This is a genomic window from Paraglaciecola sp., from assembly GCF_039964565.1.
GTDB lineage: Bacteria > Pseudomonadota > Gammaproteobacteria > Enterobacterales > Alteromonadaceae > Paraglaciecola.
Genome location: NZ_JBDVXF010000030.1, coordinates 230,686 through 288,356, shown reverse-complemented (window position 1 = coordinate 288,356; position 57,671 = coordinate 230,686). Strand labels below are relative to the sequence as shown.

Genomic DNA, 57,671 nt, shown 5'->3' with positions numbered 1-57,671 from the left:
TGGTTTAGACATAACGCAATTTGTAAGCAAATTATACCCTTTTGGTGTAACGATGAGACTTATACTTTAGTGGAAGGAAAAGACGTTAAGTAAAATTTACAAAGCGATTGTAAATAATGTCCTATCGATACTATCTCAATTTAAATCACTCAAAACCACTTTGCTTCAATGTGTTCAAGTAACTGATTATAAAGAGAAATCAAGTTTCAACTTTATTTCTGCTAATGGAATGTTTTGTGCTTAATAGAAGATGAGTTAATGAATGTTATTGAGGAGTAAACATGAAAAACACAATAATCGCAGTGGCATTATCAAGCGTTATTATTACTGGATGTGCGTCTAATACTAACAACGCGCAAAAAGGTGCTGGAATAGGCGCGGTGCTTGGGGCGCTGGCTGGAAAAGGGACTGGTGATAACGACAAGAGTCGTTATGTTTGGGGGGCTGCTTTAGGAGCATTAGCAGGTGGCGCAATTGGTAACTACATGGATAAACAAGAGAGTGAGTTTCGCGAAGAACTAGCAAATAGTGGTGTTGAAGTGTATCGGGAAGGAGACAGTATACGCTTATCTATTCCTGGTAATATTACTTTTGCTAACGACAGTGCCACTCTGGTGACTGGGTTTTATCCGGTACTAGAGGATGTAGCGAAAGTCCTCAACCGTTACGATAAAACCAAGTTAAGTATTGAAGGCCACACCGATTCTGTGGGAAACATAAATTACAATTCGCAACTTTCAATGCAACGAGCCAATAGTGTTGCAAATTATTTGCAAGGTACTAATGTTGATGCCAATCGTTTGCAAACCCTTGGCATGGGGGAGAGTCAACCAATTGCGAGCAATGATACTGCCCAAGGTCGTCAAGAAAATAGGCGTGTTGAGTTACGTATTATTCCTATACAAGCTTAATTGAACCTAAAAAAAGTGGCTGTGTATCAGCCACTTTTTTATTTATTCACATTAATTTTCCTACAACCACTTTTAGCAACGTCGATAAATATTTGCTAAATATTCCCATTAAGGTAGTGGTAGTCTAGCTTTAGAATTTATATTCAAGTTCTATCCCAAAGGTTCTTGGGGTTCCATAGTAGTTAACTAAGGTTCCAAAAAAGTCTCGGTTGTTATTGGTTAGATAAACTTCGTCAGTTAAGTTTCTGGCCCAAAGTGAAACTGTCCAATCATCATTATGTGAAATTAAACCCAGTCGTGCATTGAGTAGAGAATTTGACGGCACAGAACCAAATCGAACACTGTCTCCAGATGCTAATAATTGAATATTAATATTGTTCACATCTGTGTAATAGGAATCAGAATAGGAATAATCCAGTCGAGCTAAAAGGTCAGCTCCAAATGCATCTATGGGGTAGTAATACTGCAAACCTAAGTTAAATGATGCTTCAGGCGCTCTGGGAAGTTCATTGCCTGATGCGTCACTACCACCAGCGCCACCACCCGGAAAACTAACAAACTCTGTGTCGAGTAAACCAGCTGAGAAATTCAGGGTTAATTCATCGGTCAGTAAATAGGTCACCTCAGCTTCCAATCCATTAGTTTCTACTTCCGCAGCATTGCGAATGCTGATTGATGTTTGGCCTTCTCCCAAATCAATAAATTGGTTAACTTGGTAATCGCTGTATTTGGCGTGGAAGGCTGCAAACGAAAAAGATAAATTTTTATCTAAGGCCGAACCTTTTACACCGACTTCGAAATTATCTACTGTTTCTTTATCGTAACCAATACCGCCTTCAAGTGTAGAAGTGTCAATGAAGTCAAGATTGTATCCACCACTTTTATAGCCATTGCCGTATTTAATATAAGTATTTAGGTCGTCATTTAGCGCGTAATTTAAACTAACAGTTGGGGCTATATGATTATCCGTTCTTTTATCATTTACACTGCCTGTTGCAATACCAAAAGCACCAGATCCAGTGCCAATTGTTTCCCAATCGACCTTCTTGTCTTCTGTTGATAAGCGTACCCCAAATCCCAATTTTAATTGTTCAGTGAGTTCGTAATCACCACTAACAAATAACGCAACTGTTGTGGTCTCTACATCTCCGTGGTTTGTGGTGGGATTGCTTGGGTCTGTGCCAAATAGTTGCGCTGAAATTGGAGACGCAAATACCGTTCTAGATGTTTCAGAGTCCTGGCTATATAGATATAAGCCAGCTACATATTCAAGTTTTGAATTAGCTGGTGAAATATACTGGAATTCTTGGCTAGTTTGTTCATAGGCATCGTTATAACCGATATATAACAAATCCAATGCGGAGTAATCACTATCATTATTATATGAAATTTCGCTGTCTCTAAAAGCCGTAATTGAACGCACGTCATGGCCATTATCTAAAGACCAATCTAATGTAAGGGCGATACCATTAATGTCTCGTTCTTCCACAGGATCAGAGGTTGAACTTATTTCAAATAAAACAGGGGATTCTGTGGTGAGCTCTGTGCCGAACGTGTTGGTAATCGGCTCCCCTGTATAGGATGTTCGGTCACTTTTCATGCCATCCATTGATAGGTTGGCTTGAAAGTTTTCACTCATGTCATATCGAACTTGAGCCCGATATGAAGTGGCATCTTGTTCGTTGATGTTGTCATTTCCGGTAGCAAGGTTGGTGACAAAACCATCGCGAGTTTGTTTATTAAAAGAAAATTTGGCGGCTAGTTGGTCACTTAAAGGTATGTTAAGAGAAGCCGTTAATTGTTTGGCATTTAAATTACCGAATTCAGCGCCAACATGTCCTTCTAAGGTATCTGTGGGTTCTTTAGATATTAGGTTAATGGCTCCAGCCACGGTATTTTTGCCAAATAAAGTACCTTGCGGCCCACGTAATACTTCAATTCGTTCTAAATCTAATAATTCTTGGTTTAGTGCCGGAGACTGGCCTAAATATACCCCATCAAGATATACCCCTACTCGAGTATCAAATCCAATGTTACGGCTGTTCGCACCCACTCCACGTATTCTGACTTCTGAGGAAAAGTCGGTACCATCACTGATGGTTAGGTTTGGTATAAACTCGGCAACGTCTTTAAGCTGTCTAACACCCGTTTGCGAAATGGCGTCACTGTTCATAGTAGAAATAGATATCGGCACTTCGTTAATATTTTGAGTACGTTTTTGTGCGGTAACAAGTATCTTTTCTAGACCTTTTGACTCTGTTTCCTCAGCTGGGGTTTGCGATGCAACTTGTGCAGTGCTGCTAAATGCAAAAACTGGGCTCATCAATATCGAAATAAGAATTGGATTAAGTTTACTTTTATGCATTAGATGTCTCCTTTATGCCTTACTTTAAGTGGCTGGTTTTACGAATAGGTCAATGTGTAAATCCGTGTGATTATTTTCAGTAAAATGCAGGTCTACTATCATTACCCAGTAATATTCTTAACTCAGACAACTCCCATCATAATTTAGGGGTTGGCCTGATGGCTTGTGGAATGCCATGACTGAACATTCATTTATATTTGAAGTTGGATGTATAAGAATAAAAGGAAGTGGTAAAACTGATATTGGTAATAAAGTCAAAAAAACCGTGAAATGAACCAGCGAAAAAACAACTCGGCTATATGAGTTTATTGCAGCAGTTTGACCCATCATCAAACCATGCAGCCATGATTGGCTACATAAGCAGTATGACTACAGCACCTATAATTGCTCTGCTCCAATTTCTGAATGTTTGAGGAAATAGTGCTAAAAAAGTGTTCGCGAATACCAACGCCAATACTCTGGGTATTTTGGCAAATCGCATCTATCGAAAAGTAGAATGTATCTAACGGCTGTTCACGCATAAAGTTAGCATCTCTGTATTTATTATGACTTGTTAAACTCGCTTTTGTTATGCTGTTTAATGTTTTCTTTACATTGTGTTAAATATATTGCAATAGTTTGTAATTGAATGCAAATGCATTTAATTGTATGCTTTTGCCTTGTTTATTAGCGTAACATTGAAATGATATGAAGCTAGATGTGTTGGAAGGCATAGTGCCTATCTATGGTTAGTTCATATTTACAAAAAATGAAATTCTTTTCAGTGTCTCGTTATTATTTGGAGGATACTGTTATGTCGAATCTCGTAAAATTAATATCACCACATAGAAAACCACCTAAAGATCTGATCGTTAGAAAACCTCTTAATTTGGCTGAATATTTACCCTATCGCGTTTTTAAACTTACTCGAGATCTTGCGTTTCGCGGTAAAGTTTCTGTTCAAGATATTTCGGTCAGCATGCGAGACTGGCGAATTTTAGCCCTTCTCGCCGCCACTGGAGCAAAAACTAATAAAGAATTGGCTAATGAAATTGGCCTAGATTCCACGACTATTTCCCGTGCCGTAAAACATTTAAAGAAAGTTGAGTTGATTGATGTGAGACGTTCAAAACGTGATCGTCGAACTCAACTCATAGTTTTAACTCAAAAAGGTGCCGATACACACGATGCCTTGTCACCTGAGCGTAAACGTTTTGCCGAAGAAATAGAGTCTTGTCTGACAGATAAAGAACGAGATGGACTGTATTTAGCTCTGGATAAAATTGATGCGTTTTTTGCCGAACAACGAATTGAACACGATGAATGGGAATCCTAATATGTTTTTACTAAACTCTTACCGACTAGTGCGCTTGAGTAGCTTTTGTTTAGCCTTATTTTTACAGAGTTCTTTGGTTTTTTCTGCTGATGCGCTGGATAAAATAACCAATACTGCAGCCGAATCTACTTGGCAGGTAATTGAGCCTGGTGGAGTGACTCAATGTTCTGATGGTAGCCCGTACAAATTTCATGTTAAGCCGGGTAAAACCGACAAACTTTTTGTTTTTTTTAACGGTGGTGGGGCATGTTGGAATGCACAAACCTGTGACGCTCGAGCAGAAAGAAAAGCTTTTGTACCTAGGGCCGATCTTGCACACAATGATCCCAACCAGCATAACGGCATTTTTGACTTAGATAACCCCGAAAACCCAGTTAAAGATTGGAGTATGGTTTTTGCCCCTTATTGTACCGGTGATGTGCATTTAGGTTCTGCACAACGTAAATATGTCGCCGCGGATAAACATGAATTCGAAATACAGCATGTGGGGGCGGCAAACACTCAAGCGGTGTTGCAATGGGTTGAGAACAACATGTCGCCAGAAAAAGTGGTGATTGCAGGGGCTAGCGCTGGAGCATTAGCCGCACCAATATATGCTGGACGCGCCGCTACTATGTTTCCCAATGCCGAAGTGCTTAGTTTTGCTGACGGTGCGGCAGGTTACCGGTCACAGCAAGTACCAAAAATTTTAGAGCAATGGTCGGTTTTTGCTCCTTTAGATAAAAATAAATACACTGGTTTTCAGAAAGAAATGAAGAGTTTTTATTCGTTTTATGGAGTTGAAGACAAGCATCACCCTAAAATCAGCTTTGCGCTTTATGATAGCGCTGAAGATAAAGTCCAAGTCATGTTTAAGAGAATGTTAGGAGATACTGATGTGCTTGTTGATGCTATCGTCCAGACATACAAATCTTTAAACAGTGAGGTTGCTCCATTGACTTATTATTTAGCAAGCGGTGATATACATACTATTTTACGTTTTAAGCATTTTTACACGCAAAAAATAGATGGTGTAAGGTTTGTGGAGTGGTTCAACAAGCTGTTAAATAGTCGTTTTCCCGATGTTGTTGACTGTCGTGTTTCTATTGATAAGTGCCAGGTAAATACTCTTAAGCAACCATGAAGAATAAAAAAGTGGCTGTATCAAACAGCCACTTTTACCTTAATAACAAAACACTATTCGGTTAGTCGGTAACTTTTACCGGTACACGTCCATTTTCATCAAGCTTTTGCCCTTTCACTAACATAGATAGTTTTCTACAAAGTATGTAAAAAACAGGAGTGAATAGCAGGCCAAAAAACGTCACACCTAACATGCCACTAAAAACTGTTACCCCTAATGCTTGACGCATTTCAGCTCCAGCCCCTGTAGCGATAGCAAGAGGAACAACACCGAGGATAAAGGCAAAAGAGGTCATAAGAATAGGACGAAGTCTTAGTTTGGCTGCTTCAACTGCAGCTTCATGCAAAGGTGCGCCTTGTTGCTCTAAATGACGGGCAAATTCGACAATCAAAATTGCGTTTTTACTGGCAAGTCCAACTAAAACAATTAAACCAACTTGGGTTAAAATATTGTTATCCATGCCCATTATCCAAACACCAGTAATTGCACTGAGCAAACACATAGGCACAATTAGAATAACTGACAATGGTAAAGTCCAACTTTCGTATAACGCGACGAGTAGCAGATACACAAAAATAACCGCCATGATAAAGGCAATGATCGCTGAGTTACCGGCAATTTGTTGTTGATAGGCGAGTTCTGTCCATTCGAAACCAATGCCATCAGGTAATATTTCAGCGGCAAGTTGTTCCATACTCGCTATGGCTTCACCGGAACTAAATCCAGGTGAGGTGTTACCTAACAGGTCTGCGGCTGGATATAAGTTGTACCTAGGAACTCGAGAAGGACCAGATTGATATTTGAAAGTCACCACTGAACTAAGTGGTACCATATCTCCGGAAAAGTTTTTAACCTTAATCCTCCCGATATCTTCTGGCGTCATTCTAAAAGGTGAATCAGCTTGTGCCGTTACTCTAAAGGTTCTACCTAAGTAGCTGAAATCATTTACAAACGAGCTGCCTAAATATATTTCTAAGGCGCTAAATACCTCTGATACAGGTACTCCTAAACGTTCAACACGTTCTCTGTCTATATCAACATACAGCTGCGGAGTATTGGTTTCGAATAAACTAAACACTGCTTGAGTAGCAGGCGCCTGATTTGCAGCACCTGCTAACTGCCACATCGCCTGCTCTAAAACCGGTAGGCCACGTCCAGCTCTGTCTTCAATCATCATTTTAAAGCCACCACCATTGCCAATGCCGCGCACTGATGGTGGGGGAATGACTACCACAAACGCTTCTTTTATTTGTGACATTTGAATGCGCACTTCTGCCAAGATTTGCTCGAAAGTTAACCCCTTTGCGGAGCGATCTTCGAAATGGTCCATCATAGTGAATATGGCAGCGGAATTTGACGCATTGGTAAACGTCGCCCCCGAAAAGCCAGCAAAACCTACAGAGGTGCGAATACCGTCAATTTTTAATAATCGACTTACAGCATCTTTTACAACATCATCAGTTCTCGACAAAGAAGCGCCAGCAGGCAACTGCACGCTAACAATTAAGTATCCTTGATCTTGAGCTGGGATAAAGCCTTGGGGAACAGACGTAAATACATAGCCTGCCATTACCATTAACCCGATATAGGCTAACGACATGAGTGCTCCCATGCGTATGAGTTTTTTTGTTAACCTGCCGTATAGTTCTGATGTTTTATCCATAGTACGGTTAAAAACATCACCTACACGCGTTAACACACTTTTTTTGCCTTGCTTTGCTTGATGTGTTTTCAGCAATACCGCTGATAACGCTGGGCTAAGGACTAAAGAAACTGACACGGAAATAAGAGTCGCTACAGCGATGGTAATCCCAAATTGGCTGTAAAACTGCCCAGAAATACCTCCTACAAAAGCAGTAGGTAAAAATACGGCAACTAAAACCAAACCAATCGCCATAACGGCACCGCCTACTTCTCGCATGGTTTCGCGAGCCGCTTGCATGGGTTTTTGCCCTTCGGCTAATAATCGTTCCATGTTTTCTACTACCACTATGGCGTCATCTACTACTATGCCAATGGCTAAGACTAACCCGAATAGAGTGAGGTTATTTAGCGAAAACCCTAACGCACTCATTATTGCAAAAGTACCTATTAAAGACACCGGAATCGCAATAATTGGAATAATTGCAGCTCTCCAATTTTGTAAGAAGACTAATATCACTAACACCACTAAACCTATGGCTTCGTAGATAGTAATTTCAACTGCATCGATAGATTGACTAATGAATTCAGTAGGGTTGTAAGCAATGTCGTAGGCTAAATCTGGTGGGAAGTTGTTTGATAAATCTTCCATAATGCTACGAATCGTTGCTGCTGTTTCTAACGCATTAGTGCCAGGGCGTTGAAAAATGGGCATAGCCACGGCTTTTTTATCGCCTAAATATCCTCTAGTGGCATAACTCTCGGCGCCTAATTCAACTCTACCTATGTCTTTAAAACGTACAATTCTGCCATTGGTATTTTTAATAATGACGTTGTTAAATTGTTCTGGCTCAATGAGCCTTCCTTTAGTTTGCACACTTAACTCAAACGCGGTCTGGCCTTGAGTAATAGGTGATTTGTTTAGCGTCCCACTGGCAACTTGAATATTTTGAGCTTGTAAAGCTCTAACAACTTCTGCTGCGGTCATGCCTATAGAAGCGACGCGGTCAGGATCAAGCCATACTCGCATTGAATATTGACTCGCACCAAATACCAAAATATTACCTACACCCTGAACTCGCGCCAATTGGTCACGCACCTGTAAAGTGACATAGTTGGCAATATATGTTTGGTCGTAGGTGCCATTTGGCGAAAACATATTAACCACTAACATCAAATCAGGTGAGTTTTTAATAGTAGTAACACCAATGCGCCGCACTGGCTCTGGTAAGCGCGGCTCAGCAATGGCCACCCGGTTTTGGACTTGTACTTGAGCGGTGTCTAAATCAGTGCCTAGTTTAAACGTTACCGTGATACTGACATTGCCATCTGCGGTAGATTGGGAAGAAATATACAGCATGTTTTCCACACCGTTTATTTGTTGTTCAAGCGGTGTGGCAACTGTTTGCGCCGCTATTTCAGCATTGGCTCCAGGGTAGGAAGCCGTAACTTGTATGGTTGGTGGTGCTACTTGAGGGTATTGCTCAATAGGCAATGTTTGGTAGGCAAGGCTACCAATAATCAACACAATGATGGCCAAAACTGAGGCAAACTTGGGTCGTGAAATAAAAAACTGAGAAAAGTTCATTTGGCTATTCCCGGTTTAGTAGCTGTAAAGGCTAGTGAGGTCGACTTGCTTTGGTGACACTGTTGCACCGGGTCTGGCACGCATCATGCCGTTGACCACTATATTGTCGTCAGCATTAAGACCTTCGGTGATAACGCGTAATTCTTGGGTATGCAACTCACCTAATGTGACAAATTTTCGTTGAATCTTATTTTCACTTGTTACCACGTAAACAAATTTACGAGACTGATCTGTATTGACACTGGTATCTGGTATCAAAATAACCGAAACATTTTCTTGAGACAACAAACGCATGCGGCCAAAAAAGCCAGGTAAAATAAAACCACCAGGGTTATCCAAAATCGCTCTACCTTGTATCGTACCTGTGCCAGAATCTATTTGATTATCAACAAAATCCATCACCCCAAAATGACTAAATTCTTGTTCGTCTTGCAAGCGTATTTGCACAGGATTGGATTTAGTACGTGAGCTCTCACGTTTATCTGATTGACTTAGACGAATATATTTTAAAAGGTCTCTCTCACCAGCATCAAAATAAAAGTGAATGGGATCAACCGAGACAACAGTTGTCAGTAGTGTTGCCCCAGAAGCGCCCCCTGTAACAAGATTACCTACATTCACATAATCTCTTGAGACTACTCCATCTATAGGTGACTTCACTTCGGTGAATTCCATTTCAAGTTTGGCATTTTCAAGAGCGGCTTGGGCAAGATCAAATTCATTGGTGCGGCGGTCCACTTCTTCTTGAGAGAGTGAGTTTTTGCTACGTAAATCTTTTCCTCGCTCCAATTCTTTTTTCGCCAATTCATATCTAGACTCAGCACTTTTTAGTGCAATCTTGAATGAACGCTGGTCTATGACAAACAACACCTCCCCTTTTTTAACTGACTGACCGTCCTTAAAATTAGCTTTCAGTAAATACCCACTCACGCGCGCGCGTATTTCTACTTGGTTTACTGCAGCAAACCTTCCGGTGTATTCGTCCCATTGAGTAATGACCGCTTGAATAGGGTGACTGACATCTACTTCTGGCGTAGGCATTTGTTGAGTTTGAGTGTCTTGTTCAGAGCATCCCGCCAAAATTAAAAATGATAAACACAGTAAATGGTTAAGCGTAATTAAGCGCATAACATGAGGTCCTTAAATTGATTTTATAAGCGGAAGAAAACTTGGTGTTGCTACGAATTACAAGCAACAAATTATAGACCGTATTGTAACCGTAAATCTTTCAGTAAACACGGTGTATTGATTATATCTTATTATCTTAGTGTCGCTGTAAAAGCTTGTTTATAGTCTTTAACTGGTAGTCTATCATTGCTTTGTTGGCGAATACGCCATGCTTGTACCGACATCCCAATACTTGAGGTATTTTTATGAAAACTAATTGTCATAAAATGTTCGCGAGTCCGCTCCTTCCAATAAGCAGATAAAGGAAATCCTTTTTTTGTTTGTACATTAAAGTTCTTGTTGTATTCGATGGTTTGCGGTTCAAAATTTGTAATAAGCAATGATTTCGGATCGGGGAATTGTTTGGGGGTAGCTTTGGCTTTGTCTGACGCCACACTGTTTAGCCCTGTTAAGTTCGACATAGGCGACGATACAACTTCTATTAATCTGCCTCCATGCGCACCCATTCTGACCTGTGCAATACGGCCAAAATGTACATCCCCTGACATCACCACAATATCATGCCCAGAACTTGCTAAGGCTTTTATCAACGCTGAATATTGTGTTTTAGAACTCAATAAATTACGTTCTTGTTTGTTTTTATCTGTTAGCAATATTTGAGGAATAACCAACACTCCAGGTCTGCTTAAACCAGTTGCCCAATTGCATAGCTTTTCGAAGCCTTGCCTATCAATAAACTGAGTTTTACTACGATAGGAACGTAAATCGGCCACACAAAACGATAGATCGTTCCCTATTTCAAACGTATCGACTTTGCTACTTTGTTGCACGTTTAATACGCCATCACGAGAAGCGCTTTTCCATGCGTTGCGGATTTTGTTTATTTTCAACATAAAGAGAGTAGGCAGCAGGCTATCGTAGAATGGATAATCATTCCAATATTCATGATCATCTGGCAACATCCATGCACCACCGCGGGTAAGTATACTGCCTAAAGCTTGCCAATGTTTAGCGTAATCTTCAGCCACTCGCTGACGCACTTCATTGGTAAGAGGTGACAACGAATCTAGACCAATATCTAAATACACTTGGTCACCGACCATAAATTTGATATCAGGCTTAACCGACTCCGCCCCTCGTTCATACAAAGCCTTGTAGGCGCGAGCAGCTTGACCACAATCTCGATGTTCATAAAAACAACTACTTAGGGCAATAGTAAAGGCGTTATTTTTATTGGTAGGTAAAGCTGCAGGTAAGGTACAAAAGGTACCACTACGAAGTAACTGCCATTGATTTTTGCCTTCATGTTCATGACCTTCTAGACGTTGGTAAAAATCGACTTTATAAGTTCGACCCGCCTCTAAATTTGATATCACACGAGAATCATAAAAACGCTGACTCAATCTACTAAACGGACGACGCCATTGTTCGAGACTGATATCCTGCCGATTGATCTCGATGTCACCGAAACTAACAATTAGCCTAGCTAACTTCGGCTTGCGCAAAGTGCCAAATAAAGTTCCTGCCCATACCAAAACCGAAGTTTGGCTAACCTTATGAAACACCAAACTCCACTTTGAGGTATTAGTCGTAAAATCAACAATGTGCATATTTATATCCATTTCTTAAGCAACAAAATAAGCATAGAAGGGGATTGCGGTATTGGTAGTTTTTTACACATGAAACCGAATTAAAGTAATGTATATAGGCGCGAGATGGAAAAAGTGACAAAAACGTGAACACTTAGGGTTTTAAGTCATTTATTATCAAACCAACAATGCCTAAATACGCATCATCGGCAAAACATGTTAGCCTCGATTTTAGAGAAAACTCCTTTTTATCTAATGAATTAACACTTATTTTGCGACAGTAGGAATAAAAAGTGAAAGCGCACATGCAAAAAAGCAAGCAGCTTATTTGGACACCATTGCAAAGAAAGATCTTTCTACTGGTGGTGAGTCTGTTTACTTTGGTGTTTACCTTAACGTTAGTGAGTATTTACCAAGCGGCTTATAACCAAGCTGAGCGGGAGTTTGTTACTCGCTTAAACGTGGGTAAAAACGTGTTTATGAACGAAATAGTCATTGCTAAACAACATCTGGATTCAAGCGTAGAAACCATAGCTAAGGACTGGGCATTACGCAGTGCCATTGGTCAGGGCGAGGATACTGAGTCAATCAAAAGCGTATTGTTTAATCACGGTAAGCGCATCGATGCAGACATTGCTTTGATTTTGGATAAAAGCTTTATGTTAATTGCTCAATATGGTGGAGAAGACCTCACTGTAGGCCAATTTTTGGCCCAAGATTTAGATGACAAACAGCAAAATAGAGCGTGGATTGCCATGGTAGGTAGCGAACCTTTTCTTATGTCAGCTGAGCCTATTAAGGCGCCGGCTACTATTGGTTGGTTATTAATGGGGAAAAGGTTGAATCTTGCATTTCTAAATCGAGTTAAAAATTTGATTTCGTTGGATATTAATTTATTAGTGGTGGGTGATAACCAAAACACTTTACTGCTATCTACCCAGCAAAATAATGAAATGGTTCAACGTGAACTGCAACAAATGACGGGGCAATTTGTTGCCCAAGGTGCCAATGTTGATATGCATGTTATGGGGGCAGAGGATTGGGCCGTTTTACCTTTTAGTATTTTTAACAATCAGAAACAGTATTTTATTGTGTTGTTGCAAGATTCAATTAGCGGTTGGTTAAAAACGCGCAACGCTTTTATGTTGGAGTTATTACCATTTTTCATAGTGGGTATATTGCTGGCTTTGTTGGGGTCATTTTTGATTGCTCGCAGCATTACTAGGCCTGTTGGTCGATTATTACAAGCAGCTAAATTAGTGGCAGGTGGCAGTTATACCGAACAAATCAAGATTTCTGAAAAAAGTGAGTTGGGGGAGTTGGCGAAAGAATTCAGCAGCATGCAAAGTGCTGTCATGGAGCGAGAACAGAAAATTAAAGATCAAGCTGAAGAAATTCGCCAAACCAACACTATTAAATATCAGGTAGAAATTGCCCAAAAAGAACAACAACTAGCAGCATCGGCTACAGAAGCAAAAAGTCGCTTTTTGGCCAATGTGAGCCACGAAATTCGCACTCCACTTAATTCGATAATTGGATACTCAGAAATACTGAGTGATAAATATGCCAGCGAGGGAGACAAAACCAAAGCCACTCTGGCTGTGCATAATGGTGGACAGTACTTACTCAATATAGTTAACGATGTTTTAGATTTATCGAAAATTGAAGCAGGTAAGATTCAACTTGATACAGCGGATATCTGCTTGATTGGGTTGCTGCAAGAGGTCAGTGCTTACATGGATGGCTTTGCTAAAGAAAAACACCTCGACTTTAATCTCAAGCTTAACTTTCCGCTACCCTATAAATTTAAGTCTGATCCGACTCGTCTCAAACAGATTTTGCTGAATTTATGTAATAACGCGATTAAATTCACTCATCAAGGGCAAGTGGACTTGCAAGTGCATTGGGATACCTTTAGGCAGCGTTTTATTTTTGTGGTGTCGGATACAGGGCCGGGTATGAGTGATGAGCAACAACTACGTTTGTTTACTGCGTTTTCACAGGGTAATCAATCGATTAGTCGCAAATATGGTGGCACCGGATTAGGTTTGTACATTAGTAAGCAATTGACTGAAATACTGGGAGGGCATATCAAAGTTACCAGTCAGGAAGGTCAAGGGAGTCAGTTTGCCGTTTATATGCCTTATGTAGCAGCGGTAAATAAGCAAGTAATGATTAATCAAAGCCAAGCAAATGCAGTGTTGAGCAAACACACCGAGCCTACCTTAGAGATACCTGATTTAAGCGGGCATATTTTATGTGCCGATGATAACGAAGATAATCGTCAGTTAGTGGCGTATTTAGTGGCCAAAACAGGGGCAAAACTTAGCTTGGTTGAAGATGGGCAGCAAGCTTTAGATATAGTGGCAAATACTGATTTCGATTTAGTTTTAATGGATATGCAAATGCCGGAGATGGATGGTTTACAAGCCACCACTATTTTAAAACAAAGGAACTTTCAAGCGCCAATTATTATGTTGACGGCTAACGTTGATCTAAACAGCAAAAATAAGATGTTAGCAGCTGGAATTACCGCGCATTTCCCAAAGCCCATTGATAGTAAAAGTTTTTATCTTATGCTGGCGAAATACCTAGGTAACGCCCAAGATTTTGAAACAAATTTAGGGGGAGAGGACGGTAATGTTCAAAATAATGATAAACCTAATACATCGCCTGAGTTCGCACAATTAATACAAAATTATCGATTAAGCTTTAAGAATAAACTAGCGGCTATACAAGAGGCCAATGAACAAAATCATTGGACTCAGGTTGGCTCTCTTATGCATAAATTAAAAGGCTCAGCGGGGAGCTATGGTTTTCAAGAACTCAGTGATTTAGCTACTTTAGTGGAACAACATCTTGACTCAGGTAAGTCGCATGATGCCCAAAAGATCCTCAATACTTTACAGCAGCGTATGCAGCAGTTGTATAACGACACTAAGCCGCAGGATACGCAGCCAGTTTAGATGATCAAAAGTGATGAAACAGTTAGTTGCCTATTCGACCCTCTTTATGAAATAGCCCACTTACAGGTTAATATTTTTCTTGATTCAAAGCTCAATATGTATTTTTTATATTCTTATTTTTACCTTTGTTAGGTAATCTAGTGGTCTTAAAAAACGGTAGGGCATTAATATGAAGTCACTTTTTCTGGCTGTTTTAATTATGTTTTCAGTCGGTTGCAGTGCGAGTGCGACGGAGAAAAAACAACCTAAATCTGAGCCACACACTGGCGTAATTTCCGCCAGCCAATTAATTGCACAATATCCTCAGTTTCGTTCGGCTTATGAACAATATCAACCTAGCTTAGAAGAAATTTCCGCAGTCAAGGCGTTATCTGGAAAGTCACTGGTGGTTTTGTTTGGCACTTGGTGTCATGACAGTGAGCGAGAGGTACCAAGACTTTTAAAACTGTTGGATTTGTCTGGCGTCGAGTTGCAAAGCCTGTCCTTGCATGGGGTAAGTTATAACAAGCATGAGCCTAGTAACTTGCATCAAAGATATGACTTAGAATACTCACCTACCATTGTTTTGCTACAAGGTGAAAACGAGTTAGGGCGTGTTGTTGAAAAACCAACGCTTAGTTTAGGTGAGGACCTAGCTGGTTTTGTTACCGAGTAAATAAGCCGTTTTACTTGTTTAGTCCAACGGTATGTTTATTTCACTTTCACTATTAGGAACTAACTATTCAATCACTCAACCCCAGCGAAAAAGAACTCTGGTTTCTGCCTTTAGGAGGAACCGGCGAAATCGGTATGAATATGAATTTATACGGACATGCTGGGCAGTGGTTGATGGTGGACTGTGGCATAACATTTCATAGTCCATTGTGTACCCAAGCAGAAGCCAAGACATCTGTACTTCATAAGCATGACGTTGTAGCTGCTGACCCTTGGTTTATTAGTCAGCGTAAAGAACAATTGGCTGGTATAGTGATCACTCATGCCCATGAGGACCATTTAGGAGCTTTGCCCTATTTATGGCGTCGCTTTAAATGTCCTGTGTATACAACAAAGTACACCGCAGAGATATTACGTCGAAAGCTTGCACGTGATGGACAAGGTGACAGCATTCCAATTATCGAAATAGCCAGTGGTGAGCGAGTTGATATTGGCGTATTTAACGTCGAATGGATGTTGATTACCCACTCATTACCGGAACCTCATGCTTTTGTGATTAGAACCTTAGCCGGTAATGTTTTTCATACTGCAGACTGGAAAATTGACCTCGCACCAGTGACAGATAAACCCTTTAATTCCCAAGCGTTTAAACAACTGGCTAAGGAAAACATCTTAGCTATGGTCTGTGACTCAACTAATGCTAATCGTGAAGGTCATTCGGTATCTGAGCAACAATGTTATGCTGGTTTAAAACAAGCCGTTTCAAATGCAAAGGGACGGGTAGTGATAGGTTGTTTTAGCAGTAATATTGCTCGATTGATAAGTATTGCAAAAATCGCCCAAGAGACAGGTCGTTATTTTGCATTGTTTGGCCGTTCCTTACAAAACACGGTTGGAGCGGCTAAGGCTACGGGTCATTGGCCAGACGATTTGCCAGTACTAGATGCGTTTCATACTGGATATTTATTGCCAGAAGAAGTATTAGCGGTTGCAACAGGCAGTCAAGGTGAGCCAAGGGCTGCATTAAACCAACTGGCCAAAGATACTTATCGTAATGTCTCTCTGGATGAGGGAGACCTAGTAATATTTAGCTCTATAGTGATCCCGGGCAATGAAGAGCCGATTGAAAACCTGCTTAAAGCCTACAAAGGTCGAAAAATTCACACCTTGATGGCTGAAGATTCGGAACTTCCTATACATGCCTCAGGCCACCCTTGTCAGCAAGAGTTAAAACAAATGTACCAATGGGTCTGTCCACAAATAGCCGTGCCAACTCATGGCGAACTGGAACATTTAGAAGCTAATGCAGAGATGGCGAGATTAAGTCATGTTCCTAGGAGTTTGACTGGACTCAATGGCGATTTATTTAAGCTAGCACCGCACGGGACCGTGGTTAAACAAGCGGTAAAAACTGGTAGGATTGCGCTGCAACAGTCGTAATTACTTCAGCGTAAGTCAACACGTTTCGCTGATTTGGACGGACTGAGCCAATGCTATTTTGATGCTGTTGAGTGACTCATAACTTAAATTTATTTGTATAAAAATTCATGAAGGCAGCAATTCTGGAAGTGGAGGCGGAGTTTTTATAGTAAACCGCATGCACTTCTTCTCTTGGATTTGGGCTAATAACTGAGTTCGGTAATACTTCAACTAGCGCGTTATTTTCTAGGTCTTTTCTCACCATAAAGTTTGATAGCATAGCAATCCCATTGCCGTTTAACGCTAATTGACGAATGGCCTCACCATTGCTAGCTGTGATAGTCGGTGTGATCTGCAATTCTTCTTTTAAAAACCAGTTGTTAAGCTTTGGTGAGTCAGCAAAACCTATCAATTTATGGGCTTTTAATTCAGTAATAGTTACAGGTTTTTTAAATTTGGCGAAATATCGCGGACTGGCAACAATATGTAATTTGCTGGTACCTATATTTTTCGCATAGAGATTTGAATCCGACAACTTACCAATTCTGATAGCTAAATCAGTCTTTTTTTCAATCAAGTCAACAATGTTCTCATTAGATATTAAGTTCAGCTGTATATCCGGATAGGCCAATTGAAAATCTTCGATATAAGGGATGATTTGATGAAATAAAAACGGGCTTGCGGCATCAATTCTGAGTTTACCTTTTGGCGCACTTTGTAGAGTATTTAAGGCTTCTTCTCCACGATTGATAGTTTCTAAACCATCTCTGGCATAGTTGAGAAATAATAGCCCTGCTTCGGTTAATTCTACGCGTCTAGTGCTTCTAGTAAACAAAGTGATATCTAAGTTACGTTCAAGTCGAGAAACTGCTCGTGATATTTTGGCAACCTGCGTATCCAATAAATTTGCAGCACCCGTAAAGCTGCCGCAATCTACCACAGTAACAAAAATTTCAAGATCTTCGGTTTTTGACTTAATCATCATAGTTATTTAACGGCATAGTGATTGGTTAACCTAGGGTTAAGCCTAAACTAAAATTTTTTATTGTTACATTATTTGCAAAATTATTTTGTTATTAATGCTATTTTTGTAAATTGTATTTTTAATGAGAATAGCCTCACGTTAATTATGTGAGGAAGTTCAAATGCCATTAGCTCTTTGGGCGCTTACCTTAAGCGCATTCGCAATTGGAACAACAGAATTTGTAATTGTTGGGTTAGTGCCGACTATTGCAACAGATTTAGATGTTTCTTTACCTTCGGCCGGCCTGTTGGTGAGTCTTTACGCATTGGGCGTCGCTATTGGCGCACCTGTGTTGACCGCCTTGATGGGGCGGTGGAACAGGAAATCTGTACTCTTAACTTTAATGGCTATTTTTGTAGCCGGAAACATTTTAGCTTGGCAATCGCCTAGATATGAAACACTCATACTGGCGCGAATTTTCACAGGGTTAGCCCATGGTGTGTTTTTCTCTATCGGCTCAACAATCGCGACTAGCCTGGTGCCAAAAGAAAAAGAAGCCAGCGCAATTGCTATTATGTTTACCGGATTAACTGTAGCTTTAGTCACGGGTGTGCCACTAGGCACATGGATTGGACAAGAGTTAGGCTGGAGAGCGACATTCTTAGTTGTTTCAATTCTTGGCTTAATTGCGTTACTTGGCAGCGCTATTTTAGTGCCTTCAAATCTAAAACAAGCCCCGCCCGCCAAGTTTTCGGAGCAACTGAAAGTCCTGACCCAGCCTAGATTATTACTAGTTTATGCAATGACTGCTGTGGGGTATGGGGGAACATTTGTAGTTTTCACTTACCTTGCACCTATTCTCGAACAAGTATCGGGATTTGAATCGAGTTTAATAGGACTGATTATGCTTGTTTACGGTGTATCTGTTGCTGTGGGTAATATTTGGGGTGGTAAATTGGCCGACAAAATGGGGCCTGTAAAAGCGCTAAATATTATTTTTACTGCTTTAGCAGTGGTGTTGTTAGCATTTACCTTTACTGCCGGCAACCAAATTGCGGCGGTTATTACTGTGCTTTTATGGGGAGCATTTGCATTTGGTAATGTGCCAGGGTTACAGGTTTACGTAGTGCAACTTGCCGAAAAATACACCCCTAATGCAGTCGATGTTGCCTCTGGCTTAAATATTGCCGCTTTCAATGTAGGTATAGCGCTGGGTTCAATTATTGGCGGTGTGGTAGTTGAAAAAATGGAACTAATCGACACCTCTTGGATTGGTGCTCTAATAGTTGTTTTAGCTATTATTCTCACAAAATTCTCAGGGTTTCTTGATTCTCGAGAACAAGCTAAAACTGCCTAGGTCTGTGGGTGCGATTCGTGGCATAGGTTATTGGTGTGAAAGGGCGATACCCCTTCACACCAAAACTTAAATTAACTAAATAGTTAGTATCAGGATGACACTTAACGTGTCTAAGTACTTTATTTAAAAGAACCTGGCCATTCAGCAGCAATATAAGCAAACACAGACCATGCAGCTACATTTTGGCGCATATGTTTTGGATTAACCTTATCAAAGGTATCGTCTGGTGTGTGATGTAAGTCAAAATAATCAGTACCGTCTTGCATCAAATTCACCGCGGGTACACCCAATGCCGCTAGAGGGATCATATCTGGGCCACCACTGGTATTGCCATTGCGACGGGTAACACCGAGTTCACCCATGATCCCGGCCATAGTGTCGATTACGTGAATAGCATTAGTTGAAATGTTATCTGATGATTGCAACCCATAAATAGGACCAGCACCAAAGTCTGATTCTGAACCAATAATATGTTTTGCGATAGTGCCATCAGCTTTTCTGGCTTTGGCATAAGCTCTCGCGCCGATTAAGCCGAGTTCTTCGGCTCCCCAAAGTATGACTCGAATGGTACGGCGAGGACGCATTTTAGTGTTGTTTTTGATCAGCGCCCCTGTTGCCATTGCAATGGTAACACCGGCACCGTCATCAACTGCTCCTGTGCCTAAGTCCCAGCTATCTAAATGGCCACCTATCACCACTATTTCTTCAGGCAATTCACGTCCAGTAATCTCTCCTATGACGTTTTTGGTGACTATGGCACCTAAATCTTTAGTTTGAATATTTAAGCGGATTTTAGGATTGTGACCATAACCGATTAATCGCACTAACTGATCGGCGTCAGGGTTTGACAGCGCCACCGCAGGTACCATCGTATAACCCATTGCCACGTTGGTTGCGCCTGTATGGGGGTTACGGTGGTCGTCAGTTCCAATGGAACGAATCAGTAATGCTTCTGCTCCTTTTTGGGCCGCTAACTCATGGCCTTTTGAACGAGCGATATTAGCAGGGCCATAACCAGCACCGTTCTTAAAACGCTCCATACGATTACTGATAAAGGCAATTTTTCCTTTTAAACTGCCGTCTGCTGCTTTTTCAAGATCAGCGTAGCTTTCAAAATGTACTATTTGTGCTTCTAGGCCTCCTTCGGGGGTAGATTTTGAACGGCCAAGTGCAGTGATAATCATCTTTTGATAAGAAGGTACAAGTACCTCTGCGGTTTCAACGAGACGAACCCAACCGTTCATCTCTACGTCTTCGGTGTAAACTTTATCGAATCCCAATGCTTGTAATTGTTTAACGCCCCATTCGATACCGGCTTTTTCACCAGGGGTGCCAGGATGACGTGCGCCGACTTCAGTGGTCAGTGATTTCAATAATTCGTAAGCGCTGTCATCTTTGATAGCTATATCGCGTAAGTTCGCTGCCATCTCTTTAGTTTCTTTCGAAACGGGGATGATCTCACTGCTGGCAATTGTTGGTGCGGTGAATAAAAACGCGGCTACAGCCATTATTTTTGTCAATTTCATCGGAACTCCGTTTTAGTATTTTTGTATTTGATAATACGCAATCACTGACAGTTCGTCATCCAATATTAACAACACTGACTGAGTAGTTTGTATGGGGGTCATATTAATCTAGCTTTAACATCCCGTACTTTTGTACGCCCTAAAGGCAAGCGAATTCCGCTTGTTAAGGTTAGCCAGTATTTACTTCCTTCCTCGGCTACAATGGATTGAATCGCAGCCACTGACACCGCATATGAGCGATGAATACGGATGAAGTCGTCGGGTAATAGATTGAGTAGTTTATCTAAACTTTTGTCATGTAAAAAGCTTTGTTGGTTTTGCTGAAACACTTCACAGTAATGGCCGTCAGCTTTAAGATATAACACTTCGCTAATGGCCAATAATTGTATTTTTCCTAAGCGTTTGTAAGTGAGATATTTGCTCTGGCCCTTCTGTTGTTGCATTCTATCTACGGCTTTTTGAATACGCTCTTGGGTGAAAGGTTTAGCTACAAAATCCAGTACACCAATTTCGAAAGCCTCGATCGCGCGGTCAGAGTTGGCAGATACCACTATGGTATGAAAGCTTTGACTGAGTTGTTGTTTGAGGAGCGTGAAGCCATCTTGTCCTTGTAGGTTTAAATCTAAGAATAACAAGTCTATTGGGTGCTCAGCTAAATAATCGGTAGCATCATCCAGTGAATGACAAGTCTTGGTCTTAATCGGTTGTTGATTAAAAGCTTGCTCTACAAAACGTTTGAGTCGTTTGGCAACCATGTATTCATCTTCGACAATTACAATATTCATCATCAGTGGTTTACCTCCAATGAAACCAGTTCATTAGGAAGGACGTTTGAAAGCGGAAAGACTAGGGTGACTTGCCAATTATTATTACTAAGCAGACTCTTCATTTCCCAGTTGTTTGCAAAACTTTCAGTTAAACGCGCTTCAATATATTGGCTTCCAATACCTAGATTAATGCCTTTCTCTGAAGACTTTTGGGTAATTGGAGCAATAAACGTTATTTGTTGCATTGACTGCTCGGCAATAATAATTTGCTGCAAATTAAAAACAACTTCGCCCTGTTGATAAAGGTTATGGGATAGGGCGTTTTCTAACAAAGTGAGCACCACTCCAGGAGGTATACTGGCCTCTTGTTGTAGAATATTGCAAACCATTGAAAATTTTATGTTAGTGCGATACCCCATCACTTTAAGATGAGATTGACACAAAGCTATCTCATCGTTGATTTGAATTATGGGCTTTGCCGACATATGCGCCATAAATCGGAATTCGTCTGCCAACGCTTGAATAAATTTAACGGCGGTTTTGGGGGAATCTTCAATCCATTCTTCAATTGCAGTTAAGGTGTTTAAAATAAAATGCGGCTGTAGATTGCGCTTGACGAGTTCAAGTTCTAAGCGGCTTGCGTTTATCTGACTTTGTATTAATTGTTGTTGTTTGCTGTGCATAGTTTTCGCTAATGTGTATAACATTAAGCTAATTAACGCGGCAAATGATACAAAAAAATACTGATCCATATATGAGTACGTATTGATTGAAATAGGCGCAATAAAAAGTAGCATGCCACCTAACATCAGAAGTGCATTTTCTTGCTTTTGTAAAAACGCATGCAAACAAATGCCACTACTAGTTAATACACCAATTAAAAACACGTAAAGACTGCGGCTATCATATCCATCGAACCACAATAAGATAATCAATTGACAGACTAACGTGATACTAATCCAGACAATTCGCTCAATCGACTTAAACTGAAAAAACCACGCAAAAAATAAACTGAGTAATAGTGATATAAACCACGACATTCCCAACACTACTATTAAGCGTGGTATCTGCCAATCGTAAGTGTAGGGCCATAAACCTCGCCAAGATTCTGCAAAGGTTAGTGCCAAAATAGATAAACATAACAAACTAAAAATGGCATAGCTGGGTTGCTTAGCCGACTTGCAATACACAAAGAATGAATACAGTGCGATTAACAACAATGCGCCAGACATAACCATAGGCCGGCTAGCTTGTTTGTACGGTAATTGTACTAGGCTTTCGTATTCGCTCACCAAACTCCAAAAGGAGCCATGCAAAAGAGTAGTTGGGTTGTGATGAGCAGATATCCTTAAGCTAAGTGTGTGGGTGCCCACTTCAGTTAAATGCCTTGGTAATAATATGATTTTGTCTATCAGGCCAGGAATTTCGCTGTGCCTATCTCGACCTACAACACCATTGCTGGCGATAAACTCTCCATCCCAATAGGCGTCAAAAGAACCTAATATACTCACTAGCAATCCCAGTGGTTGTTTAGCAACAGTATCAATGTTGAAATCGATTTGTACCCATATATTTCTTGCAGTTAACGGAATACCGTTAAAGTGTTCGCTTTGCCACTGGCTGCGATCCATTTCTGGTTTTGAATAATCAATCTGGTCATCAATTTTTAGATAATAAGTGTCACTGATGATTATCTCAGGCTCTTTGGCACAGGCCGATTGAATAAAAACACAAGATATCAGTATGGAAATAAGTAACTGTAAACGCACTGTAATTCTCCCTTTTAGATATCATACCAAGGTGCAAAGGTGACGTCAGAGCCGTTCACGTATTAGATGAGCAGTTGATGCAATACTCGCTGTAAAGCAGTCTAACTTTTCGCAGTATAAGGGCACTTTATATACTGTGGGAAAAATTCTATGAAGATGATTAGCTCAAGAAGAAGATGGGTACAGCTATGCAGTTTTGGTTTTTTACTGTGTTTATCCAAATCACTTTACGCCGCTAACTTAGGTCAAGACTATAACGCTCTGTTGTCAAAGGTTAGCGGACCAAATAATTCGACTCTCGATTATGAGACTTTTATCCAAAAGGCAAAGGTAACTGGACTGAGCTTTGCTGTTGTCGATGATTATCAAGTGGTATTTAGCCAAGTTGCGGGCTTAAAGGAAAACGGCACTCAACATAAAATCGATAAAAAAACGGCTTTTTCAACAGCGTCTATATCTAAACCTGTCACTGCTACCTTAGTTATGATGTTGGCGCAGCAAGGTAAACTCGATCTGGATGCACCTGTCAATACTTACCTTAAACGTTGGAAAATTGCACCTTCTGAGTTGAATGGAAAGCAACCAATTACCTTTCGGAATTTGCTGTCTCACACTGCGGGTATGACCCAAGGTGGATTTGCTGATTTTCACTTAGGTGACGACATTCCTACTTTAATTGAAAGTTTAAACGGCATTAAATTACCTCGATACAATTCGCCTATATCTGTAGATTTTGAACCTGAAACAAACTGGAATTACAGCGGCGGCGGATATGTCATTGTTCAAGTTGCAATTGAAGACCTCACAGGCAAGTCTTTGGCGCAATTAGCAGAGGAAATGTTATTTGCTCCACTGAACATGAAGCACACTACTATGTATCAAAATGGGCATGAAAGATTCTTAAGCAACCTCGCTAAGGTGCACGACATCAATCAAAAGGTGATCCGCGATGGTATTCCTATTTGTCCACAAATTGCGCCATCAGGCATGTGGAGCACCCCTTTGGATATGGCCAAATTCACCATCGAATATCAAAAAGCATTGGCTGGTAAGCCAACTAAGGTCATATCTAATTGGGTAGCAAAACAAACCACCGATATCCAGACTATTAAAGTAACGGGAGGATGGGGCGCTGGTTGGATGCGGTTTGAGGCTCAAGGTAACCTAGACTGGTTTTCCCATGGTGGCTCAAATACTGGAACAGGCGGCCATGTTATGGCAACAATGCAGGGCGGAAAAGGCATCATGATATTTATTAATGCAACAACGCAAACTCGCAACCCAGCGATTAACATCTTGATTGAAAATGTGGTTAAAAATTTACATTGGACTCAGCCAATTACATCTAGTGAACAGCCAGTTCCTAAGGCTTTAGCTGAAAAAATGACTGGCAGATATGTATCGCCAGTAGATCAAATTGTAACTATAAGCCAACAACACGATAAATTGATTTACCACAATCCACTACAAATTGGTGGAGGGCAATTTACCGGTGAAATGTATTACATGGAAAATAATAGGTTTGCTTTAGACGCACACCCAAATGTTATTGGGCTCGAAATCAATCCAGCCGACCAGCAAGCATATTTGACCTTGTTTCGTCCAGGCACAAGACTGCAAGACTATGCCATGCGTAAGTTACACGACGACGAGCAACTACCATTCGAAGTGGCTGAAAATAAAGATGTTGAGCAAAGTATTACAGCTTATATGGCTTGGAAAAAGCAGCATCCCAATTCTAGAATGGTCGCGTCCAATACTCTAAATAATGCAGGGTACACAGCCCTAGCTAAGAAGGAATTTAAAGCAGCAATAAATTACTTCAGTGTTTATGTTGCCTTGTACCCGAACGATGCCAATGCCTATGATAGTTTAGCCGAAGGTTATATGACCAAAGGAAATACTCAGTTGGCAATAGAAAACTACAGAAAGTCCTTAACTATCAACGGGGATAATCAAAACGCTAAAGATATGTTGAAAAAACTGTCTGCTACAAAAGCCTTGTAACTAAAAGTATCTGAACTCGAAACATAGCGTGCAGTATGTGCTTTGCTTGTTTTGAGTTCAGATTTTACGGCACCAACGTTTTAGAGTGAAAACGTCACTTGCAGCGCTGCGCAATGATTTCAATCAACCTACGGTTCATCAAACTTCATCCACAATAAAAACTTCTTCAACAGTTAAGTTGAATAGTCGCGCTATTTTGATTGCCAAAGGCAAGCTGGGATCAAACTTTCCTTTTTCGATGGCATTGGCCGTTTGACGTGAGACCTGTAGAGCACTAGCCAAATCAGCTTGAGTCCAGTCTCGTTCAGCGCGGAGTACTTTTAATCGGTTCTTCATTTGTATTTTCCATTGCCGATTAAAATACTGATGATATATGTGATACCCATTAACATTATTAGATGACCAATTTCTGGCTCGAAGGTTATCAGTTTTATATCTTCCAATTGCTCATAAGCAATACCCGCTATCAAACCCACACCTAAAGTTATGCCCATTGCATCCATGGTGACTTTACGCTGTAACTCGTCAAGATTGGCTAAGTGTTTCACATTTACTAAGATCATCATGATCCCTATCGCCAGATGCGTCATTAACGCAATAGCAGAATAGGCAAGTTGATAGTCCCAAATGTATTCAGCACCAAATCTCAAAAATGCCGTGCTCACTACCCAAGCAAGGGTCCAAATCGCTAAAAGTTTAACACCCGCTTTTTGTTGTGAGTTGCGTAATTCATTGTGTTTAATCTCATTCATAAGTCAAACTCCTAAGTCATAAAGTAAAACAAGCTTTACTTTATGGGTAGTATTGACCTAAGAGATTCTTATGTCAAGTCTACTTTACAAAAAGGTGCGTAACATGATAATTAAGCTGGTTTTTATCGTTTTTTGGTTCTTAAACTGACGCATAAGTTTAAAGCTATCATATTTTTTAATAAGGCTATGTTCCTTTAAATTGTTGCTATGTTGTACAAACAAATGGGGTATCCACTTAGACTTAGCTCCACTTATGTCAACATGTAGTAGTGACAATTTCATCAAATTTACTAAAATAACCTAGATATTACCCTCGGAAATTGGACTCAGTTTTTACTATGGTGTCCGGATGACAATGCATTCAGTTTCTTGAACACTTACGTTGGCTTTATGGTTTTGTATGCCCACGTTGCCTCAAATTATCCAAAACGTTATAACTTAACTCGCGGTCGAATGAAGTGCCCTATATGTCGATATCAATGTACGATGACTGCAGGAACATTATTTGAAAAAAGCTGGGCTCCCTTAACTAACAGGTTCGTCGCCGCGTGGTATATCACGAATGAAAAGCACGGGGTAAGTACGTCAGGTCTGCAAATGCCACATGGGTTAGGTAGTTATCAAACTGCATGGACAATGCTGCATCGTTACCGTCGTGAGATGGTCAAACCCAGTCGCGGAAAATTATCAGGTCTTATCGAAGCAGATGAAACCCTGTTTGCACGCTCTGAAAAAGGTAGCAAAATGCCAGACCGAAAACCGAAAATACGAGCAAAGAAACGAGGGCGCTCACTGGATGATTTGGTGACCGAGTTAACAGCGCGAGATAGAGGGAAATACACATATTAAGCCAAACAGCTTAATGACGAGCTGAAAGGGAAAATAGAAAACGACAGTGTATTGTGTAGTGACGGTTTAGATTTTTAGTTACTCAAGAAAACCCTAACAAAAACAACTTGTTAAAAGCTTAATAACACTTAGTTGGAACATAGCCTTTAATAATACTAATCGAAGGATGTTCTAACGAGGCTGTAGAATTTATCATTCTCAGCCTGTAATTTTGTATAGCTAAGGCGGTAATTGAGTATTTTAACGACTTAACGACTTAACGACTTAACGACTTATCGATTTATCTGGGATATTTATGTAACGGTCTTTTCGAAAAATATGTGGCACTGTTAAACGGTAAAAATTCAAATTAAACATCACAGCTATTATTATTATTTAGTCTGGACAAATGATTAAAAATATTTGCTTGGAGGCACGCCAAAAGTTTTTTGAAACATTGCAGTAAATGCGCTGGGGCTATTGTAACCAACATCTAAAGAAACCGTAGTAATTGATGCGCCAGCGGATATTCTCGAGATAGCTTCTAATAGCCTCACTTGTTGTCGCCATGATGAAAAGCTCATCTTTGTTTCTTGTCTGAATAAACGCGTAAAGGTACGTCGGCTCATACCCGCTTCCTTAGCCAAAACGTCCAAATTTTTATTTTCTGATGGGTCTTTGATGAAGACCAGACAAATTCTTTCTAGCCTTTTTTCGCTGGGCATTGGGATTAATAGTGGAGCAATGGGCATTGCTTCAATTTCATCTAAAATTAACTGCATAATATGCCCATTGCGACTATCTATCTCATATAGCCTTGGAATATTAATCGCCTGTAATATCAAGGCCCGTAGCAGATCCGAAACCCCAATAACTTTGCATTCGCCTGGAAAATTTCTTATTGAAAGATTATCGATGTACAAGGTTTTTAGGGATACATCACTTCGACAAACCACGGTATGTTTAATGTATGCAGGGATCCATAAAGCGCGCTGGGGTGGAATAATATAACTACCTGTTGAGGTGGTTATAGATAACACTCCCTTAGAAGCGTAGATTAATTGGTTACGTTCATGGGAATGCCAGTCATCAACGTAGCCCTCTGGGTATTCATCTTCTAAAGATGCCACAGGCCGGTCAATCGATTGCAATGACTTACTGTCTTTCATTATTAAATCTCTGAAATCCTACTGTATTCAGAATTTAAAGCAATTGAAACGTAAATCCAAATCCAATTTAGCCATCGTAAGAAACCTGTGACTTCTGGGGCAATATTCATTTTAATTTTATGGCCCATCATCTATATAACTAAGCCCTTACAAAATATCAGTTCAAGGTTATTTTCAGGTAATTTTATCACTCCTTTTTACTGAGCTTTAACCATGGATAAAATAAATACAGTGTGTACATCAAATAATCAAATAAGCGATGGCTTATTGCCAGAAATCATCACTTTCCTTGATACAATGGCAGAACGCGCCAAACCGTTTCCCGACGCTAAATCTATTTCCCCTGCTCAAGCTAGGGAAAATGCGGAAATAGTGCGTCATTATTTTACCTCAGATGCTCCCGATATGGCCAAAGTTGAAGAGTTTGACATTCCATATGATGGTGATTTTATAAAAATTCGAGTTTATCACCCATCTATTACAACAGCTTCTCCCGCATTTTTCTATTTACATGGTGGTGGTTGGGTATTATTTAGTTTGGATACTCATGACCGTGTGATGCGTGAATATGCCCTTAGATCCAATGTTTGTGTTATTGGTATTGACTATTCACTCGCACCGGAATTTAAGTATCCCTACCAAATTAACGAAATTGTCCACGTAATTTTATGGTGTAAACAGCATGCAAATAAGATAGGCATTAGTGCTGAAAAAATGATCTTGGGTGGTGATTCTGCTGGGGCAAATCTTAGTACAGCAAGTTGCCTTAAATTGATATCGGATGGGTTTCTAGACACAATAAAAGGTTTAGTTTTAAATTATGGGGCTTTTGATGCGAGTATTGTTAACAGGAAAACTGCATCATTAAACTCTGATGAAATATTATTGACTAGCGAACAGATGATCTGGTTTTGGGAGGCGTATTTAGGGGATAATAAATTAGCTAAAGAACCCTTAGTAAGCCCGTTGTTGGCAGAATTATCGTGTTTACCCCCTGTATTTATGGCCATTTCTGAATTTGATATTCTGCTCAAAGAAAATATCGCAATGAGAGATAAATTGATGGCCAGTAAAGTAGATGTTGAGGCTAATATATATCAGGGAACAATTCATGGTTTCCTAGAGTCAATTCGTTATGGAGGTGTTGCAGAACAGGCGTTTCAAGATACTTCTGCATGGTTACAACATCATTTCTCCTCCATTGAATCCGACTAACTGAAAGTCCCCCATGTTTTACCTTCAAAACATTAATAAACCTGAACTCAGGTTAAGACGTGCCGCATCCTTGACATTAATTGCTATAAAAACAGTTGGTTAGGTGGTTTAAATTGATTCACTAAGGTATTGAACGCATCCAGTGCTGCTATTACTGTGTTTATCGAGGCGAGCTTGCGAAGGAATAGCGCGCTATTGTGAGCAAGTTTAACGAAGATAGGCGCGATAATAGCGGTGCTGGACGGTATGGCTTATCCCGAGCTCAGGTTAATAAGTTAATAATGTGTGATATATATGCGGGGGAGCTTTTTATAATGAATATAGTCTGCGTAACTTCTTTTAAACCTAATAACTTTTAGGTAGGTAACGTTGTAATAATTAGCATATCCATCTATATGATGTATCACACTGATATCTCCCTTTCCGCGAAATCATGCAGAATAGCTAAATGATATTGTTGGCCTAATCTAAATATAATCCCGCCCATTTTAGTGTTTAGGCCAATATTTATCGTTATAAGCTCATTGTACTAGATAACTAAGGTGATGAGATATGAAGTCCAGTGTTGAAGTATGTGTAGTCGATCGTCAAGTTATTGCTTTGGAGGATCAATACCCAGCAGGATTTGTTGATGATTGGCATTACCACTCAAGAGCGCAATTAATTTATACCGCCAAGGGATTATTGACGGTATTTACTGAAACAGGCACCTTTGTTTTACCCCCCCAACGAGCTCTTTGGATACCGGCAGGTATTCGTCATATGGTTCGATGTCGTAGTGATATTTCTCTTTGCGTTTTATATATTAATACTGCTGAGCGGAGAAATCTTCCTGAACAGTGTCGTATTCTAATTGCATCTGATTTGCTGCGAGCGCTGATACTTCAAGCAATGAAAATTCCAGCTGCTTACGAGGTGACCAATAGAGAAGGGCACATCATGCAGTTGATTTTAGATGAAATTGAGCAAATGCCTATTGAGCATCTTGTTGTTCCGATGCCAAACGATAGTCGTTTACATCATGTATGTTCGGCCTTTATGCAAGAACCTTCCCAAGAAAAAAACCTTACTGAATGGGCTGATTTAGCATGTATGAGTCGGCGAACTTTTACTAGGTTGTTTAGAAAAGAAACTAATATGAGTTTTTCATCATGGCGTCAATATGCCCGACTTTTGGAAGCACTTTCTAGGCTTTCGACTGGAGAGCAGGTAACAAAAGTTGCTTTTGACGTAGGGTACAACAGCTCTAGCGCCTTTACTTCTATGTTTCATCGCGCTTTTGGGGTTCCTCCCAGTAAGTACTTTGAAAGATAGCATGTGTCTTAGTTCACTACAGTCTAGTTAACCTGAGCTCGGGTTAAGACGTGCCGCGTCCTATGAAGTAAATCTAATAAAAACAATAGGTTATAATCTCACTATTTATCTAGCCGCCAATTTAATGCATCCAGTGCTGATATTATTGTGTTTATCAAGGCGAGCTTGTGAAGCAATAGCCAGCTAATGAGAGCAAGTTCAACGAAGATAGGCGCAATAATAGCGGTGCTGGACGGTATGGCTTATCCCGAGTTCAGGTTAGTTAATATAGGATATTGAATTCACTCTGTCGGGGAAGGACATCAGTAATTTAATAATCGCTACTTTGAACCTGCAACACAATGGTGAGATTTAAGGGGAGGTTGGATACCCTCAGCAAAAACTAATAGTAATTTATATGCAATAAAGGGGCTAAAAGCCCCTATTAGATTTTTATAGTAAAGAGTTTAGATTCCAATCCCAATCGCTAGCAGAAGATCGACATCCGCCATCTGACCAACCTGTCCAAGCCCTGCCTCTGACGACTTGTCCAGGACGTGCCGACGTTGGTTCACCGTCTCGCAAGGCTTCGACGCCGTTAATAATAACTGTTGATACTCCTTTTGAATATTGGTGTGGTTGGGTATATGTTGCGTAATCCTGAATGGTATCTATATTGAATATTACGATGTCGGCATAGTTACCTACTTTCAACCGACCTCGATCTTTCAGTCCCAAAATATCAGCTGGTGCGGCTGACATTCTATGCACAGCTTGGGCTACAGTGATAAGTTTTAAGTCTCTAACATAATGAGAAAATACCCGTGAAAATGCTCCGTAACTCCTTGGATGCTGGGCACTCTTGAGGACGTTTCCTTCTGCTGATATTGCCATCCCGTCAGAACTGAAGCTTACATAAGGAAGAACAATTTTACGTTTAAGGTTATCTTCAGACATTGTGTAATAAATAACATTTACTCGGCTATTATCTTCTATAACTAATTCTATTGCCGCTTCCTCGACGGAAATTCCGCGCTCTTTGGCAACATCTGCTAGTGTTTTTCCTATTAACGGCTTCAGCTTGGGATTATTAAACATTGCTAAAAGCACATTCTCACCGCCACCGGCCATTTGCATCACATTTTCCCAATCAGGGTTTGGATCGCGCATATCCGCAATAACTTTGGCACGTATTGTTGGGTCTTGTAGCCGTTTTATCCATGCATTGTGTCCTCCCTTTTGAACCCAAGGAGGCATTGACGCACTCAATCCCGTACCAGAAGCCGCGTAGGGATACATGTCTGCTGTAATGCGCACTCCATTATCACGAACTTGTTCAATACGCTTGGCAGCCCGTGCCATCTTGTCCCAATTGTTAACTCCTCCAACTTTTAGATGAAATATATGAGCTGGGGTATTTGCTCGTTTAGATATTTCTATGGTTTCATCTATTGCTTCAAGAAAGCGGTCTCCTTCGCTACGCATATGAGTTGCATATATTCCACCACATGATCCTGCAACTTCAGTAAGTGCAACAAGCTCATCTGTTTCTGCATATACTCCAGGGGCGTAAATTAGGGATGATGCAACTCCTAGAGCTCCTTCTTCCATGGCGGTTTTTACTAGTTTGCGAAGTTCTTTAAGCTGTTCTGGAGTGGGATCTACGTCATCAGGTCCCAATATGTTCCAACGCGCAGTTGCTGCACCAAGGTATGATGCGATATTGATTGACGTGCCTCGATCAGCAACGTGTTGCAAGTATTCACCTAGGGTAGTCCATGCAATATCGTATTTTGTGGCACCTTGACGAGCTTTAAGTGCAACTTTCATAGATGGAGAAAGCGGTCCCATTGATATTCCTTCTCCCATAACTTCAAGGGTAATACCTTGGCGTAATGCACTTTGGCCGCGGCCGTCAGCGAGTAGTGTCTCTCCTGACCAACTCAAAATATTAATAAAACCTGGAGCGACAGCGTTACCGCGCGCATCAATTTCTTTTTTAGCGTGCCCAAGTATATTTTTATTAATGGCAACAATTCGATCTGCATTGACAGCGATGTCGCCTGTAAATCCTAAACCACCGTTACCATCATAGATTTTACCATTGCGTACTATTAGGTCGTAAGTCGTTTCTACAGCGGCGTTGTCAACAGATTGATTACTGCATCCAGCAGTTAAAAGCAAACTTAAAGACATAACTTTGAATAAATTTTGCATAGTAATACTCGTATAATTGATATTGCTTTTATTGAAAAGTTGGAAAACGGGCTGTTATCCAACGAAATATGGCTGCATTGTTTCCATTTTTATTTATTAAATGGGGGATAGTGACATTTTTATCTACTCGCTCCATTCGGGTAAGCAAACACCCAAATGTGAAACGTAAATGTTGCTCATCCCCCACATTTTCTTAAAAGTTATATTTTAAAGATATTCCATAAGTATGTGATATTGGATAGGATGCATATCTACTGCCAAGGAAGTTGTAAGAGACATCGCTTGCCGCTTCTTCAGATGTCATGTTTTTACTCCATATAGCCAAAGTTGTACTTTCGTCTGTAGTGCGAAATTCGATATGTGCATTCAATGATTTTTGCGATGAAATGGGTTCTCGAAGTGATAGATTTATGAATTTATCAAATGCTTTGTTATAAGAAAAACCTAAATGAAAATTAACACTACCATACTGATCTAATTCACGATCGTAATCTGCACCAATATAAAAGCTCTGATCCGGGGTTGAACTAATTGGTTGACCATCGTAATCAATTCCTAGACCACCACCGTCTGGAAATTCGTCATACTCAGCTTTAATGTGGGTGTAATTAGCCACCAGCATAAGTTCTTTTAGTGGTCTAGCACTGACTTCTAATTCTATACCGCTAGATGTTGCGCTTGACGCGTTGGTAAGAACTGAAATCGTGCCACCGCTAGCTAATCTTTGGAACTGAAAAACCTGATAGTCATCGAATTTCATTGAAAAGACAGATGCATTCAATCTAAGGCGACGATTTATTAAATCACTCTTAATACCTATTTCATAGTTCACTGCTGTTTCAGGATCATAAGAAACTTGATCTAAGCTTGATAGAAAGTCTAGATTATAACCCCCTGCTTTGAAGGCTCGGGCAATCGAGCCATATACCATCAGATTATTTGAGGCTTTATATTGCAAGCCTATCTTGGGACTTAAGTCATCCCAACTTTTTTCATCTTTGTAGGTTCCTGTTGTAAATAAAATTCCAGTTGGATCTGAAATCGAATAATCTGCTGACTTGGTTTCCTTGGTATAACGCAATCCAGCCGTCATAAATAATTTATCTGTAAAACTATAGTTTGAATGGACGTAGGCGGCATACGAGTCTAAATTAACGTCACCAGGAGCGGGAATATCAACATTTGGGATAGGAAATGCAGTGCCTGCCGAGACACTCTTGTCAGAGGATAAGTCCTCACCGAGATAGTATAAGCCAACAATATAATTGAACGCATCTAAATCTGGCGATTGGAGCCGCAGTTCTTGAGTAAATTGATTATTGTCTTCTTGAAATTGACTAATTGCTACATCTAGTGACGAGGCATCCTCATCGTTTAAAGAATGATATTCTTCTTCTCGATACGACGTAATTGACTTAAAGATAAACCCAGTAGGCAAGATATACTCTGCAGTCAAAGATATTCCATAGAGAGTGTTATTGTCAAACTCATCAGCATCGTGAGTAATTGCTCTAATACCGTTTGTATCGGAATCCGTGAATGTTTGAAAACCGATTGTATCTTTGCGGCTGCGACGAGCATCAATGCTTAAATCAAACGTTAAGTCTTCTTTAGCAAGGTAGCGTAATTGCAACCTACCATTTAATTTTTCGAAGCTGCCAACGTCGTTGTTTGTTGTAATATTTGTAACGTAACCGTCTTGCTTTATGCTATTTAGAGACACACGGGAAAAAAGTGAGTCAGTTAATGGAACGTTTACAATAGCGGTACCGTTTAATCGTCCTAAATTTCCGGTTTCTAACTTTACACTGCCTTCAAACTCTTCTTGAGGTTTACGAGTCGTAATACTTATTGCTCCGGAAACCGTGTTTCTGCCAAATAACGTACCTTGAGGACCTTTAAGTACTTCAACACGCTCAATGTCAAATAAGTTTTGGTCAACTCCCGCCGATCGACCAACATATACCTCATCAGTATATATGCCAGCGCGCCCTTCACTGCCTACATTGCGCGCAAAGCCGCTCACTCCTCGAATACTCACGCCACCTTGGCTATCACCACTGATACTGAGGCCAGGAATAGCAAAGTTAAGATCGCTTAATGTGTTTGCTGCTGCTTTTTCTATATCGCTATCCGACATAACTATAAGCGAAATTGGAACTTCCTGAATGCTTTGTGTTCGTTTTTGTGCTGTTACTTGAATCTTTTCGATACCTAATGAATCTTCAACCACGATTGTTTGGTCTTGCGCTGAGGCTTGTTGTATGAAAAATAGGATAGGTAATGAGGTAAGCATTAGTAAAGGTTTGGAATCGATTCCTTTTCTTATTCGGCTTAGTGTTAGTTCTATGTTTTTTTTCGGCATCTTACCCGTGCTAAATTGATTTTTCATATTTTCTCCGGCTTATTTTATTTACTTCTCTAACATTGTTAAAAACAAATGCTGGAAGATATTTATAGTTGTTATAATTTTTACATAGTTAGTGTTTACCATTAATGGTTGCACGCATATGATAATAATATGGGAATAGTGCGCGACGTTATCGAGAAGGAGTTAAATAGTTAATCTTTTAGGCCATCTGGAAATCAAATAACATCTGGGGATTGGTATAAGTTGAGTATTGAACAAAAAGCTAACATTTTTTATGTAAAATCGATATCCATATTAAGTCGATTATGGGGCCTAAGGCCCCATATAATTTACTTGTGATGGGTGATGCGTTGAAATTCAAAGGCAGGGGTGATTGGACTAACTAGTTTAAAGGTTTTTACTTTTCCTGACTCAGTTAACATCACCCTTACTCTAATAAATGAAGGTGTTAGGGCGATTAAGCCGTCAGCGGTAAGCAATATTTTTGAAAACTCTTGAACAAGTGGTTTTGGAATAAAGGGTGAGCTAATACTAAGAATTACCCCTCCTTTTTCATTTACTTTAAATTCATAAATTGTTCTTAACTGTTCCGAACTGTATTGTCCTTCTAACGATGTTAACAATAGTGCTGGCGCTAATTGCTCTTGATTTTCAGGTGGTCTTGATTGTTCGCTATTCTTGGTTTTAGATGTGGTTTGATTAAAGTAAAGCTCGTAAACTTTTTCAAAACGTTGCTTTAAATTTGCATGGCGTAAATTACAAAATGCGACAATAGCTAGCCCATTATCTGGAAAGTAGGCAAAATTTGAGTTGTAGCCGGCGATACCCCCTGTATGTGTGTATGCCAAATGGCCATTTAATTGTTGTAGCCCTAGTCCACCTCCATAGGTAGTATCCAGTGTACCTGTTTCAGAAAACATCTCAGGCCCATCTAGTTTGGCAGGAGTAGTAATAAACTCTGCGTTTTTTTTGTTCCAAAGACCACGATTAGAGTGCATTGCAGCAGTGTACTTTAAGAATTGCTGAATGTTTGTTATTAAGCCCCCGTCACCAGAATAATTTACGGTATCTGTTTGTTCTATCAAACCATTCGGTGTTTGAACATAGCCATGCGCAATAGGACCTAAATCGGGATCATCAAGAGAACGAAAATAGCTGTTATCCATAGCAAACGGTAGTAAAACATTTTTTCTAGCGAAATTTTCAAAGTTTTGGCCACTAACACGGGTAACAATTTCAGCAAGTAATAAGTAGCCTCCATTGTTATATGCCCAATGTCTGCCTGTTGCCGATACTTGTATTGATTCTCCAAACATTGCGTGTAGAGCTGTCTCTCGTGACAATTGTGAGAAGTCTCGGATTCCTGCGAACCAAAAGTACCCAAGGTAATCCATTAATCCACTGGTGTGGTGAATAAGATCTGAAATTTGAATTGAGGAATGCGACTCAGTAATTTCGGGAATAAATTTTTTCACAGGATCGTTGACCGATAGTAATCCTTGAGATTGCAGTTTAAGGATGGCTAATACAGTAAATTGTTTTGACATTGATGCAATGTTGAACAAGGTGGTATCAGTTATTGGATCTTTGCTCTCAACGTCTGTGTATCCGAATCCTTTAGTGAATATTGTGTTTCCTTCATGCTGAATACCTACCGCACAGCCAGGGCCATTCGCAAGATCAAAAAAGGTTTCATCAACGACATTTCGAATTTGTTCAACTGATGGCCAATGGGGGGCGGCACTTGCTGGTATTACTGTGATAGCTAGACTCAGTAACAATATACAACCAGCAAGGATGTTAGGGTTGAGTTTCATAGTTTTTTCCTTTCGATAACTAAAAATGCACTTATTAGAAGAACCCATTAATTAACCCCATAATGCCGGTGAAAAGGGGGAAACATTTGCGCCGTTAAATAAAAGGCCATTAGGATGATCTTGGGATAATAGTAAGGGGCCATCAATATCAACAAGATCGCATAATGTTCCGATCATAAAAGCGGGCGCCATGCCTAGAGATGTCCCCGCCATTGAGCCTACCATTAAACGTTTACCCGCATTTCTAACAACTTTAGCCATTTCTAACGCATGAGTTAATCCACCGGTTTTGTCTAATTTAATGTTGATCATGTCATACATGCTTAGAGCCTCTGGTAGCTCTTCTATATGTTGGCAAGACTCATCTGCACACAAGGGCAGCGGTGAACTATAGGTTTGCAATACGGCATCTTGATTGCGGGGTAATGGTTGTTCAATCATCTCGACACCCAGCTCTGCTAACTTAGGGGCCGCATATTTTAGCAAGTCAAGATCCCAACTCTGATTGGCATCTATACATAAACGTGCATCAGGGCGGACGAGTCGAATTGCTTTTATGCGCTCGACCACTAATTCGTGATCCAACTTAATTTTTAATATTGGAAAGGTTTTAGCTTTTATTGCTTTGACTGCCATGGCCTCTGGAGTGTCATCAATGCCAATGGTCATTACCGTTGTAATATTTTGCGATTTTAGTCCGGTTAAATGCCATACCGATTGGCCCGACAGTTTGGCTTCTAAATCCCATAGGGCACAATCTAAGGCATTACGAGCCCCACCAGCGGGCAATAAATATTGAAGCTCGTTGCGAGTTAAACCGGACTTGACCTCACAGGCAACTGCTGCTATTTGTTTGACGATGCCTGCTGGCGTTTCTCCTAAATAGGTAACGCCAACTGCTTCTCCTCGACCGCTTATATCATGTTGTTTTATCAAAATATTTACGATTGGCAATGTCTCCCATGTTTTCCCCGCAATTCGAAATGGCGTTTTGAAAGGCCACTCAGTAATGTCTACATGCAATTCTCTGTCTTTCACAACTCAACCTCTGACTCAATTAAATAGTCGACTATGTCGCTTACCCCATATAGAACAGGATCGGTACAGGGTAATCCGGTTTCAAAACGTATTTTGTTTAAATAAGCTTCGTGTTCTGACGCGTTAATCCTTGATAAATTAACGCTGATACCGACAGGGCGGATAAGCTTATTAGTGAGTTTTCCGAGTTGTACTACTTGTGCAATACAGTCATTTAATGGTGGGATCTCTTGCTCGGGACAAATGTAAATATGTGAACGTTTTGGATCGTGACATAATACGATTGCATCAGGTTGGGAGCCATGCAATAGTCCCAGTGATACGCCGGAATATGCTGGGTGTAAAAGTGAGCCTTGGCCTTCAATAACATCCCAGTGTTCAGGACTATTGTCGGGACTAATACATTCTGCTGCCCCTGCAATAAAATCGGCAATTACCGCATCTAAGGCAATTCCATTACCAGCAATCATTATTCCGGTTTGCCCTGTTGCTCTAAACGTACTATTCATCCCTCTTTTAGACATTTCTCGTTCTATAGCGAGTGCCGTATATTTTTTTCCTACAGCACAATCACTTCCTACGGTTAGTAATCGTTTTCCAGAACGTTTTTTACCATTCCCCACAGGGATGTCTGCGATTAATCTGCGTACATCAATTAGCTGTGCATTCCCTTTTTTTGCGGCTTCAGTTAACGATCTATTGGAATCTAATCTAGTGTGCATACCGCTAACAATGTTAATACCGGCAGATGCAAATTCTTCGAAAGCTTTTGCCCAATGTTCTGGTAAAATCCCTCCTGCTGGTGCGGAGCCTATTATTATGCTTTTAACACCTGCAACTAAGGCTTCTGGTAATCCTAAATCAGGTAAACCTAAATCGAGTTCACAACCAGCTAGCCGCATTTGTCCAAGACATAGTTCAGGACGCCAGTCAACGATACCAAAAGCAGTTTTGGCTATGAGTGGATCCACAACATCGCCGATAAAAACTAGGTATGGTGCTGGAATAGTGGTAACAGGCGGGATAAATTTCATTTTTTAGATCTCCATTCGAAGCGCATTAGATAGGGGTGTTTCACTTATAAAAGGCAAGAGAATATTGAGGTTTTATTCTTAGGCCCTTACGATTTTTTTGGCTGTATCATGACGTTTCACTAAGGTGCAGTTTGGCATTGCCATTAACCAAACAAGATTCGCCCAATAGTTTAGAGCGTAAAATAATGAGCACTATCGAAAGTAGGACAATTGTTTTATTGGATACGCCAATTGTCTTGACCAGTGCGCAAATTATTTAAGTCTGAAATGAAATGACGTGCTGAATAAAATCTGGTCATTCATTGCCTTAATAGTTTGCGCCCCTTTTAGGTTACGGTGTATTGTTTTTTAAAATATACCTTATACCTATCGTTAGAGTAGGGACTACAAAAACTAATATAAAACCGTAAGTTAATACCCCAAAACCTTTGGCGATCAGCGTAACGATGCCAAATGTATCTGCCAAAATCATAGCCGTTGATAAGAATAGCAATGCGAAAAGTGGTCGAAGGTAATTAGGAAGTGTTTTTTTCGTTTCTGACATAGTTACCGAGATCCGCTCATTGACAGTATGAACCAAGCCAACCCCTGTTTGAATAAACGTACCTATTAAAACCAGCTGAAAAACATAGTTAAACCAAGGTAATTCGAGTTGTTCTAGTAAGGCTGTCGATGGCACATCAGAATCTAGAATTGAAGGATAACCAACCAATAAAGCGGTAAATAGTAAGAATGCGGGAATGATGGCGACAAAACCACCAATTAATCCAGCACTGATTGCTTGTTGCCTGTTTTGTATATGTCTTAAACTGAAGAATACTGCTGGAACGGCAGCAACGTTATAGCCGGCATACTTTATTCCATTCCAAATCCATGACGTATCAAGTTCCGATTGATCTAAATGCAAGGTAATAACGTCGAAGTAGTTTATGAGGCACCAAATAACCAACCCCAAATAAGTTACATAAAGCACAAATGACCAAAATCCCATGAAACGTTCAATAGCAGTATTGCCGTAAAAAACCAGAAATCCTATTACGATGAGTAGTATGAACGTCCCGGTTATTTGGGGCCAACCAGTGGAAGTGCTAATGATTTCTCCAGACGCTGAGCCGATAACGGCTAAGGACACGGTAAGAGTAAGAACAAACAGTAATTCATATAAAAACCAATATCGTCCTAAGAGCAGAATGAAAAAATTTCTGTAATCATAGCTACGAGTTAAGCGGCATAACTCAAAAGAAACTGCCATTACTACTCCCCAAATAAGGGCCGATAGAGCCATACCCAATATCCCTCCCAATGGGCCACTAGATAGAAAAAACTCAACCAGTTCGCGTCCTGTAGCATATCCTCCGCCTATGATAACGCCTTGAAAAATTAAGCCGGGTAGTAGGTATGTTCGTAATATATTTCCCATAATTATCCTTTTCACCCCATGATTAACTGAAAGTTGGTTTGTTAAATGGGATTAATATGTATTGACTAATCATGTTAGATCAAGTTGTTGCATTAACTCAGCAACTTGCTTTTCTGCTGGATTACCTTTGCTTAAGGCTTGATAGACTGCGTTTTGGTCTTTAGAGCTATTTCCCTGACCTAATCTTATCTGCGATTGACATGACCTAACATCAATTTCAAAACCAACTATGGCGGAAAGTAAACGTTTTTTGTAATTGGCAACCTGAGATATCTGCCAAGTTGAGTCGGCTTTTTCCATAAACTGACTTAGATCCGACACTATCGTGTCTAAACCATCTTCATCCTCAATTAGTCTAGGTATTCCTTTTAGGTGTACAGTGGCAAAAAACCAAGTAGGAACACGTGGTGATGTGGTGTAAATCGAGGGTGAAATATAACTATTAGGCCCCCAGAAAATAACCATGACTTCTTGATTGTTTTGCAAGGTTTTCCACAAGGGGTTGGCTCTGTCCATATGGCTGATTAGTCTTAACTTCCCGTCTGTTTTTTGGTTAACCATAAAGGGTAGAGGACTTCCCTGCATTGAATTTTCGCATGTAACTAAGGTTCCCATGACAATCATGTCAATGAGGTTGCAGGCAATAGTTGGGTCTTTAGATAAATAGGGGGACGGCGCATACATGGCAAAGTATTCCTTAAAGCGGTGATTATAAGTTACATCTAACTTGTGTTTTCTTACTAGCTTGAAAAATGAATCGGTTATAAGTTCTGTATAACAATATCCAAAGCTCAATTTATATTTATCTTAGAAAATACTAGGCCAGCGTGCCGCCCAAGGCAGAGTCTGCTCCAATTCTTCGGCAAGATTTAATAGGATGTCGTCTTTGCCAAATGCAGCTGAAAATAACGAACCTATTGGCATATTGTCATTACTCATAAATAAGGGTAAAGAAATACTCGGTGTACCGGTAATATTATGCAGGGGCGTATAATTCATATATTTGAATAGGGCTTCCCATAAATTTTCAAATGGTTGTGTCGGTGCTAAGTGTCCAATTTGGGGGGGGGCCGTGCTATTAACTGGCGACAATATAACATCAAATTTTTGATGAAACTGCTCTAAGGCGAGGGTGGCCTTGGTTATTTCTGAAAATGCGTTTGCTAAATCATTGGTAGAGTAAGTATCACGCTGCAGTGCTAAACCTATAGTCCATGGTTCAAGCAAATCATCGATTGGGTGAAAGGGATTTAATGCTATGCATTGGTCCCTTAACTCCCCACCTAAATAACTCCACAAAACCTTTAAGGCTTGGCTGACTGCTTCTTCATCTATCGGTAACGAAATGTACTTAAGCTCATGTCCTAGGGAATCCTGCAGTAATCTGGCAGTTTGATGAAAGACTCGTTCTACTTGATAATCCGGTTTGGTTCCATCTATACCCCTTAATACTCCCGCTATTTTTAGGGGACGGTGAATTGTATTTGAGGTGCTTTGGTAAATAGGGATTGTCGGTGGACGAACTACGTTAGCGGCCCATATTGTATCGCGCATCGAGCGGGCAAGGAGCGAGTCGGAACACAGTAAATCATCAATAAGGTGATGTACCCGAGCGCGCAAATTGTAGCCACGACTCGGTTTGTAGCCAATCACTCCACAAGCCGAAGCGGGCATGCGAATTGAACCCGCAGCATCACTTGCATGGGCCAAAGGTACGAGTCCTGCGGCGACCGCTGCCGCAGCGCCACTGCTCGAACCTGCAGTTGAACGGTCTAAGGCCCAAGGGTTATGAGTGGCACCATAAAGTACTGGCTCACCAGAGGCGAGTAAGCCAAATTCTGGCATCGAAGACATGCCTACAGGAATAAGACCTGCATTGTCTAATTTGGTAGCAAAAGGGTAAGCAAACTTTGCCACCTTACCTAACATTGATCGAGAGCCACAGTGCATAGGAAAACCAGGATAGGCGGCAGATGCTTTTAACAAATAAGGCACACCTGCCATTGCTGATGATGATGGTTGCAGTGATTTTTCCATCGCATAGTCAAAAGCATTGTAAACCACTGCGTTAAGGCGCGGGTTAATGTGCTCTATGCGCACAATGGCTGCTTGGCATAGGGTTGATTTTGAAAGTTCTTTTTGGATCAGTAAATTGGCTTGAGCGTGGGCATCAAGTTTGCCTATCTCAATTGCATCGTTAATGGATATAGATTCAACAATTTCGCTCATATCATGGTCTCTAATCATTAATAGGAGGGACAATTTAAGTGATTATCAACCTAAATGCTTTTGTTCTAAGGCCGCTAATTAACGCAATAAGGCCACATTAGAAATTAAGGAATGTAATTATCGGCCTGCTTGCAATAATCAACGACCCCATTGCTTAAGTGCATATCTAAGTGTTGTGTTAGCTTTTCTGTCTAACTATAAAAGCAACAATAAAGGAAAGTTCAGTGCCAAATAATGTAAGTAGCCTTTTAATAAAAAAAAATTTAGTCGATATTCAAAGCAGTTTGCAAGGGCATGGACTAAAGAAAACCCTAGGCCCGTTCCAACTGATCTTGATAGGTCTAGGTTGTATCATTGGCGCTGGTGTTTATGTCATGACAGGTACCGCTGCGGCTCAATACGCTGGGCCAGCAATCATTTTATCTTTTGTCCTTGCCGGTTTAGCTTGTGGATTTACAGCCTTATGTTATGCAGAGCTATCTTCGGTAATACCTGTTTCCGGCGCATCTTATAGTTACGCATATACTTCATTAGGAGAGGCTTTTGCATGGACATTGGGTTGGATGCTAATGCTGGAGTTTTGGTTGGCCGGGTCGGCCCTAGCCGCCGGTGCAGCTGGATACTTTACTAGTTTGTTAAGCGACTTTGGCGTGCATATACCCAAAAGCTTTTCCACCACATGGATACAGCAACAGATAGGAGAGCAAGGCACTCATTTTGAATTCAGTGGCGGAGTTAATTTAATTGCTGTGGCAACAGTGGTGCTGGTGACTTTAGTCTTGGTGCGTGGCGTGTCGCATTCTGCCGCGGCGAATACTGTTATGGTTATTATAAAGATAGGTGTGTTAGTCGGGTTCGTCGTAGTGGGATGGAGTCATGTTGATACCGATAACTGGCTACCTCTTATCCCTGAAAATGAAGGAGGATTTACTTACGGTGTGCCAGGTATATTTCGTGCGGCTTCGATTCTTTTTTTCTCTTACTTAGGGTTCGAAGCGGTTGCTACTGCAGCCTTAGAAGCTAAAAAACCGCAACGTGATATACCGATTGGGATAATGGGAGCGATGTTAGTAAGCACCTTAGTTTATATTGCGGTAGCGTTGGTAATGACCGGCTTAGTGCCTTTTAAAAGTTTAGGTGTGCCCGATCCGATTGCAATAGCTGTGGACGTTATACAACAACCATTGTTAACGGTAATTATTAAAATAGGCGCATTAACGGGGTTAGTTTCTGTACTCCTAGTGAACACTTATGCCCATTCGCGAGTTTGTTATTCCATGTCACATGATGGCTTGCTGCCTAAAATATTTAGTGTTGTACATCCGCGTTTTAAAACACCTTACAAAGGTACAATTATTGTGGCTTTACTTGCTGCGATTGCTGCTGCGATCCTTCCTATTAGTATATTGGCTGATTTAGTCAGTATTGGCACAACCTTCGTTTTTTCTGTGGTGGCGATTAGCTTGATTTGGTTACGAACTAAACACCCCGAGTTGGAACGCCCATTTAAAGTACCGTTTGGCGGAATGTGGATTAAAGGAATATGGTTTGGTGTGGTACCAGTTTGTGCACTTATATTCTGTTTTGCGATGATGGCGCCAGTACTGATTGATATTGGTTTACGTTCACAGGCTGGAGATTGGATTCCAGGAACAATATTGGTGGTTTATATGCTGTTAGGTGCCGGTATTTATGGGTTTTATGGCCATAAAAACTCAGCATTGCGTCTTTCCCTGCAAGGTTTATAGGCACCGGTTATTGATTATGCAGACTCTAGGGGATATGCCCCAATTCCGTTACCTGCGCCTACCTGACAAGCTCTTGCCGATTTCTGTCAAGGTCAAACGATTACTGAGAATGAAGGGAACAACACAATCTAACAATGTCTTACTTCTAGCTTGAATGAAATGAGATAAAGATTGACGAAAGAATTTATGGCATATTGCGCTGGCATGCTTGTCACTTTTTTGGGGAACCATCAGCCCGAAGGGCGAATTTGAAAGAGCACCACTATTGCTGTTTCACGCGCCTTGATTAAGCTTCTTTAAATCTCGCTGAGAGGTCATTTCTTTAATGGAATTGGTATTAAGTCCTATTAGCATTATCACGGTACTGACTACGCCTGTGAATAAGCTGCGGGTACTGAGAGATAAGACTAGGGTAATGACGGAATAATAGAAATAATATCAGCGCTGGATAATATATTGGGCACTATGCTTTATCTCTTTGGATATTAGGCCAATTTATGTTTTAGATTAAACAACCTCTGTCTCAGTGTAAACCATAATCAAAATAAAGGCTTAGATGGTATTTAACACTGATGACTAAGATAACCTGAATTCGGGATACGCCACGCATGCCATATTCATACTAGGATAATTTATTTTTAAAGTCCGTATACTCAAATTTTCGCACAAGTTCAAAACTACCATCTTTACGTAATATACCAATCGAAGGATGCTCAACACCATTAAAGAAGGTGGTTTTGACCATAGTGTAGTGGATCATATCTTCGAATATTATTCGCTCTCCAATTTGGAGTTCATGGTCAAAACTATATAAATCAATGGCATCACCAGCCAAACAAGAGTTACCACCAAATCTATAAGTATAAGGTTTTTCTCCTGCTTTACCTGCACCGCGGACTTCGGGTCGATAAGGCATTTCCAATACGTCCGGCATATGTGCGGTGGCAGACATATCCAATATGGCTATTTTTTCTTCATTTTCGACTATATCAACCACTTCAGTCACTAAGGTACCAGTTTGCCACGCAACTGCAGAGCCGGGTTCAAGAACGACTGTTAGGTGGGGATGGCGTAGTTTAAATGCCGTTAATGTTTCAATAAGGTGCTCTATATCGTAACCTTCTCTGGTCATAAGATGCCCACCACCAAAATTCACCCATTTTAAACCTGGCAACCATTCTGCAAATTTTTGCTCGACCGCTGCTATGGTTCGTTCGGTGGCAAAGGAATCACACTCACATAAATTGTGAATATGAAATCCTTCGACACCTGTTAAATCCGCGCCTTTAAGATCTGTGGCTCTGATACCTAGCCGGGATCCTGGTGCACTGGGGTCATATAAAGCGGTTTCTGTTTCGCTATGTTCAGGATTTACTCTTAATCCTGGAGATATTCCCGCTTGTATTACCTGCTGTTTATATCGATTCCATTGGCCTAAACTGTTAAAAGAGATGTGATTAACTAATTTCACTAGCTCGTTGATATCATTAGGTTTAAATGCGGGAGAGTAGGCATGTACTTGCTTGCCAATTTCTTCTTTTCCTAACCTTGCTTCCCAAACGGCACTCGCAGTTGAACCTTGCAAATACTGTTTAACTAACCCAAAAGTTGACCACATTGAAAACCCTTTAAGCGCTAAGATAATCTCCACACCGCTCTCTTGTTGTACACGTCGCATAATTTGCAAGTTGGCTTCTAGCTTGGCTTCTTCACACACATAACAAGGTGAAGGGATGGCAGGGTTTAACATTGGGTTTGTCATATTGTGGGTACATTCTTGGCACTGATAAGTAAGCCGCTAAGAATATCTCTGACAGTAATAGAGTTAAAGTGAAAGTTGACTGTGTATGATTAAATTTAGTACTTAGTTATCTTTCTACTCGTCAGTGTTTTTTTACACCTAAATATCTAGAGAGAAAACTGTCTAAAACTAAGTTAATTCGTGCACAACAAAAGTTGACACATATATTGTGTTTGAGTGCTTTATCGATTGAAAATTTCACCTTCAGCAAACCTTCATGCAATCTTTAGGTATCTTTTGTGTTTTATTTAACCATGGCTTGGTAACGTTTTGATAGTCCAACATTATTAGGAAATTCAACCATGTTATTTCGATTAGTCACGCCCAAATTTACCTGCTTTGTTTGGGCTTTGAGTCTAGTACTTTTTGTCCACCAAGCCATCGCAATTGAATCGTTAACTACTCAGCCACAACACAATGTGGCTAAAGTGCTTTTTACCAATGTGCTTAAGCCCGTTGATGAGTATCAAGCTAAGGATTATCTAAATACAATAGATATTAACGAAAGCAAAAATTTATATTTCGCTAGCTTTTTATCCGAGCCGTTATCTGATTCTTTGAGTGATTTAATGCCAGATTGGCCTGCCGAAAAAGTGGTGAGTCAGGGCAATTATCAATTCTCGTTTTTAGTGGATAAGCAGCTTGTTTATACCGAAAATCTGAACCTAGGCGCGGGAACAACAAAACAAAAATCCCAGGATGTAGTATTGTTTAAACCGTTTTACAGCGTAAAGAATGAGGATTCTTGGGGACGGTTTTTGTGGATGCGTTTTATGCACTTTGGCGGTGAAGATGCGTTAACCGAAGGTCAGCATCAGCTCAGTATTGAAATAAGACCTTACTTAAAATTAGCAGAAATCAAAACGGGAAAATTGCTGGCCAAAGGAGATCTAACCATCAAGGTAACTAAGCCAAAGGTTAGTGAACAGCAAATCGCGGTTCAACGCATTCAGGCCAACAGTGGCTGGACAGTATCGAAACAACCCTTTAACCAAGACAAAATCAAAGCCTTAAACAAAAGGATTGCTCAAAATGATTTCAAACGGATTTCCAGTATTGTAGTGATCAAAGAGGGTGAATTACTCATTGAAGAATACTTCAACGGTGCCGACAGAAAATCCTTACATGATCCCAGATCAGTCGGCAAAAGTGTGGCTTCCTCTATGTTAGGTATCGCAATTGAAGAAGGGTACATTGATAGTATTAATCAACCCCTTGCTGATTTTTACGACTTCAAAAACTTCAAGAATAACTCATCCACTAAAACTAAAGTGAGCTTAAAGGATTTGGTCACAATGAGTTCTAATTTTGACGGCAACGATTCTGATCCACAATCCCTCGGTAATGAAGACAAGATGTATCCCACTAACGATTGGGTCAAGTTTGCACTAGATTTACCCATGTTTGAGAAAGCACAAAGAAAAGATTGGCGTTACTTTACCGCCGGTGTCGTTGTGTTAGGAGACGTTATCCACCAATCAGTACCACAAGGACTTGAACATTACGCTCATGAAAAATTATTTAAACCACTGGGTATTGAAACTTACCAATGGCAATACACGCCACAAAAAGTAGCGAATACTGCTGGTGGCCTACAATTACGTGCACTCGACTTTGCGAAATATGGGCAACTCTATAAAAACAAAGGTGTATGGCACGGCAAACAAATTTTACCCAAAGAATGGGTAGATGCCAGTCTTGGTAAACAAGTTCAGCGTGGTGCAAGCGTTGCTCAAGGGCACTACGGATATTTGTTTTGGAATGATGATTTGGTTTTAAATGATAAGGTTTATGAAGTCGCTTATGCTTCAGGTAACGGTGGTAATAAAATATTTATTTTCAAAGATATACCCTACGTCATTGTAATCACTGCTACAGCATACAATACCCAATATGCTCATAAACAAGTGAATCAAATGATGAAGAATTATATTCTTCCAGCTATTTTGGAGCAGTGACAAAGGGTTCTGGATATTGCGCCAAAAAAGTCTGATGCAAGGTTGCTCTTTGTTGATTAATATTATCAATTATTTGATAGAACTCTGGCAATCCATTGAGACCTGCGAATAGCGGGGAAATCGCTAGGTATTCGCTGTTTAAATAACCCAATTTGACACTTTTGTGCAATAACTCAATAGCTTGTTGTTGATCCTTTAACACCCAAAGTGACAATAACGAGGCTTCGATATAATTGATAGGCCAAGTGTCACCCTTTTGGATGCGAGTATTTATCTCAGTAATCTTACTTTTCCCTTGTGATTCTGAAAATTGGCCTTCTAATATCTTTAGCACGGTCGTGGTAAATGAATAATTTGGATTTGCCTGAGCCGCTTGTTTGAACCAAGATAACGCGTCATCTTTACCTTCCAACAACCAAATTAAGGTGGCGTAATTGAGTAAAATGTCATGTCTCTTGATATCTCTGGCCATGACTTTTTCAAATGTTTCTTTTGCTTCGTTAAAACGCCCCTGAAAAAACAAAAATCGAGGAAAGGCTTCGTTGATAAATACGTTGTCAGGATACAAAATAAAAAGCTTCTGGTAAGCAGCTTCTGCTTGAGATGTAAATTTGAGTAGTTCATATATACGGGCGAGTTGTAAGTCGGCCAGCGGCTGGTCAGATTGCAGGGCTTTTGCTTGTTTATTGAAGCTATAAGCCTTTAATAATTGCCCTTTGGTTTCGAACAAATGCGCTGCAGAACTAATACTTCGTGCATTATCTTCAGACAGTTCACTTGCCATTAAATAGTGTTTCAATGCTAACTCAAGGTTGCCTAAGCAATCCCAAGAATAGGCCAAGGCGTGCTGCGCTAAGGCATAGGTTTCATCGGATTTTATCGCTGCAGAGGCTAAGGAATTAGCTTCTTGCGCACGGTTGGCATTTTGTCCATAACGACATACTGAACGACTAAGAGCCAAACTCAGTCCAACTTGGGCGTGGTGATCATCTGGATAAATGTCGAGGGCTTGCCTAAACAAATCAATGGCTCTTTCGATGTTCTCACTTTGACCTATGCCGAGGTAATAATTACCGCGGTCTACAAGCCCATAATCTACAGTTTGAAGTAGTGGATTGTTGGCTACTTGATAATTATTTTGAAGCCAAAATGCCGTGACTAAACAAAGCGCTGAGCCAAAAGCAAGCAAGGATATGCTTGTTTTTTTGCGCTGTGGTTTACTAGGTAGGTAGCTTTGGATAAAACGATATCCTCTGCCGCGGATAGATTCGATATATTTGGGTTTTTTGGGATCGTCACCCAGGGATTTTCTAAGTAAAGTAATGCGTTGCACAACAGTATCGTTACTGACAATTGTTGCACCCCAAACCGCTTCGGATATTTGTTCTATCGTACACAATTGCCCGGCGTTTTCGATAAAATATATGAGAAGTTGATAGGATAACTTGGGTAGCTGAATGGATTGCCCATTGCGAGATACACTGTACTCATCAGGAATAATTATTAAATCGAGGACTTCGATTTGACGCATTCATACTCTCGATTGACAAGTAGCCGTTGGATAAATTGAATATGAAATATAAAGGGGGAAGTGCTAATTTAATAGCACTATTTTTTTACAGAATGTGTCCACACTAGATATGTGTTTTATGTCATAAACATGAAAAGCCTCAATCCATTGAGGCACTAGTATTAATTAAACGGGCTCTGCTCACACTCGATCACATGCCACGGCAATCCATGAATATTCAGCATCTCCATAAAGGGATCTGGATCAAACTGCTCCATATTCCAAACACCTGGTTTTTTCCACGTGCCATTGAGCATCAAAGATGCGCCGATCATAGCGGGAACGCCAGTTGTGTAGGATACCGCCTGTGCACCTACTTCCTCATGGCATTTGGCATGTTCACAGTTGTTGTAAATAAAGATGGTTTTTTCTTTGCCATCTTTTACGCCTGTTATATAAGTACCGATACAAGTTTGCCCAGTGTATCCATCAGCCAATGAACCTGGATCTGGCAATACGGCCTTCAAGAACTCTAAAGGCACAATTTGTTGACCTTGGAAATTAATAGGGTCGATACTGGTCATGCCGATCCCTTCTAGTACTTTAAGGTGAGTCAGGTATGCATCGCCAAATGTCATCCAAAAACGCGCGCGTTTAAGAGTTGGGAAGTGTTTAACTATGGATTCCAATTCTTCGTGGAACATTAAATATGAAGCACGTACACCTATGTTTTGGTAATCAAGATCTTCACGTACGCTCAACGGATCGGTTTCTTTCCACTCGCCGTTTTCGTAAAAACGCCCACGTTGGGTGATTTCGCGAATATTGATTTCTGGATTAAAGTTTGTCGCAAAAGCTTGACCATGGTCGCCACCGTTACAGTCGACAATATCGAGATAGTGAATTTCGTCAAAGTAATGTTTGGCTGCATAAGCCGTGTAAACATTGGTAACGCCAGGATCAAATCCACTGCCCAATAAAGCCATCAAGCCAGCTTTTTCAAATTTGTCTTGATAAGCCCATTGCCAAGAATATTCAAACTTAGCCACGTCTTTGGGTTCGTAATTGGCGGTATCCAAATAGTCCACACCTGTTTCTAAGCAGGCATCCATTATCGCTAAATCTTGGTAGGGTAGCGCTAAATTAACAACTAAATCAGGTTTGACCTGATTGATGACTGCAACAACTTCACTGGCATGATCGGCATCAACTGCAAAAACACCTTTGACTCTGTCTATTCCTACTTCTTTTTGTAGTGCTTCACACTTAGCTACCGTGCGACTCGCTAGATAAATTTCATCGAATAGCTCAGGTAAACGAGCACACTTTTTTATGGTCACTGCGGCTACTCCGCCAGCACCAATAATCAAAACTCGGGACATAGAGTGTTCCTAGTAACAAGGTTATGTAATAAAAGGTGAATGCTAGCAGTAATTTAATGAGGTGCAAGTTGAATATTGAAGGTTCCAAGGATTTAAAAACACAATTCCTTTGAGGTCAGTCCAAGTGCAGTTAGCACCTGTTGTTTCCTTTGGGAAACACTCCCAGAAACAACTATGTGTTTAATCTCGTGATTTTTTAGGTATTGCTGATTAAACATCTGAAATTCGTGGCGGTTGGCGTCACCGGAACGCTCCCATGTATCATCATAAGGGATGTCATCATTACATAACACGACTAGGTCATAACGTTGCCAACAGTCCTTTGCGAGTTTTTCTAATTCGGGCAATGCGGTTTGGTGGTAATGGATCGCAAAATGCCAAGTAGTAAATGCACTGGTATCACAAAATAAGTATTGTTTAGCGTGCGATGTCGCTTGGTCTTCCCACTGATTTTGCATTTTCGCGATATGTAATAATTGCTGCGGGGTTAAACGCCGATCGACTTGATGAGTAATCCAATATTCCCGTCCATATTCTGGCACGGTGATCGTATCCAAATCTTTGGCTAGAGCTTCACACAAGGTGGTTTTACCGGTAGACGGGCCACCTAAAAATACAATTTTCTTGATCACTAAATGTGCTCGCCTTTATTTGCGGAAGTCGAACTAGAGTTTAGGTGTGTATACCATTGCCATTGGCCGATAATAGCCATAACTAAAAAGCAGGCATACAGTGCCGACGTGGGAAATAATCCTTTTTGCCAATATATGGCAATAGCGACAATGTCTACAACAATCCAAACAGTCCAGTTCATTAATTTTTTATGTGATAGTAACCACTGAGCAACTAAGCTGGCGCAAGTCGTGAATGCGTCAGGGTAGGGGAAACTCGCGTCAGTGTTAGTGTGCATTATGTTACCCAAAACCAGAGTGCAAATGACAATAGCCATTAACCATAAAGTATATTCTTTTATTGTGCCGCGATTAACAATGACATGTCCCGTTGTGTCTTGGGCGTTTTTCCAAAGCAGCCACCCATAGATTTGAAATCCAATATAAAAAATATGTAGACCCATATCTGAATACAGTTTCACATCATAAAAAATCCAGGTGTAAATGCTTACTTGCACAAACCCAAAAGCAAAACACCAAATACTGCGTTTGATGACTAAATAAACACAAACAAAGCCAGACACAGTCGCTACCCATTCGAGAGGGGAAGCACCCGCGAAACCACTTAACCAATCATACCAATTCATAAGTACTTGAACTCTTTTAACAACGGCAGAGATTGTTGTAACGAAAATAGGATGTGTTTATACAAAAAAAGACCTTTTACGATAGGGGTAGAGGGCTAAGCCATTGGCAATTTACCGTAAGTTTGATGATAAAAGCAATAATGACTTATCTTGCGCCCTGCAGACCGCCAGTGTGCAGCGCTAAAATGCGACTATTTTCTGGAAAATATCCGGCATTGAGTAGTGCCTTGATCCCCCAAAACAGTTTTCCACTATAAACTGGCTCAATGGGGATGTCCGTTTGTTGAAGAAAGTCACCACAAAACTGTCTAAGCTCATTAGTGGATTTCCCATAGCCACCAAAATGAAAATCGTGGTTAATTTGCCAGTTCACCTGGGACGAATTTACTTCTAATAAATCTGCAACCAATTTTTCAAGGTAACCCTCGCCTTTCAATACACCGATCCCGAGTATTTGACAATTTGAAAATGTTTTGTTTTTGCCGACGCCACTGATCAACCCTGCCAATGTACCGCCACTTGCCATAGGTGCTAGGATATAATCGTACGTATTGTTTAACTCATCAATCATTTCGCTTACACCCTGTAGGGCAAGCAATTGCGAACCACCTTCAGGTATAATTGATGCTGCCGGATATTGTTGCTGCAATGCCTGCAGATAATCGAGTTCACTTCGTTGTTGGTAGGTGTTTCGATCTACATATTGAATATCGGTTTGCCAAGACATTAGGTCTAACAACATTGGAGTAGGATTGAGCGAGTAATTGCCTCTAACAATTGCAGTTAATTGTATGTTGAGGTGGTGGCAGCAGTATCCCAATGCGTGTAAATGATTTGAAAATCCTCCACCAAAACTGATGATATGTTGAACCTTGGCTTTTGACGCAACGCCTAATGCATATTTAAGTTTTCGCCATTTATTGCCCGAGATGACAGGGTGCAACAAATCATCTCTTTTAACAGTGAGCGTTATGCCATTTTGATTGGCCCAATCAGTTTGAATTGTTGATTCAGCTGATGGTGAGGCTATATTCAACTGCGCTGCTAAAGATTGTAAATTCAAGGTTTCGTTAACACTCATTTGGCTAAGATTATTGCTTGCGGCTATATTAGTCGATTCTCGTTTAACCACAAAAACCTTTGTTGTGACAACTTTGTGAGCCAATAGAACTTCGGTCTTTGTTTCACTATTTAAAATACATAGTGCCATTGTAGATACTTAGGCATTTTTCAATAAAATTTTTAAAGTCTTTTTTGAAGGTTAGTTTCAGTTTTTTCATAATAGCTGCCTTGTTTTAATAATAGATAGTGTTGTTGATGGCAGTATCATAAAACCTCAGGTTAACTTGAGGTAAAGTGCTTTTTTCTCTATATTTGGTGGGATAGTTAAAAAGCGGAGCACAAATGGAAGACGCAAATTTGTCAGTGGGTTATGTGGCTAAACGCACCGGGGTGAAGGTATCTACTTTGCACTTTTATGAACAAAAGGGTTTGATTCGTAGTTGGCGTAACCAGGGCAATCAAAGACGTTACAAACGTGATGTGTTACGCAGAATTTCAGTGATCAAAGCCGCTCAAAAGTTAGGCATCAGCCTGCAAAGTATTCACCAAACATTCTTAGATATGCCTAACGAGCGTACGCCCGACAAAAAAGACTGGGCGCAATTGTCTAAGCGTTGGCAGCAACAACTCGATCAGCAAATCAATTCGTTGACTAAGCTGCGCGATTCATTGGATGGTTGTATTGGGTGTGGTTGTTTATCAATGCAAAATTGCCCTATTTATAACCCTGATGATATCTTGGAAGAAGACGGCCCAGGGCCAGTTATTTTAGATAGTAACGAGTCAGTTGAGTAAACCTCACGTGTGACAATAACAGCCTTTTGCGTCGGTAATGAGTATGCTGTTTTCGATTGTAGGGCTATTCAATTTGGGAAGAATAGCATCTACCAATCCGGTTCCACTTAAACATCCATAGCCCTCAGCGTAAGGGCCAAAATATATCAACTCTTGAAGCGCGCCAATAATTGCCACCGCAGGTGTGGAAGGAACAAAACGAGCGAACTCAGGGTGTATGCTAATGTTGATATGAATATTTTGGAAACCGTTGTCGAGCATGTTCTGAGATAAGCGAGCAATATGGGGTTGCGCAATGGTTTCACAGAAACAATTAGTGTCTGAAAAATGGACAAGGGATTGCCCCAACCATTTGTGTTGTTGCTGTAATTGGGAAATGAATTTTTGCTCAAATGCGACATCAGTTAACGCTATGGCGAGTTTTGATTGAGGATCAAACTCGTCTAGCTGGCTCACAGACAGAGTCAATAAACCGGCCAAACATATCACACCCCATAGAGCGACAATCCACTTTGCTGACAAAGTTCACACCGAAAATTGTCGTAATTGTTGTTCGAGCTTGTTGCATAACTGGGTTAATTCTACCGCCTCGTTTTTTACAATGTTGACGTTACTTTGTTCGTCAGCCGATAATTCTCGCAACAAGTGAGTTGATTCGTTCATAGAGTTGACATTTTTTGATTGCCTGTCGGCAGAAGTCGCTACGTTGGTTATATTGTCAGACACCAATTGGAAGCTATTGACGACACTATCCATTTGTTCCATGGCAGCGCTTGAGGAGTCAACTGCTTCGTCAACCATTACCACGCAGTCGTTCATTTGTGAGACTGAAGAATTTGCGCTGGATATTAAGCCTACTGTAATTTGTTCTATTTCTTCTGCACTTTCTTTAGATTTAATAGCTAAGTTCCTAACTTCATCAGCTACCACGGCAAAGCCTCTGCCGTGTTCTCCAGCCCGTGCTGATTCAATAGCGGCATTGAGTGCCAATAAATTAGTTTGTTCGGCTACAGATTTAATTGATTGCATGACTTCTGAAATGTTATTGCATTTGTCACTCAATGCTTGGATGGCAGTTGATGCAACAGTTAAGGTTTGCCTCAAACGCGAAACATTGTCACTAGAGCCCGCTATCGAATCTTTGGTTTCTACTGTGCTAGTTTTCGCTTTTTCAGCATGAACATGAGTCTCTTGAGAGCGTGTGGCAACATCTTGTATGGTATGACTCATTTCTTCAATTGAGTCAGAAATGAGTTTGACTTGTTCCGCGCTAAGAGTGACCGAGGTACTGAGGGTGCTCGACGAAGTATTCACTTTTTGTGCTACGGCAGAAACGTTGCTACTAAGGTTATTTGACTCTTCAATTAACGATTTGAAGGCATCAATTAACGATTTAAATTCTTGTATACTTTGAACGTCGTTAGGGATTTCAACCTTAAGATTTAACACCCCTTTTTGATGCATAATGCCTGATACTGTGTTGTTTAGTATCACGGCTCCTCTGGCTTCATTAAAACTATTTTTAGACATTAATCCCAGAATTACGCCTTCTGCTACTGCAAAAGCGGCATGAATCAGCAAAATATAAAACGTTACTCGACCTTCTTCAAATATGAATAAGTTACCACCACTACTTTGAACGAAGTAAAAAAGGATATGGTGTATAGCAACAGTAACGGTGCCAATCGCAATCGCTTTCCAATCACGAAAATAAGATAAAAACGCCAGCATGACAAACACTTCGAAATGCAGCTCTGTCATGCCGTAAGATTGCTGAATATGTAGTGCGGCGAAGAGTTGTACCGCTATGGCAAACGCATATCGATTGATAGCCTTATCAGAGTGGGTGTAACTTAATATGATGGGTAAAGCTAAAATTGGCAAACCAAGTAAAAAAGGTTCTATCCAACTGGATGTCATATAAGCAATAAATAACGATATTAGCCATTGAATAACCACAACAACTCTAAATAGTTGATTAGCATTTTGTAGCCAAGGATATTTCATAGGGGGCCCTTCTGATTTGCTTGTTAACATATTATCGACAATTCCAAAATATTTGTAACTTTTAATTGTTCTTAATCCGGGCTCTGGTTACTAATTTGTTCGCTATTTAGATCACACCTTATTTTAGTAAAAATATGTCAAAATACTCATGCCCAGAGTATTTACTCCTCTATTAACAGCATAATTGATGAAGGAATCACAATCTTGATGACTGTCAATATTGTGCCTTATGACAAAGCGGCTATATCAAATAACAAAACATCGCTAACAGCTAGTTGACATATAGACGTCTATACGGCAAATTGAACCCATGAAAAAAATAATAACAATCACCACCGGCATGATGATTATCACCTTTAATAGGGTGGTCGCTGGCTAGTGCATAAGAATTACACGTAAAAAGCCCGCAACCACAGCGGGCTTTTTTGTAGCTCTAATAAATACGTGATTAAGATAGTGTTGAAACGTTTAAGGAATTAAAAAATGAAGGTATTGAAGTTTGGCGGATCGTCTCTCGCTGATGCAGAACGTTACTTAAGAGTCAAAGACATCAGTGTCGCGTGTCATGCCGAAAACGGTGCGGCAGTTGTATTGTCTGCTCCAAAGGGCGTTACCAATGCCTTGTCGCTATTGTGTGATGAAGCGGCCGAAGGCAAAGACTATGGAGAGTTGTTTGCCAAATTAAATATGGTCCTTTTTGGAATATTAGATGATTTGCAGTCTAACTTACCTAACTTTTCTCAAGCTAAATTAGCGGACTTTATTCAGGATACCTTGAACGACTTAAATCAGCATTTAGAAGGTTTTGCTTTGTTGCGTTGTGCACCTGAGCAAGTTGTTGCAAAGGTGTTGAGTATTGGCGAATACGTTAGTGTCAATATTTTCAGCGAAATTTTAACTGCGTTGGGACACAGCAACAGCATCATTGATCCTGTTGAATACATAGTTGCTGAAGGCGATTATTTAGATAGTATCGCTGATGTATCTGCAAGTAAGGCACGCTTTAGTGATGTAAACACATCTGGTGAGCAAATTTTAATTATGCCAGGTTTTGTTGCTGTAAATGAAAGCGGAGAAAAAGTCACCTTAGGTAGAAATGGTTCAGACTATTCTGCTGCTATTTTGGCAGCTTGTATTGACGCAGAATGTTGTGAAATTTGGACCGACGTAGATGGCGTATACAATGCAGATCCTAACCAAGTAGAAGGCGCGGTATTACTTGATAAACTAACTTATCAAGAAGCTATGGAGTTATCTTATTTTGGTGCTAAAGTTTTACATCCAAAAACGATTGGCCCTATCGCTCAGCATCATATCCCTTGTTTGATACGCAATACTCTTAATCCTGCAGCGCCTGGAACCTTAATCAGCAATGAAGCGAGTACTAAGTGGACGAGTGTAAAAGGCATATCCCACTTAGATGATATGACCATGTTTAATGTGGCAGGTCCGGGTATGAAAGGCATGGTGGGTATGGCTAGCCGTGTGTTCGAAATCATGTCTAACGCGAATATTTCTATTAGTCTTATCACTCAGTCTTCGTCTGAATACAGCATTAGTTTTTGTATTCACAGTAAAGATGCCAACCGAGCGCGTGATTTATTAGAAGATTCATTTGCTTTAGAACTAAGCAATCAATTACTTGATCCTATTGAAGTGCGTCATGAATTGGCGATTG

Annotated in this window: 41 protein-coding genes and 1 pseudogene (1 of these 42 running past the window's edge); 15 read left to right on the top strand and 27 right to left on the bottom strand. The window is 40.4% G+C overall.

Annotation, left to right across the window (positions count from 1 at the left end; genetic code table 11):
• The first annotated feature begins 281 nt into the window (after window positions 1-281).
• Complete coding sequence (locus ABJK37_RS14415) at window positions 282-911, top strand: OmpA family protein (protein ID WP_348355188.1); 630 nt, start codon at window positions 282-284, stop codon at window positions 909-911.
• A gap of 130 nt (window positions 912-1,041) precedes the next feature.
• Here the strand turns inward: ABJK37_RS14415 and ABJK37_RS14410 are convergent, their stop codons facing one another.
• The gene (locus tag ABJK37_RS14410) at window positions 1,042-3,276 is read right to left on the bottom strand and encodes a TonB-dependent receptor (protein ID WP_348355185.1); all 2,235 of its coding nucleotides are present in this window, start codon (window positions 3,274-3,276) and stop codon (window positions 1,042-1,044) included.
• Between the two features lie 793 nt (window positions 3,277-4,069).
• On the opposite strand from ABJK37_RS14410, the gene ABJK37_RS14405 reads away from it, so the two are divergent.
• Window positions 4,070-4,591 carry a MarR family transcriptional regulator gene (locus ABJK37_RS14405; RefSeq protein ID WP_348355181.1) on the top strand — a complete coding sequence of 174 codons (522 nt, stop codon included), beginning with the start codon at window positions 4,070-4,072 and terminating at the stop codon, window positions 4,589-4,591.
• Between the two features lies 1 nt (window position 4,592).
• On the top strand, window positions 4,593-5,714 hold the full coding sequence (locus ABJK37_RS14400) for a pectin acetylesterase-family hydrolase (protein ID WP_348355178.1): 1,122 nt from the start codon (window positions 4,593-4,595) through the stop codon (window positions 5,712-5,714).
• A gap of 61 nt (window positions 5,715-5,775) precedes the next feature.
• Here the strand turns inward: ABJK37_RS14400 and ABJK37_RS14395 are convergent, their stop codons facing one another.
• From ABJK37_RS14395 to ABJK37_RS14385, 3 genes are all read right to left on the bottom strand, one after another.
• The gene (locus tag ABJK37_RS14395; protein ID WP_348355175.1) at window positions 5,776-8,943 is read right to left on the bottom strand and encodes a multidrug efflux RND transporter permease subunit; all 3,168 of its coding nucleotides are present in this window, start codon (window positions 8,941-8,943) and stop codon (window positions 5,776-5,778) included.
• 15 nt (window positions 8,944-8,958) lie between these two features.
• Window positions 8,959-10,071 carry an efflux RND transporter periplasmic adaptor subunit gene (locus ABJK37_RS14390; protein WP_348355172.1) on the bottom strand — a complete coding sequence of 371 codons (1,113 nt, stop codon included), beginning with the start codon at window positions 10,069-10,071 and terminating at the stop codon, window positions 8,959-8,961.
• 131 nt (window positions 10,072-10,202) lie between these two features.
• The gene (locus tag ABJK37_RS14385) at window positions 10,203-11,681 is read right to left on the bottom strand and encodes a hypothetical protein (protein WP_348355169.1); all 1,479 of its coding nucleotides are present in this window, start codon (window positions 11,679-11,681) and stop codon (window positions 10,203-10,205) included.
• A gap of 272 nt (window positions 11,682-11,953) precedes the next feature.
• On the opposite strand from ABJK37_RS14385, the gene ABJK37_RS14380 reads away from it, so the two are divergent.
• The 3 genes from ABJK37_RS14380 to ABJK37_RS14370 all read left to right on the top strand — a co-directional run bounded on the left by ABJK37_RS14380 (window position 11,954) and on the right by ABJK37_RS14370 (window position 16,720).
• Window positions 11,954-14,626 (top strand): ATP-binding protein, encoded by a 2,673-nt coding sequence (locus ABJK37_RS14380; protein WP_348355166.1) that lies wholly within the window; start codon window positions 11,954-11,956, stop codon window positions 14,624-14,626.
• A 169-nt stretch (window positions 14,627-14,795) separates the two neighbouring features.
• On the top strand, window positions 14,796-15,281 hold the full coding sequence (locus tag ABJK37_RS14375; protein ID WP_348355163.1) for a thioredoxin: 486 nt from the start codon (window positions 14,796-14,798) through the stop codon (window positions 15,279-15,281).
• Window positions 15,282-15,421: 140 nt separating this feature from the next.
• Window positions 15,422-16,720: a ribonuclease J gene (locus ABJK37_RS14370; RefSeq protein ID WP_348355339.1), complete on the top strand. Its 1,299-nt coding sequence runs from the start codon at window positions 15,422-15,424 to the stop codon at window positions 16,718-16,720.
• A 76-nt stretch (window positions 16,721-16,796) separates the two neighbouring features.
• Here the strand turns inward: ABJK37_RS14370 and ABJK37_RS14365 are convergent, their stop codons facing one another.
• Window positions 16,797-17,684: a LysR family transcriptional regulator gene (locus tag ABJK37_RS14365; protein ID WP_348355160.1), complete on the bottom strand. Its 888-nt coding sequence runs from the start codon at window positions 17,682-17,684 to the stop codon at window positions 16,797-16,799.
• Between the two features lie 160 nt (window positions 17,685-17,844).
• On the opposite strand from ABJK37_RS14365, the gene ABJK37_RS14360 reads away from it, so the two are divergent.
• The gene (locus tag ABJK37_RS14360; RefSeq protein ID WP_348355157.1) at window positions 17,845-19,020 is read left to right on the top strand and encodes an MFS transporter; all 1,176 of its coding nucleotides are present in this window, start codon (window positions 17,845-17,847) and stop codon (window positions 19,018-19,020) included.
• A 119-nt stretch (window positions 19,021-19,139) separates the two neighbouring features.
• Here the strand turns inward: ABJK37_RS14360 and ABJK37_RS14355 are convergent, their stop codons facing one another.
• From ABJK37_RS14355 to ABJK37_RS14345, 3 genes are all read right to left on the bottom strand, one after another.
• Window positions 19,140-20,546, bottom strand: a complete 1,407-nt coding sequence (locus ABJK37_RS14355; protein WP_348355154.1) for a M20/M25/M40 family metallo-hydrolase — start codon at window positions 20,544-20,546, stop codon at window positions 19,140-19,142.
• 98 nt (window positions 20,547-20,644) lie between these two features.
• A complete protein-coding gene (locus ABJK37_RS14350) occupies window positions 20,645-21,334 on the bottom strand; it encodes a LytTR family DNA-binding domain-containing protein (RefSeq protein ID WP_348355151.1) in 690 nt (229 codons plus the stop codon).
• Window positions 21,334-23,082 (bottom strand): histidine kinase, encoded by a 1,749-nt coding sequence (locus tag ABJK37_RS14345; protein ID WP_348355148.1) that lies wholly within the window; start codon window positions 23,080-23,082, stop codon window positions 21,334-21,336. The genes ABJK37_RS14350 and ABJK37_RS14345 overlap by 1 nt, the downstream gene beginning before the upstream one ends.
• A 150-nt stretch (window positions 23,083-23,232) precedes the next feature.
• Here ABJK37_RS14345 and ABJK37_RS14340 point away from each other — a divergent pair, with 150 nt between their 5' ends.
• Window positions 23,233-25,089 carry a serine hydrolase gene (locus ABJK37_RS14340; protein WP_348355145.1) on the top strand — a complete coding sequence of 619 codons (1,857 nt, stop codon included), beginning with the start codon at window positions 23,233-23,235 and terminating at the stop codon, window positions 25,087-25,089.
• A gap of 138 nt (window positions 25,090-25,227) precedes the next feature.
• Here the strand turns inward: ABJK37_RS14340 and ABJK37_RS14335 are convergent, their stop codons facing one another.
• Together ABJK37_RS14335 and ABJK37_RS14330 are read right to left on the bottom strand one after the other, a co-directional pair.
• Window positions 25,228-25,425 (bottom strand): helix-turn-helix transcriptional regulator, encoded by a 198-nt coding sequence (locus ABJK37_RS14335; protein WP_348355142.1) that lies wholly within the window; start codon window positions 25,423-25,425, stop codon window positions 25,228-25,230.
• Window positions 25,422-25,841 (bottom strand): hypothetical protein, encoded by a 420-nt coding sequence (locus ABJK37_RS14330; protein WP_348355140.1) that lies wholly within the window; start codon window positions 25,839-25,841, stop codon window positions 25,422-25,424. Before ABJK37_RS14330 ends, ABJK37_RS14335 begins: the two co-directional genes overlap by 4 nt.
• A gap of 681 nt (window positions 25,842-26,522) precedes the next feature.
• Here ABJK37_RS14330 and ABJK37_RS14325 point away from each other — a divergent pair.
• Window positions 26,523-26,756: pseudogene (locus ABJK37_RS14325) on the top strand (IS1595 family transposase); the annotation flags it as partial.
• 326 nt (window positions 26,757-27,082) lie between these two features.
• Here the strand turns inward: ABJK37_RS14325 and ABJK37_RS14320 are convergent.
• Window positions 27,083-27,838 (bottom strand): helix-turn-helix transcriptional regulator, encoded by a 756-nt coding sequence (locus ABJK37_RS14320; protein WP_348355137.1) that lies wholly within the window; start codon window positions 27,836-27,838, stop codon window positions 27,083-27,085.
• 213 nt (window positions 27,839-28,051) lie between these two features.
• On the opposite strand from ABJK37_RS14320, the gene ABJK37_RS14315 reads away from it, so the two are divergent.
• Window positions 28,052-29,053 (top strand): alpha/beta hydrolase, encoded by a 1,002-nt coding sequence (locus ABJK37_RS14315; protein ID WP_348355134.1) that lies wholly within the window; start codon window positions 28,052-28,054, stop codon window positions 29,051-29,053.
• 552 nt (window positions 29,054-29,605) lie between these two features.
• The gene (locus ABJK37_RS14310) at window positions 29,606-30,367 is read left to right on the top strand and encodes a helix-turn-helix transcriptional regulator (protein ID WP_348355131.1); all 762 of its coding nucleotides are present in this window, start codon (window positions 29,606-29,608) and stop codon (window positions 30,365-30,367) included.
• Between the two features lie 432 nt (window positions 30,368-30,799).
• Here ABJK37_RS14310 and ABJK37_RS14305 read toward each other — a convergent pair whose 3' ends face one another.
• From ABJK37_RS14305 to ABJK37_RS14270, 8 genes are all read right to left on the bottom strand, one after another.
• Window positions 30,800-32,563, bottom strand: coding sequence for a D-aminoacylase (locus ABJK37_RS14305; protein ID WP_348355128.1), 1,764 nt, complete (start codon window positions 32,561-32,563; stop codon window positions 30,800-30,802).
• 193 nt (window positions 32,564-32,756) lie between these two features.
• Window positions 32,757-34,928, bottom strand: a complete 2,172-nt coding sequence (locus tag ABJK37_RS14300) for a TonB-dependent receptor (protein WP_348355126.1) — start codon at window positions 34,926-34,928, stop codon at window positions 32,757-32,759.
• Window positions 34,929-35,263: 335 nt separating this feature from the next.
• The gene (locus ABJK37_RS14295) at window positions 35,264-36,751 is read right to left on the bottom strand and encodes a serine hydrolase domain-containing protein (RefSeq protein WP_348355123.1); all 1,488 of its coding nucleotides are present in this window, start codon (window positions 36,749-36,751) and stop codon (window positions 35,264-35,266) included.
• A gap of 51 nt (window positions 36,752-36,802) precedes the next feature.
• The gene (gene dgcA, locus ABJK37_RS14290; RefSeq protein ID WP_348355120.1) at window positions 36,803-37,789 is read right to left on the bottom strand and encodes an N-acetyl-D-Glu racemase DgcA; all 987 of its coding nucleotides are present in this window, start codon (window positions 37,787-37,789) and stop codon (window positions 36,803-36,805) included.
• Complete coding sequence (locus ABJK37_RS14285; RefSeq protein WP_348355117.1) at window positions 37,786-38,823, bottom strand: DUF1611 domain-containing protein; 1,038 nt, start codon at window positions 38,821-38,823, stop codon at window positions 37,786-37,788. Before ABJK37_RS14285 ends, dgcA begins: the two co-directional genes overlap by 4 nt.
• Before the next feature lie 331 nt (window positions 38,824-39,154).
• Window positions 39,155-40,243 (bottom strand): hypothetical protein, encoded by a 1,089-nt coding sequence (locus tag ABJK37_RS14280; protein WP_348355114.1) that lies wholly within the window; start codon window positions 40,241-40,243, stop codon window positions 39,155-39,157.
• Window positions 40,244-40,312: 69 nt separating this feature from the next.
• Window positions 40,313-40,927 (bottom strand): FMN-binding negative transcriptional regulator, encoded by a 615-nt coding sequence (locus tag ABJK37_RS14275; RefSeq protein WP_348355111.1) that lies wholly within the window; start codon window positions 40,925-40,927, stop codon window positions 40,313-40,315.
• Window positions 40,928-41,050: 123 nt separating this feature from the next.
• Window positions 41,051-42,472: an amidase family protein gene (locus ABJK37_RS14270; protein ID WP_348355108.1), complete on the bottom strand. Its 1,422-nt coding sequence runs from the start codon at window positions 42,470-42,472 to the stop codon at window positions 41,051-41,053.
• A gap of 224 nt (window positions 42,473-42,696) precedes the next feature.
• Between ABJK37_RS14270 and ABJK37_RS14265 the strand changes: the two genes are divergently transcribed.
• Complete coding sequence (locus ABJK37_RS14265; protein WP_348355105.1) at window positions 42,697-44,220, top strand: amino acid permease; 1,524 nt, start codon at window positions 42,697-42,699, stop codon at window positions 44,218-44,220.
• Window positions 44,221-44,842: 622 nt separating this feature from the next.
• Here the strand turns inward: ABJK37_RS14265 and nspC are convergent.
• A complete protein-coding gene (nspC, locus tag ABJK37_RS14260; protein ID WP_348355102.1) occupies window positions 44,843-45,982 on the bottom strand; it encodes a carboxynorspermidine decarboxylase in 1,140 nt (379 codons plus the stop codon).
• 341 nt (window positions 45,983-46,323) lie between these two features.
• Between nspC and ABJK37_RS14255 the strand changes: the two genes are divergently transcribed.
• Window positions 46,324-47,979: a serine hydrolase gene (locus ABJK37_RS14255; RefSeq protein WP_348355099.1), complete on the top strand. Its 1,656-nt coding sequence runs from the start codon at window positions 46,324-46,326 to the stop codon at window positions 47,977-47,979.
• Here ABJK37_RS14255 and ABJK37_RS14250 read toward each other — a convergent pair.
• The 5 genes from ABJK37_RS14250 to ABJK37_RS14230 all read right to left on the bottom strand — a co-directional run bounded on the left by ABJK37_RS14250 (window position 47,963) and on the right by ABJK37_RS14230 (window position 53,339).
• A complete protein-coding gene (locus tag ABJK37_RS14250; RefSeq protein ID WP_348355096.1) occupies window positions 47,963-49,510 on the bottom strand; it encodes a winged helix-turn-helix domain-containing protein in 1,548 nt (515 codons plus the stop codon). The two genes, ABJK37_RS14255 and ABJK37_RS14250, sit on opposite strands and share 17 nt — an antisense overlap.
• A 161-nt stretch (window positions 49,511-49,671) precedes the next feature.
• The gene (locus ABJK37_RS14245; RefSeq protein WP_348355094.1) at window positions 49,672-50,871 is read right to left on the bottom strand and encodes a saccharopine dehydrogenase family protein; all 1,200 of its coding nucleotides are present in this window, start codon (window positions 50,869-50,871) and stop codon (window positions 49,672-49,674) included.
• Window positions 50,872-50,963: 92 nt separating this feature from the next.
• On the bottom strand, window positions 50,964-51,503 hold the full coding sequence (locus ABJK37_RS14240) for an ATP-binding protein (protein ID WP_348355091.1): 540 nt from the start codon (window positions 51,501-51,503) through the stop codon (window positions 50,964-50,966).
• Window positions 51,503-52,129 (bottom strand): nicotinamide riboside transporter PnuC, encoded by a 627-nt coding sequence (gene pnuC / locus ABJK37_RS14235; RefSeq protein WP_348355088.1) that lies wholly within the window; start codon window positions 52,127-52,129, stop codon window positions 51,503-51,505. The genes ABJK37_RS14240 and pnuC overlap by 1 nt, the downstream gene beginning before the upstream one ends.
• Before the next feature lie 145 nt (window positions 52,130-52,274).
• A complete protein-coding gene (locus ABJK37_RS14230; protein WP_348355085.1) occupies window positions 52,275-53,339 on the bottom strand; it encodes a pyridoxal-phosphate dependent enzyme in 1,065 nt (354 codons plus the stop codon).
• Window positions 53,340-53,533: 194 nt separating this feature from the next.
• On the opposite strand from ABJK37_RS14230, the gene soxR reads away from it, so the two are divergent.
• Window positions 53,534-53,986 carry a redox-sensitive transcriptional activator SoxR gene (gene soxR / locus ABJK37_RS14225; protein ID WP_348355082.1) on the top strand — a complete coding sequence of 151 codons (453 nt, stop codon included), beginning with the start codon at window positions 53,534-53,536 and terminating at the stop codon, window positions 53,984-53,986.
• A gap of 3 nt (window positions 53,987-53,989) precedes the next feature.
• On the opposite strand, the gene ABJK37_RS14220 is transcribed toward soxR, so the two are convergent.
• Both ABJK37_RS14220 and ABJK37_RS14215 read right to left on the bottom strand, forming a co-directional pair.
• Window positions 53,990-54,508, bottom strand: a complete 519-nt coding sequence (locus ABJK37_RS14220; RefSeq protein ID WP_348355078.1) for a DUF6436 domain-containing protein — start codon at window positions 54,506-54,508, stop codon at window positions 53,990-53,992.
• Window positions 54,509-54,511: 3 nt separating this feature from the next.
• Window positions 54,512-55,993, bottom strand: a complete 1,482-nt coding sequence (locus ABJK37_RS14215; RefSeq protein ID WP_348355075.1) for a methyl-accepting chemotaxis protein — start codon at window positions 55,991-55,993, stop codon at window positions 54,512-54,514.
• A 483-nt stretch (window positions 55,994-56,476) separates the two neighbouring features.
• Between ABJK37_RS14215 and thrA the strand changes: the two genes are divergently transcribed.
• Window positions 56,477-57,671, top strand: partial view of a bifunctional aspartate kinase/homoserine dehydrogenase I gene (thrA, locus tag ABJK37_RS14210; RefSeq protein ID WP_348355072.1) — the 5' portion only. Its footprint extends 1,268 nt past the window's final position; only the first 1,195 of its 2,463 coding nucleotides appear in the window; its start codon is at window positions 56,477-56,479; its stop codon lies beyond the right edge, outside the window.

Bases quoted from the DNA above. Each gene is read 5' to 3' on its own strand.
- ABJK37_RS14415 (WP_348355188.1), top strand. From the start codon at position 282: ATGAAAAACACAATAATCGCAGTGGCATTATCAAGCGTTATTATTACT.
- ABJK37_RS14410 (WP_348355185.1), bottom strand. From the start codon at position 3,276: ATGCATAAAAGTAAACTTAATCCAATTCTTATTTCGATATTGATGAGC.
- ABJK37_RS14405 (WP_348355181.1), top strand. From the start codon at position 4,070: ATGTCGAATCTCGTAAAATTAATATCACCACATAGAAAACCACCTAAA.
- ABJK37_RS14400 (WP_348355178.1), top strand. From the start codon at position 4,593: ATGTTTTTACTAAACTCTTACCGACTAGTGCGCTTGAGTAGCTTTTGT.
- ABJK37_RS14395 (WP_348355175.1), bottom strand. From the start codon at position 8,943: ATGAACTTTTCTCAGTTTTTTATTTCACGACCCAAGTTTGCCTCAGTT.
- ABJK37_RS14390 (WP_348355172.1), bottom strand. From the start codon at position 10,071: ATGCGCTTAATTACGCTTAACCATTTACTGTGTTTATCATTTTTAATT.
- ABJK37_RS14385 (WP_348355169.1), bottom strand. From the start codon at position 11,681: ATGCACATTGTTGATTTTACGACTAATACCTCAAAGTGGAGTTTGGTG.
- ABJK37_RS14375 (WP_348355163.1), top strand. From the start codon at position 14,796: ATGAAGTCACTTTTTCTGGCTGTTTTAATTATGTTTTCAGTCGGTTGC.
- ABJK37_RS14370 (WP_348355339.1), top strand. From the start codon at position 15,422: ATGAATTTATACGGACATGCTGGGCAGTGGTTGATGGTGGACTGTGGC.
- ABJK37_RS14365 (WP_348355160.1), bottom strand. From the start codon at position 17,684: ATGATGATTAAGTCAAAAACCGAAGATCTTGAAATTTTTGTTACTGTG.
- ABJK37_RS14360 (WP_348355157.1), top strand. From the start codon at position 17,845: ATGCCATTAGCTCTTTGGGCGCTTACCTTAAGCGCATTCGCAATTGGA.
- ABJK37_RS14355 (WP_348355154.1), bottom strand. From the start codon at position 20,546: ATGAAATTGACAAAAATAATGGCTGTAGCCGCGTTTTTATTCACCGCA.
- ABJK37_RS14350 (WP_348355151.1), bottom strand. From the start codon at position 21,334: ATGATGAATATTGTAATTGTCGAAGATGAATACATGGTTGCCAAACGA.
- ABJK37_RS14340 (WP_348355145.1), top strand. From the start codon at position 23,233: ATGAAGATGATTAGCTCAAGAAGAAGATGGGTACAGCTATGCAGTTTT.
- ABJK37_RS14335 (WP_348355142.1), bottom strand. From the start codon at position 25,425: ATGAAGAACCGATTAAAAGTACTCCGCGCTGAACGAGACTGGACTCAA.
- ABJK37_RS14330 (WP_348355140.1), bottom strand. From the start codon at position 25,841: ATGAATGAGATTAAACACAATGAATTACGCAACTCACAACAAAAAGCG.
- ABJK37_RS14320 (WP_348355137.1), bottom strand. From the start codon at position 27,838: ATGAAAGACAGTAAGTCATTGCAATCGATTGACCGGCCTGTGGCATCT.
- ABJK37_RS14315 (WP_348355134.1), top strand. From the start codon at position 28,052: ATGGATAAAATAAATACAGTGTGTACATCAAATAATCAAATAAGCGAT.
- ABJK37_RS14310 (WP_348355131.1), top strand. From the start codon at position 29,606: ATGAAGTCCAGTGTTGAAGTATGTGTAGTCGATCGTCAAGTTATTGCT.
- ABJK37_RS14305 (WP_348355128.1), bottom strand. From the start codon at position 32,563: ATGCAAAATTTATTCAAAGTTATGTCTTTAAGTTTGCTTTTAACTGCT.
- ABJK37_RS14300 (WP_348355126.1), bottom strand. From the start codon at position 34,928: ATGCCGAAAAAAAACATAGAACTAACACTAAGCCGAATAAGAAAAGGA.
- ABJK37_RS14295 (WP_348355123.1), bottom strand. From the start codon at position 36,751: ATGAAACTCAACCCTAACATCCTTGCTGGTTGTATATTGTTACTGAGT.
- ABJK37_RS14285 (WP_348355117.1), bottom strand. From the start codon at position 38,823: ATGAAATTTATCCCGCCTGTTACCACTATTCCAGCACCATACCTAGTT.
- ABJK37_RS14280 (WP_348355114.1), bottom strand. From the start codon at position 40,243: ATGGGAAATATATTACGAACATACCTACTACCCGGCTTAATTTTTCAA.
- ABJK37_RS14275 (WP_348355111.1), bottom strand. From the start codon at position 40,927: ATGTATGCGCCGTCCCCCTATTTATCTAAAGACCCAACTATTGCCTGC.
- ABJK37_RS14270 (WP_348355108.1), bottom strand. From the start codon at position 42,472: ATGAGCGAAATTGTTGAATCTATATCCATTAACGATGCAATTGAGATA.
- nspC (WP_348355102.1), bottom strand. From the start codon at position 45,982: ATGACAAACCCAATGTTAAACCCTGCCATCCCTTCACCTTGTTATGTG.
- ABJK37_RS14255 (WP_348355099.1), top strand. From the start codon at position 46,324: ATGTTATTTCGATTAGTCACGCCCAAATTTACCTGCTTTGTTTGGGCT.
- ABJK37_RS14250 (WP_348355096.1), bottom strand. From the start codon at position 49,510: ATGCGTCAAATCGAAGTCCTCGATTTAATAATTATTCCTGATGAGTAC.
- ABJK37_RS14245 (WP_348355094.1), bottom strand. From the start codon at position 50,871: ATGTCCCGAGTTTTGATTATTGGTGCTGGCGGAGTAGCCGCAGTGACC.
- pnuC (WP_348355088.1), bottom strand. From the start codon at position 52,129: ATGAATTGGTATGATTGGTTAAGTGGTTTCGCGGGTGCTTCCCCTCTC.
- ABJK37_RS14230 (WP_348355085.1), bottom strand. From the start codon at position 53,339: ATGGCACTATGTATTTTAAATAGTGAAACAAAGACCGAAGTTCTATTG.
- soxR (WP_348355082.1), top strand. From the start codon at position 53,534: ATGGAAGACGCAAATTTGTCAGTGGGTTATGTGGCTAAACGCACCGGG.
- ABJK37_RS14215 (WP_348355075.1), bottom strand. From the start codon at position 55,993: ATGAAATATCCTTGGCTACAAAATGCTAATCAACTATTTAGAGTTGTT.